Origin of the sequence: Acetobacter estunensis, assembly GCF_011516945.1 — a bacterium.
Classification (GTDB): Bacteria; Pseudomonadota; Alphaproteobacteria; order Acetobacterales; family Acetobacteraceae; genus Acetobacter; species Acetobacter estunensis.
Genome location: NZ_WOTH01000006.1, coordinates 57,531 through 114,098 on the forward strand (window position 1 = coordinate 57,531; position 56,568 = coordinate 114,098).

Annotated in this window: 56 protein-coding genes (2 of these 56 running past the window's edge); 27 read left to right on the forward strand and 29 right to left on the reverse strand. The window is 59.7% G+C overall.

Features of this window, described 5'->3' with window-relative positions; translation table 11 throughout:
- The 10 genes from speB to GOB87_RS04755 all read left to right on the forward strand — a co-directional run.
- A protein-coding gene (gene speB / locus GOB87_RS04710; RefSeq protein WP_166313396.1) for an agmatinase crosses the window boundary here: on the forward strand, positions 1-284 show its final stretch. It extends 784 nt beyond the left edge of the window; the window shows 284 of its 1,068 coding nt (coding positions 785-1,068); the start codon falls outside the window, past its left edge; its stop codon occupies positions 282-284.
- A gap of 72 nt (positions 285-356) precedes the next feature.
- Complete coding sequence (locus tag GOB87_RS04715) at positions 357-1,181, forward strand: urease accessory protein UreD (RefSeq protein WP_264805668.1); 825 nt, start codon at positions 357-359, stop codon at positions 1,179-1,181.
- Positions 1,182-1,226: 45 nt separating this feature from the next.
- Positions 1,227-1,529 (forward strand): urease subunit gamma, encoded by a 303-nt coding sequence (locus tag GOB87_RS04720; RefSeq protein WP_166313397.1) that lies wholly within the window; start codon positions 1,227-1,229, stop codon positions 1,527-1,529.
- Positions 1,513-1,857, forward strand: coding sequence for an urease subunit beta (locus tag GOB87_RS04725; protein WP_166313398.1), 345 nt, complete (start codon positions 1,513-1,515; stop codon positions 1,855-1,857). Before GOB87_RS04720 ends, GOB87_RS04725 begins: the two co-directional genes overlap by 17 nt.
- On the forward strand, positions 1,854-3,560 hold the full coding sequence (gene ureC, locus GOB87_RS04730) for an urease subunit alpha (protein ID WP_166313399.1): 1,707 nt from the start codon (positions 1,854-1,856) through the stop codon (positions 3,558-3,560). The genes GOB87_RS04725 and ureC overlap by 4 nt, the downstream gene beginning before the upstream one ends.
- Positions 3,560-4,072 carry an urease accessory protein UreE gene (locus tag GOB87_RS04735; RefSeq protein ID WP_166313400.1) on the forward strand — a complete coding sequence of 171 codons (513 nt, stop codon included), beginning with the start codon at positions 3,560-3,562 and terminating at the stop codon, positions 4,070-4,072. Before ureC ends, GOB87_RS04735 begins: the two co-directional genes overlap by 1 nt.
- Positions 4,065-4,760 (forward strand): urease accessory protein UreF, encoded by a 696-nt coding sequence (locus GOB87_RS04740; protein WP_242006167.1) that lies wholly within the window; start codon positions 4,065-4,067, stop codon positions 4,758-4,760. The genes GOB87_RS04735 and GOB87_RS04740 overlap by 8 nt, the downstream gene beginning before the upstream one ends.
- Positions 4,757-5,371, forward strand: a complete 615-nt coding sequence (gene ureG, locus GOB87_RS04745) for an urease accessory protein UreG (protein WP_166313401.1) — start codon at positions 4,757-4,759, stop codon at positions 5,369-5,371. Before GOB87_RS04740 ends, ureG begins: the two co-directional genes overlap by 4 nt.
- A 147-nt stretch (positions 5,372-5,518) precedes the next feature.
- Positions 5,519-6,721: a porin gene (locus tag GOB87_RS04750; RefSeq protein WP_242006161.1), complete on the forward strand. Its 1,203-nt coding sequence runs from the start codon at positions 5,519-5,521 to the stop codon at positions 6,719-6,721.
- 67 nt (positions 6,722-6,788) lie between these two features.
- The gene (locus GOB87_RS04755; RefSeq protein WP_242006162.1) at positions 6,789-7,229 is read left to right on the forward strand and encodes a hypothetical protein; all 441 of its coding nucleotides are present in this window, start codon (positions 6,789-6,791) and stop codon (positions 7,227-7,229) included.
- Here GOB87_RS04755 and GOB87_RS04760 read toward each other — a convergent pair whose 3' ends face one another.
- Positions 7,230-8,114 carry a response regulator transcription factor gene (locus GOB87_RS04760; protein ID WP_166313402.1) on the reverse strand — a complete coding sequence of 295 codons (885 nt, stop codon included), beginning with the start codon at positions 8,112-8,114 and terminating at the stop codon, positions 7,230-7,232.
- Positions 8,111-11,425 carry a hybrid sensor histidine kinase/response regulator gene (locus GOB87_RS04765; RefSeq protein WP_166313463.1) on the reverse strand — a complete coding sequence of 1,105 codons (3,315 nt, stop codon included), beginning with the start codon at positions 11,423-11,425 and terminating at the stop codon, positions 8,111-8,113. The genes GOB87_RS04760 and GOB87_RS04765 overlap by 4 nt, the downstream gene beginning before the upstream one ends.
- A gap of 137 nt (positions 11,426-11,562) precedes the next feature.
- Here GOB87_RS04765 and urtA point away from each other — a divergent pair, with 137 nt between their 5' ends.
- Genes urtA through urtE form a run of 5 tightly spaced genes read left to right on the forward strand, consistent with a single transcriptional unit; the run spans position 11,563 to position 17,110 of the window.
- Positions 11,563-12,903 carry an urea ABC transporter substrate-binding protein gene (gene urtA, locus GOB87_RS04770; protein ID WP_166313403.1) on the forward strand — a complete coding sequence of 447 codons (1,341 nt, stop codon included), beginning with the start codon at positions 11,563-11,565 and terminating at the stop codon, positions 12,901-12,903.
- Between the two features lie 22 nt (positions 12,904-12,925).
- Positions 12,926-14,503: an urea ABC transporter permease subunit UrtB gene (urtB, locus tag GOB87_RS04775; protein WP_373320690.1), complete on the forward strand. Its 1,578-nt coding sequence runs from the start codon at positions 12,926-12,928 to the stop codon at positions 14,501-14,503.
- On the forward strand, positions 14,500-15,639 hold the full coding sequence (urtC, locus tag GOB87_RS04780) for an urea ABC transporter permease subunit UrtC (RefSeq protein ID WP_166313405.1): 1,140 nt from the start codon (positions 14,500-14,502) through the stop codon (positions 15,637-15,639). Before urtB ends, urtC begins: the two co-directional genes overlap by 4 nt.
- The gene (gene urtD, locus GOB87_RS04785) at positions 15,636-16,379 is read left to right on the forward strand and encodes an urea ABC transporter ATP-binding protein UrtD (protein ID WP_166313406.1); all 744 of its coding nucleotides are present in this window, start codon (positions 15,636-15,638) and stop codon (positions 16,377-16,379) included. Before urtC ends, urtD begins: the two co-directional genes overlap by 4 nt.
- 35 nt (positions 16,380-16,414) lie before the next feature.
- Positions 16,415-17,110, forward strand: coding sequence for an urea ABC transporter ATP-binding subunit UrtE (urtE, locus tag GOB87_RS04790; RefSeq protein WP_166313407.1), 696 nt, complete (start codon positions 16,415-16,417; stop codon positions 17,108-17,110).
- Positions 17,111-17,128: 18 nt separating this feature from the next.
- On the opposite strand, the gene GOB87_RS04795 is transcribed toward urtE, so the two are convergent.
- The 9 genes from GOB87_RS04795 to GOB87_RS04835 all read right to left on the reverse strand — a co-directional run bounded on the left by GOB87_RS04795 (position 17,129) and on the right by GOB87_RS04835 (position 33,364).
- Positions 17,129-18,097 (reverse strand): HoxN/HupN/NixA family nickel/cobalt transporter, encoded by a 969-nt coding sequence (locus GOB87_RS04795; protein WP_166313408.1) that lies wholly within the window; start codon positions 18,095-18,097, stop codon positions 17,129-17,131.
- A 165-nt stretch (positions 18,098-18,262) separates the two neighbouring features.
- Positions 18,263-19,915, reverse strand: a complete 1,653-nt coding sequence (gene pgm / locus GOB87_RS04800) for a phosphoglucomutase (alpha-D-glucose-1,6-bisphosphate-dependent) (RefSeq protein ID WP_166313409.1) — start codon at positions 19,913-19,915, stop codon at positions 18,263-18,265.
- 97 nt (positions 19,916-20,012) lie between these two features.
- On the reverse strand, positions 20,013-22,721 hold the full coding sequence (treY, locus tag GOB87_RS04805; RefSeq protein WP_166313410.1) for a malto-oligosyltrehalose synthase: 2,709 nt from the start codon (positions 22,719-22,721) through the stop codon (positions 20,013-20,015).
- A gap of 17 nt (positions 22,722-22,738) precedes the next feature.
- A complete protein-coding gene (malQ, locus tag GOB87_RS04810; protein WP_166313411.1) occupies positions 22,739-24,727 on the reverse strand; it encodes a 4-alpha-glucanotransferase in 1,989 nt (662 codons plus the stop codon).
- A complete protein-coding gene (treZ, locus tag GOB87_RS04815; RefSeq protein ID WP_166313412.1) occupies positions 24,720-26,498 on the reverse strand; it encodes a malto-oligosyltrehalose trehalohydrolase in 1,779 nt (592 codons plus the stop codon). Before treZ ends, malQ begins: the two co-directional genes overlap by 8 nt.
- A 13-nt stretch (positions 26,499-26,511) precedes the next feature.
- Positions 26,512-28,641, reverse strand: a complete 2,130-nt coding sequence (gene glgX, locus GOB87_RS04820) for a glycogen debranching protein GlgX (protein ID WP_166313413.1) — start codon at positions 28,639-28,641, stop codon at positions 26,512-26,514.
- Entirely contained in the window at positions 28,638-30,866 is a 2,229-nt protein-coding gene (glgB, locus tag GOB87_RS04825) for a 1,4-alpha-glucan branching protein GlgB (RefSeq protein WP_166313414.1), read from the reverse strand. The genes glgX and glgB overlap by 4 nt, the downstream gene beginning before the upstream one ends.
- A gap of 54 nt (positions 30,867-30,920) precedes the next feature.
- Positions 30,921-32,570 carry a glycogen synthase GlgA gene (gene glgA / locus GOB87_RS04830; protein WP_166313415.1) on the reverse strand — a complete coding sequence of 550 codons (1,650 nt, stop codon included), beginning with the start codon at positions 32,568-32,570 and terminating at the stop codon, positions 30,921-30,923.
- A 140-nt stretch (positions 32,571-32,710) separates the two neighbouring features.
- The gene (locus tag GOB87_RS04835; RefSeq protein WP_166313416.1) at positions 32,711-33,364 is read right to left on the reverse strand and encodes an SOS response-associated peptidase; all 654 of its coding nucleotides are present in this window, start codon (positions 33,362-33,364) and stop codon (positions 32,711-32,713) included.
- A 135-nt stretch (positions 33,365-33,499) separates the two neighbouring features.
- Here GOB87_RS04835 and GOB87_RS04840 point away from each other — a divergent pair, with 135 nt between their 5' ends.
- Together GOB87_RS04840 and GOB87_RS04845 are read left to right on the forward strand one after the other, a co-directional pair.
- Positions 33,500-33,814: an antibiotic biosynthesis monooxygenase family protein gene (locus GOB87_RS04840; protein WP_166313417.1), complete on the forward strand. Its 315-nt coding sequence runs from the start codon at positions 33,500-33,502 to the stop codon at positions 33,812-33,814.
- Positions 33,815-34,088: 274 nt separating this feature from the next.
- Positions 34,089-35,315 carry an autotransporter outer membrane beta-barrel domain-containing protein gene (locus GOB87_RS04845; RefSeq protein ID WP_166313418.1) on the forward strand — a complete coding sequence of 409 codons (1,227 nt, stop codon included), beginning with the start codon at positions 34,089-34,091 and terminating at the stop codon, positions 35,313-35,315.
- A 54-nt stretch (positions 35,316-35,369) separates the two neighbouring features.
- Here GOB87_RS04845 and GOB87_RS04850 read toward each other — a convergent pair whose 3' ends face one another.
- Entirely contained in the window at positions 35,370-35,651 is a 282-nt protein-coding gene (locus tag GOB87_RS04850) for a SelT/SelW/SelH family protein (protein ID WP_166313419.1), read from the reverse strand.
- Positions 35,652-35,677: 26 nt separating this feature from the next.
- Complete coding sequence (locus GOB87_RS04855) at positions 35,678-36,424, reverse strand: methylenetetrahydrofolate reductase (RefSeq protein ID WP_166313420.1); 747 nt, start codon at positions 36,422-36,424, stop codon at positions 35,678-35,680.
- Between the two features lie 178 nt (positions 36,425-36,602).
- On the opposite strand from GOB87_RS04855, the gene panS reads away from it, so the two are divergent.
- A complete protein-coding gene (gene panS, locus GOB87_RS04860) occupies positions 36,603-37,511 on the forward strand; it encodes a ketopantoate/pantoate/pantothenate transporter PanS (protein WP_166313421.1) in 909 nt (302 codons plus the stop codon).
- 2 nt (positions 37,512-37,513) lie between these two features.
- Here the strand turns inward: panS and GOB87_RS04865 are convergent, their stop codons facing one another.
- Entirely contained in the window at positions 37,514-38,086 is a 573-nt protein-coding gene (locus GOB87_RS04865) for a DsbA family protein (protein WP_166313422.1), read from the reverse strand.
- A gap of 238 nt (positions 38,087-38,324) precedes the next feature.
- Between GOB87_RS04865 and ffh the strand changes: the two genes are divergently transcribed.
- From ffh to GOB87_RS04905, 8 genes are all read left to right on the forward strand, one after another.
- On the forward strand, positions 38,325-39,737 hold the full coding sequence (gene ffh, locus GOB87_RS04870; RefSeq protein ID WP_166313464.1) for a signal recognition particle protein: 1,413 nt from the start codon (positions 38,325-38,327) through the stop codon (positions 39,735-39,737).
- Positions 39,738-39,789: 52 nt separating this feature from the next.
- Positions 39,790-40,143, forward strand: a complete 354-nt coding sequence (rpsP, locus tag GOB87_RS04875; protein WP_166313423.1) for a 30S ribosomal protein S16 — start codon at positions 39,790-39,792, stop codon at positions 40,141-40,143.
- A 32-nt stretch (positions 40,144-40,175) separates the two neighbouring features.
- Positions 40,176-40,718: a ribosome maturation factor RimM gene (gene rimM / locus GOB87_RS04880; RefSeq protein WP_166313424.1), complete on the forward strand. Its 543-nt coding sequence runs from the start codon at positions 40,176-40,178 to the stop codon at positions 40,716-40,718.
- Entirely contained in the window at positions 40,715-41,443 is a 729-nt protein-coding gene (gene trmD / locus GOB87_RS04885; RefSeq protein WP_166313425.1) for a tRNA (guanosine(37)-N1)-methyltransferase TrmD, read from the forward strand. Before rimM ends, trmD begins: the two co-directional genes overlap by 4 nt.
- On the forward strand, positions 41,440-41,829 hold the full coding sequence (gene rplS / locus GOB87_RS04890; protein ID WP_166313426.1) for a 50S ribosomal protein L19: 390 nt from the start codon (positions 41,440-41,442) through the stop codon (positions 41,827-41,829). Before trmD ends, rplS begins: the two co-directional genes overlap by 4 nt.
- A 213-nt stretch (positions 41,830-42,042) precedes the next feature.
- Complete coding sequence (gene leuC / locus GOB87_RS04895) at positions 42,043-43,449, forward strand: 3-isopropylmalate dehydratase large subunit (RefSeq protein ID WP_166313427.1); 1,407 nt, start codon at positions 42,043-42,045, stop codon at positions 43,447-43,449.
- Between the two features lie 23 nt (positions 43,450-43,472).
- Positions 43,473-44,093, forward strand: coding sequence for a 3-isopropylmalate dehydratase small subunit (leuD, locus tag GOB87_RS04900; protein WP_166313428.1), 621 nt, complete (start codon positions 43,473-43,475; stop codon positions 44,091-44,093).
- Between the two features lie 136 nt (positions 44,094-44,229).
- Positions 44,230-44,886, forward strand: coding sequence for a hypothetical protein (locus GOB87_RS04905; protein WP_166313429.1), 657 nt, complete (start codon positions 44,230-44,232; stop codon positions 44,884-44,886).
- A 189-nt stretch (positions 44,887-45,075) separates the two neighbouring features.
- Here the strand turns inward: GOB87_RS04905 and GOB87_RS04910 are convergent, their stop codons facing one another.
- From GOB87_RS04910 to GOB87_RS04925, 4 genes are all read right to left on the reverse strand, one after another.
- Positions 45,076-46,536: an NAD-dependent succinate-semialdehyde dehydrogenase gene (locus GOB87_RS04910; protein WP_166313430.1), complete on the reverse strand. Its 1,461-nt coding sequence runs from the start codon at positions 46,534-46,536 to the stop codon at positions 45,076-45,078.
- A gap of 27 nt (positions 46,537-46,563) precedes the next feature.
- Positions 46,564-47,334, reverse strand: coding sequence for an exodeoxyribonuclease III (locus GOB87_RS04915; protein WP_166313431.1), 771 nt, complete (start codon positions 47,332-47,334; stop codon positions 46,564-46,566).
- A gap of 6 nt (positions 47,335-47,340) precedes the next feature.
- Positions 47,341-47,685 carry a HesB/IscA family protein gene (locus tag GOB87_RS04920; protein ID WP_166313432.1) on the reverse strand — a complete coding sequence of 115 codons (345 nt, stop codon included), beginning with the start codon at positions 47,683-47,685 and terminating at the stop codon, positions 47,341-47,343.
- Between the two features lie 122 nt (positions 47,686-47,807).
- Positions 47,808-48,146, reverse strand: a complete 339-nt coding sequence (locus GOB87_RS04925; protein WP_166313433.1) for a P-II family nitrogen regulator — start codon at positions 48,144-48,146, stop codon at positions 47,808-47,810.
- Positions 48,147-48,351: 205 nt separating this feature from the next.
- Between GOB87_RS04925 and GOB87_RS04930 the strand changes: the two genes are divergently transcribed.
- Positions 48,352-49,566 (forward strand): UbiH/UbiF/VisC/COQ6 family ubiquinone biosynthesis hydroxylase, encoded by a 1,215-nt coding sequence (locus GOB87_RS04930; RefSeq protein ID WP_373320687.1) that lies wholly within the window; start codon positions 48,352-48,354, stop codon positions 49,564-49,566.
- Positions 49,567-49,955: 389 nt separating this feature from the next.
- Here the strand turns inward: GOB87_RS04930 and GOB87_RS04935 are convergent, their stop codons facing one another.
- The 11 genes from GOB87_RS04935 to GOB87_RS04985 all read right to left on the reverse strand — a co-directional run.
- Entirely contained in the window at positions 49,956-50,258 is a 303-nt protein-coding gene (locus GOB87_RS04935) for a DNA adenine methylase (RefSeq protein ID WP_166313434.1), read from the reverse strand.
- A 130-nt stretch (positions 50,259-50,388) separates the two neighbouring features.
- The gene (locus tag GOB87_RS04940) at positions 50,389-50,751 is read right to left on the reverse strand and encodes a hypothetical protein (protein WP_166313435.1); all 363 of its coding nucleotides are present in this window, start codon (positions 50,749-50,751) and stop codon (positions 50,389-50,391) included.
- Entirely contained in the window at positions 50,748-51,155 is a 408-nt protein-coding gene (locus tag GOB87_RS04945; RefSeq protein WP_166313436.1) for a hypothetical protein, read from the reverse strand. The genes GOB87_RS04940 and GOB87_RS04945 overlap by 4 nt, the downstream gene beginning before the upstream one ends.
- Positions 51,152-53,602, reverse strand: coding sequence for an SGNH/GDSL hydrolase family protein (locus GOB87_RS04950; protein ID WP_166313437.1), 2,451 nt, complete (start codon positions 53,600-53,602; stop codon positions 51,152-51,154). Before GOB87_RS04950 ends, GOB87_RS04945 begins: the two co-directional genes overlap by 4 nt.
- Positions 53,602-54,054, reverse strand: coding sequence for a hypothetical protein (locus tag GOB87_RS04955; protein WP_166313438.1), 453 nt, complete (start codon positions 54,052-54,054; stop codon positions 53,602-53,604). The genes GOB87_RS04950 and GOB87_RS04955 overlap by 1 nt, the downstream gene beginning before the upstream one ends.
- Positions 54,044-54,343 (reverse strand): hypothetical protein, encoded by a 300-nt coding sequence (locus tag GOB87_RS04960; RefSeq protein ID WP_166313439.1) that lies wholly within the window; start codon positions 54,341-54,343, stop codon positions 54,044-54,046. The genes GOB87_RS04955 and GOB87_RS04960 overlap by 11 nt, the downstream gene beginning before the upstream one ends.
- Positions 54,340-54,657, reverse strand: coding sequence for a hypothetical protein (locus GOB87_RS04965; RefSeq protein WP_166313440.1), 318 nt, complete (start codon positions 54,655-54,657; stop codon positions 54,340-54,342). Before GOB87_RS04965 ends, GOB87_RS04960 begins: the two co-directional genes overlap by 4 nt.
- Positions 54,654-54,857: a hypothetical protein gene (locus GOB87_RS04970; RefSeq protein WP_166313441.1), complete on the reverse strand. Its 204-nt coding sequence runs from the start codon at positions 54,855-54,857 to the stop codon at positions 54,654-54,656. The genes GOB87_RS04965 and GOB87_RS04970 overlap by 4 nt, the downstream gene beginning before the upstream one ends.
- Entirely contained in the window at positions 54,857-55,639 is a 783-nt protein-coding gene (locus tag GOB87_RS04975; protein WP_166313442.1) for a hypothetical protein, read from the reverse strand. The genes GOB87_RS04970 and GOB87_RS04975 overlap by 1 nt, the downstream gene beginning before the upstream one ends.
- Positions 55,639-56,199, reverse strand: a complete 561-nt coding sequence (locus GOB87_RS04980; protein ID WP_166313443.1) for a putative phage tail protein — start codon at positions 56,197-56,199, stop codon at positions 55,639-55,641. The genes GOB87_RS04975 and GOB87_RS04980 overlap by 1 nt, the downstream gene beginning before the upstream one ends.
- A protein-coding gene (locus tag GOB87_RS04985) for a baseplate J/gp47 family protein (protein WP_166313444.1) crosses the window boundary here: on the reverse strand, positions 56,196-56,568 show its final stretch. It continues 722 nt past the right edge of the window; only the last 373 of its 1,095 coding nucleotides appear in the window; its start codon lies off the right edge, out of view; the stop codon is at positions 56,196-56,198. The genes GOB87_RS04980 and GOB87_RS04985 overlap by 4 nt, the downstream gene beginning before the upstream one ends.

Genomic DNA, 56,568 nt, shown 5'->3' on the forward strand with positions numbered 1-56,568 from the left:
AAGGGCCGGTCTATGTCACCTTCGATGTAGACTGTCTGGACCCGGCTTTCGCGCCCGGCACTGGCACGCCGGAAGTCGGCGGCCTCACCACCCGGGAGGCGCTGGAACTTCTGCGCGGTCTGGATGGGCTGAACATTGTGGGTGGAGATGTGGTGGAAGTCGCACCGCAATACGACACCACAACGAACACAGCGCAGGCGGGCGCGCAGGTGCTGTTTGAACTCTTCAGCCTGGTCGCTGGACGTTTCCCGGCGGCCCGTAGGGATCACGCGCCCACTACGTGATTTTACGCAATGGTGGCGGCCGTTTCCGCCTGTAGGCTGGGTATGGCCACCGCAGACAGGACATCTGAACCAGTGACGACAACACTCCAGCGCGCACGAGGACGGTTCGGGCTGGAGGTCAAGGCGGATGGCAGCCGCACGCGCATGGCCGATCTGGAGCAGGGAGGCTGCTGTCGCCTGCTGTTTCCGCGCATCGTGGGCGCGGGTATGGAAGCCGCCACCGTCAACATTTCCGGCGGCATGGCGGCGGGGGATCGCATTGAAGGTCGCCTCATATGTGGCGAGGGGACAGACCTTCTGGTCACGTCACAGGCGGCGGAGCGGATTTATCGCGCCCGTCCGAATGACGGGCCTTCGGAAGTTGAGGTTGCCTGTCGCATCGCGCCGGACGCGCGGCTGGAATGGCTGCCGCACGGCACCATCTTTTTCGATGGCAGCCAGTTGCACCGCCACATGACGGTGGAGATGGCGTCCTCCTCCTCATTCCTCTTTCTGGAAAGCCGCATTTTCGGTCGCACGGGTTCGGGTGAGCATCTCACGAGACTGTCGGTGCGTGACCGCCTTTCCGTGCACAGGGACGGGCGGTTGATTCTTGAAGATACGCTCAGGCTGGAGAGCGATGATGTCACCTTGCTGTTGAAGCAGGCGGCGGTCGCGGGCGGTAATGTAGCCGTGGCGACGGTTGTACTGATCGCGCCGGACGCAATGACACTTCTCGATGCCGTACGCGCGCGACTTCGCGAGCCGGAATGTGCCGGGTTCGTGGCCTCCGCTTGGAACGGGATGTTGGTGCTGCGCGGACTTGCCGCCGGTGGCTGGGCGCTGGACGTGGCGTTGCGCCATATTCTGCCGCTTCTGCGGGAAGGACGCTCACCACCCTCCACATGGCGGTCGTGAGGGTATAGGCACAATGAGACTGAGCGGAAGGGATTGTATCGGGTCATGAAGCTTACTCCGCGAGAAAAGGACAAGCTGCTTATCTCCATGGCGGCGATGGTGGCGCGTCGGAGACTGGAGCGCGGTGTCCGCCTGAATTACCCCGAAGCCGTGGCGCTCATCACCGATCATGTTGTGGAAGGCGCGCGTGATGGATTGAGCGTGGCGGAACTCATGGCCAGCGGTGGTCGTGTGCTGACACGCGAGCAAGTCATGGCCGGTGTGGCCGAGATGATTCATGATGTGCAGGTGGAAGCGACGTTTCCCGATGGCACAAAGCTGGTGACGGTGCATGACCCGATACGCTGATCCTCTTCCCGATGGCGCGGTACCGGGGGAAATCCTCGTGGCAGAGGGCAATATCGTACTCAACGAAGGCCAGCCACGCCGCACATTGCGCGTGACCAATTCGGGTGACCGCCCTGTGCAGGTCGGCAGCCACTATCACTTTGCCGAGGTGAATCCTGCGCTTCTGTTCGACCGTGAGCAGGCACTGGGCTGGCGTTTGGATGTGCCCTCCGGTGGGGCCATTCGTTTCGAGCCGGGACAGGAACGCGAGGTCACGCTGGTGCCGTTCCGGGGCTTGCGCCGGGCTGTCGGCTTTCGGGGTGACGTCATGGGGAGTGTGGACAAATGACGCGGCTTTCCCGGCATGATTACGCAGGCCAGTTCGGTCCCACGACCGGTGATCGGGTGCGTCTGGCCGACACGGCGCTTCTGGTGGAGGTGGAGAAAGATTTCACCATCTATGGCGAGGAAGTGCGCTTTGGTGGCGGCAAGACCATTCGTGACGGCATGGGGCAATCGCAGGTCACGCGTGCGGAAGGAGCGGCGGACACTGTCATCACCAATGCGCTGATCATTGATCACTGGGGCATCGTCAAGGCGGACGTGGCGTTGCGGGATGGACGGATCGCAGCCATTGGCAAAGCAGGCAATCCGGATATTCAGCCGGGTGTGGGCATCATCATCGGGCCGGGTACGGAGATCATCGCCGGTGAGGGGAAGATCCTTACGGCGGGGGGCATCGACAGCCACATTCATTTCATCTGTCCGCAGCAGATCAAGGAAGCGCTGGCTTCAGGCGTCACCACCATGCTGGGTGGTGGCACGGGACCGGCCACCGGCACGGCGGCGACCACCTGCACGCCGGGGCCGTGGCATCTGGCGCGGATGTTGCAGGCGGCGGAGGCGTTTCCGGTCAATCTGGCGTTTGCAGGCAAAGGCAATGCTTCCCGACCGGATGGGCTGGAGGAAATGGTGCGCGCGGGAGCGTGCTGCCTGAAACTGCATGAAGACTGGGGCTCAACCCCTGCGGCCATCGACAATTGTCTGAGCGTGGCGGATCGCATGGATGTGCAGGTGATGATCCACACCGATACGCTCAACGAGAGCGGCTTCGTGGAGGACACCATTGCCGCGTTCAAGGGGCGTACGATCCATGCGTTTCACACGGAGGGCGCGGGCGGTGGTCATGCGCCCGACATCATCCGTGTGGCAGGCCTGCCGAACGTGCTGCCGTCCTCCACCAACCCGACGCGACCCTATACGATCAACACGCTGGATGAGCATCTCGACATGCTCATGGTGTGTCACCATCTTGACCCGCAGGTGCCTGAGGACATCGCATTCGCGGAGAGCCGCATCCGGCGCGAGACCATCGCAGCGGAGGACATCTTTCACGACATGGGCGTGCTGTCGATGATGTCCTCGGACAGTCAGGCCATGGGGCGCGTGGGTGAGGTGCCGTTGCGAACGTGGCAGACGGCGCACAAGATGAAGCTTCAACGCGGCGCGTTACCGGGCGATGGCGCGGCAGATAATACCCGTGTGAAACGCTACATTGCGAAATACACGATCAATCCCGCTATCTCGCACGGTCTGTCGCATGAGGTCGGCTCGATCGAAGTGGGTAAGCTTGCCGATCTTGTGTTGTGGGAACCCGCGTTTTTCGGTGTGAAGCCCGATCTGGTCATCAAGGGAGGGGCGATTGTCTATGCCATGATGGGCGATCCGAACGCCTCCATCCCGACGCCGCAGCCTGTGCATGGCCGCATGATGTTCGGAGGGTATGGCGGGGCGTTGACGCACACCAGTCTGACCTTTGTTTCGCAGGCAGCGCTTGAGGACGATATCGGGCAGAAGCTTGGGCTGAGAAAACCTCTGTCGGCTGTGTCCAACGTGCGTGGTGGCATTGGCAAACGCAGTATGATCCACAACGACGCGATGCCACATATCGAGGTCGATCCCGAGACGTACGAAGTCCGTGCGGACGGCGTGCTGCTGACCTGCGAACCTGCCGAAATCCTGCCCATGGCCCAGAGGTATTTCCTGTTCTGATGACCCGTGTGATCGAGATTCTACCAGCAGGAGGCTGGGATGTTGCGCAGGCGACGGATGTGTTCGCTGCCGATTATGAAGGACGGCACCGTCGGCGCATGATGCTGGGCCTGCGTTCAGGCGAGAAGGTGTTGCTGGAGCTTGAACATGCGCGCCTGCTTCAGGCTGGTGACGGATTGAAGCTCGACGATGGACGCATCGTGCGGGTGGAAGCGTTGCCGGAAAAGCTGATGGAAGTGACGGCGCATGATCCGCTGCATCTGATGCGGTTGGCGTGGCATCTGGGAAACCGGCATCTTCCGGCGGCGATCGACGCGCAGCGTATCCTCGTGCGGCAGGATCATGTGATCGCCGACATGATCCGTGGACTGGGCGGCCATGTGCATGAGGTCGAGGCGCCGTTCGATCCGGAAAGCGGGGCCTATACGGCGCGTGCGGCTTCCCACGATCACGCTCATGGGGAAGAGCATCATCACCATCATGGGCACGGTCATTCGCACTCCCATGATTGACAGAAATGGCGGGACCGGTCCGAGGGACGGGGTGGATTTTCTGCGCCTTCTGTCATGGGTTTCTCCTGCCTTTCCCACAGGGGGGTATGCCTATAGCCATGGGCTGGAATGGGCGGTCGAGCAGGGCGATGTGCGTGATGTGGACACGCTGATTGCGTGGGTGAGTGCGCTGCTTCGTCATGGAAGTATCGGTAATGACCTGATCTTCCTGCGTGTGGCGTGGGAAGCGGCGCATGACATGGCCGCGTTGCGTCATATTGCCGATTTCGCCTGCGCATGTGCGTCTTCGCGGGAACGCTATGAAGAGACGGTCTATCAGGGCGAGGCTTTTCTGAAGGCGTCGGCTGTGTGGGACGTAGTCCCGACAAAAGCCGAACTTGTCGGTGTGCGGTGGCCGCTGCCGGTCGTGCAGGGGCTCGTGTTCCGCCGTGGGATGGTGGCGTGCAAGCAGGCGTTGCTGTCGGGTGGGTATGCCGCAGTGGCAGCCCTTGTGTCTGCCGCCGTGCGATTGGTGCCGCTGGGACAGACGGATGGATTGCGTGCACTTGCCCGATTGGAAGACGTGCTGCTGGAAGCGGCACAGGACGCGCTGACCCGGACATTGGAAGACGTGGGAAGCGCGTGCTTTCGTTCCGATCTCGCGGCCATGCATCATGAAACTCAGGAAACGAGGCTGTTCAGGACATGACAAAGGCAAAGCACGGTCCACTGCGTGTGGGCATCGGGGGGCCGGTGGGAACCGGAAAGACGGCGCTGATGGATGCGCTGTGTCGCCGGTTCCGTGAGGATTACAATATCGCGGCCATCACCAACGATATTTACACACGTGAGGATGCGGAGTTCCTCACACGCGCCGGGTCGCTACCGCCCGAGCGTATCATGGGCATTGAGACGGGAGGATGTCCGCACACGGCGATCCGTGAGGATGCAAGCATCAACCTTGCGGGCATTGCCGAACTGACGGATCGGTTCGAGGGGCTGGATATCGTGCTGGTGGAGAGCGGCGGTGACAATCTGGCCGCGACCTTCAGCCCCGAGCTTGCGGATCTGACCATTTATGTCATCGATGTTTCGGCAGGTGACAAAATCCCGCGCAAAGGTGGGCCGGGGATTACGCGCAGCGATCTTCTGGTCATCAACAAGATCGATCTTGCACCCTATGTCGGGGCCGATCTTGGTGTGATGGACCGTGACAGCCGCCGCATGCGTGGGGAGCGGCCCTTCGTGTTTTCCAACATTCGCGCAGGTGAGGGAGTGGAAGATATTGCCCGGTTCATCATAGAGCAGGGCGGACTCTGAAACATTCATTGGAGTGATGGGGTGTTTTCATCACGTCAGCGGAGAAATGTCCGTCTCTAAGTAATTTCACGCATCCCGCGATGACGATTCGTTTTCGTAATGTTTCTCCTGTCGCCAGTTGGTGACTGCGGCCACGGGAGGATGTTCATGATTGCGCTTGCGTCGCGGTTCTCGATGAGCCGAAAAGAAAACCTGCTCAGGTGCGGAAGCATTCTGTCGATTTGTGCCGCTTTCAGCGCGTTGGCTCCCACAGAGTCACGCGCTGCTGTGACGGTCAATTTTGGCAAGGACCAGTTCTTCACACTGGGCGTGGGTGTGCGGGCCCAGTATCTCAGCAAGGATCCAGCCGCGACGCCGAGCAATTCAAGTGCTGCGAGCGCAAGTGATTTGCGTGTCTATATGGGCGCGCAGTTCCACAAATACGTCAAGGCAACGCTCAATCTCGAGCGGTTGCGCGATGGCAACTGGAACGTGCTCGACGGTATCCTTCAGGTCGAACCGTGGAAAGCGTTCAATATCTGGGGCGGTCGGATGCTGACTCCGAGTGATCGCTCCAATCTCGATGGCCCATATTTTCTCAGCACCTATGCCTTTCCCATCGTGTCCCAGTATCCCGGCGCATGGTCCGGCCGTGACGATGGTCTTGCGGTCTGGGGCAAGCTGATGAAGGATCATTTTCGTTACGTTGCGGGTGTCTATCGGGGCCATAACTGGCAGCGCGATGCGTCCAACCGGGGCGAGCACCCGCTGTTTGCGGCTCGTCTGGAATACAATTTTCTCGATCCCGAGCCGTCGCCTGCCTATTACACGGCCAGCACCTATTATGGAAAAGCCGACATTCTTGCGATCGGTCTGGCCGGTCAGTACGAAACGGATGGCGTGGGTACCGCGCAGCAGAAGGGTGACTACAAAGCCTGGAACATCGACGGTCTGTTCGAGAAGAAGATCGGTCCCGACGCGCGCTACGGCGTCTATACTCTGGAAGGCGCGTATTACCAGTATTACACCGACGGCGTGAAGGACATCGCGGCGGGCCACGGGCAGCATTCTCCCGATTATGGCAATGTCGGTGGCATCAACGACGGCACGGCGTTTCTGGCCAGCACGGCCTATCTGATCCCCTACAAGCTTGGCTGGGGGCGCATCCAGCCGCTGGTGCGTTATCAGCAGTTCCGTTTCAAGAAGGATATGTACGGTGCGGGGCATCCGAAGACCACGCAGTTTGATGCCGGCGCGAACTATGTGATGGATGGCCACAATCTGCGCTTTACCTTCGATTACGTGCGCTACAAGCCGATGGGCACGCGGGCCTCGAATGCCTTTCTTCTGGGCATGCAGTTCCAGTACTGACGCCAACCGACCCGAGGACATCACTTGACAGGCGTGCTGATGCGGACAGCCGCCGGGAGACATTGGAATGTTGATCTTGAAGCCCCGGATCATGTGCGGACTGGTTTTTCTCACCTGTGGCGTTGCCGGAAGCGCGGCGCATGCGGAGGAACCTCCTCTCGATACTCTCGATTGCCGCCATCTCTTTGTTGAGGACGTGCGGTTATCCGATCAGTTGGACGTGGTGAAACGGAAAGAGGCGGCGGATGTGGCGGCCGGCACGGCCGAGGAAGATCAGGGATTTTACGTAAAGTTCGATCCCGTGCCGGGCGTCGGCATCATGAAAGGAATGACTCTCTCTCCAGCGGGCAAGCCCATCCGTCAGGATACCAACGAGATGGGGCGCGACGCCCTGCAGGCGCGGCTGCTCTCGGTACGCCATGTGGAGCAGAACAAGTTGTGCCCGGAAGTGGGCTCTCCTGTGGAGAAGCGGACCACCATTCTCGACGATCAGGTGCGCGGACAGTAGTTACCTTTCTCCAAGCAGGCGCGAGGCCGTGGCCGCTGCTGCGGCCCGCGAGCTAAGACCGGTCTTGTTGTAGATCTGTTCGATGTGTTTATCGATCGTGCGCGGGCTGACGGTGAGGATGTCCGCGATGTCGCGGCTGGTCTTGCCCCGTGAGATCCATAGCAGCACTTCCGCTTCCCGCCCGCTCAGCCCCAGTCGCGCCTGAAGCAGTCGCTCCGGATGGAGGGAGTGACTGGCCAGACGCAGGAGCAGTTCGTCGTCATTAATGGCGCCGACAAAAGTGAGTGTCAGTTCGTCCTCGCTCGTGCTTTCGCGTAGCATTACCGAGCCGGGGCGCGGCAGAGTTGTTCCTTGCAGGAGAGCGGCAAGCGCTCCATCGGGGATTTTGTCCAGAAGCTGCGCGGCATGGGGCGTGGTCCACAGCATATCGCCTGCGCGGCTGACAGCGAGAAGAAAACGCCCCGCGCTGTCTAGGGCGCCATGGGCCGCGCGGATGCGGGAGGCTGCTTCGATCCGCACGCCGATACGGGCCAGAACCTCTTCCAGCCGCAGGGGTTTTGTGACGTAGTCCGCAGCCCCCAGTTCGAAGGCGCGGATCACGTGTTCGGTTTCGGTCAGGCCGGTCATGAAAATGATGGGCGTGTGGGCCAGACGTGTGTCGTGACGCAGAGCCTCACACACGTCCCAGCCTGTCATGCCGGGCATCAGCGCGTCCACCAGAACCAGATCGGGCACATATCGGGCCACGACTTCAAGCGCGGCCGGACCCGACTGCGCGAGCAGCACGTCATAACCGCCATGGGTAAGATGTTCATCCATCAGGCCAAGAACAGCGGGGTCGTCATCAATGACAAGGACGGTCTTGCGTGTGGGAGCGTTTGTCATGGAAGGGGAGCCTCCAGATGGTGGCGCAGGGCTTCAAGCTGATAGGACGTGACCAGTTTCAGGAGCGGAGCAAGAGCCGGTTCCAGTTCTGGCCGGTTTTGCTGCATGGTCGCCAAGTGTTCGCGAAGTTGTTTGAGGTTGCCGCCGTTCAGACAGGAGAGAAGCGTCTCCCGCTCCGCAGCCGAAAGTTCGGCGGTGGACGACCCCGCAGGTGCCGGGATGCAGGAAGGATTGGCAATCTCGGGAAAGACCCACTCCAACTTCAGCATACGCCCGATTTCTTCAATCAGGAGCGTCAGGTTCACCGGTTTTCCCAGAACCGGGCAGTCATCGAGCGAGGGCACATGCCGGTTTGCGCTTTCCACCAGATTCCCGGTGAGAAACATTAGCGGCAGGTGGGCAAACGGTCCTTGTCGTATGCGCAAAGCAAGATCGCGTCCGTCCATGCCGGGCATCGAAAGATCGAGCAGCAGTAAGTCCGGCTGAACATGTGGCAGGGTGTCGAGACATGTCGCGGCGCTTTCGGCTTCTTCGACGGTGAATCCGCATCGTTCCAGAATCTCGCGCATGATCTGACGGTGCTGTCTGTTGTCGTCCACGACGAGGATTGTGCGATGCGATCCCTCATACCCACAGGGAAAGGCGGGCAGACGCGGTGGAAGTTCCACCTGTCGATCCGGCAGCATCAGCCTTACTCTGAAGCGCGAGCCTTGGTCGGGTGTGCTGGTAAACGTCAGTTCGCCGCCGAGGATCTCGGTGAGCAGTTTTGTAATGGTCAGTCCCAGTCCCGTTCCCGGGACAGCAGAGGTGGCAGCGGCACGTTCGAACGGTTCGAAGATGCGATTGTGGTCTTTCGGCGCGATCCCTGCACCGGTGTCCTCAATGACGAACTCAGCGATTTGTCCCTGCCAGCGTGCTGAGAAAGTCACGCTGCCGCGGGACGTAAACTTCACGGCATTGGAGAGCAGGTTGAGCAGGATCTGACGCAGACGATGTTCGTCGCATGTGACGACGGCAGGCAGATGACCGGGTTTCCAGACGAAGCGCAGTCCTTTGGCCAGCGCCTGCGGGCGGATCATCTGGGCGACGGATTCCAGAAAGATGGGCAGCGCCACGATGTCTGAATGAAGTTCGATCCGTCCGGCCTCGATACGGGATATATCGAGCAGACCGGAGAGGATGCTCGTGATGTGCTCACCGCTTTCGCGCATGATGTCGAGCGCGCGGTGCCGTTCGGCCGGGACGCGTGGGTCGTGCTGAAGGAGTTGGATGTAGCCCATGATGGCGTTCAGCGGAGAGCGGATTTCGTGGCTGATGCCGCTGATGTAGCGTGTCTTGGCAAGACTTGCGGCCTCGGCCTTCTCTCGGGCGATTTTCAGCGCGCGGTCGGTGCGGCGGCGGGCGCGGATTTCGTTCATCAGCAGCCGCGTCTGATGCAGGGTCTCGCGTGTGGCGGTCCGGCGCCCTTCCTGCGCCATCACCAGCAGCCACGCGCCCACTGCACAGGCAAGGAACACCATCAGGAACAGGCCGTTCCATGCGCGCCCCGTCTGCCATGATAGAACGGCCAGCACGATGGTGATGCCCGTCATGATGAGTACAAAGCGGCCTCCGGGTGTAAGCAGAAGGCGGCGGATGCGTGTGGGCAATGCACGCAACGGCGTGGCGAGTTGAGACGCCATGCGCGTGGAAACGGGTTTGCAGCGATCCCGGCAGCGCCCGTCGAGAGAGCAGCACAGCGAGCAGATGGTGCCGCCATAGGCCGGGCATTCGGCCATGTCTTCGGCCTCGAAACTGTGTTCGCAGATTACGCATGTCATGGAGGAACGCGCATTCCATCCAGCGGGCTGCTGGCGGGCAAGATAGGTACGTCCGCCTGTGATCCACGCAAGGATCGGGGCCGTCAGGCAGGCCACTCCCAATGTCAGGAAGGGCGCGAAGGCTGCGGCATGTTCCCCAAGGGCACCCCACAGTGCTGCAATGCCCAAGGTCGCGGCAAGTCCCCACGCCCCCAGTCCCACGATGTTGAGGTCCGGCAACAGGGCGCGTTTGAACTCCACGAAAGGGGGACTGAAGCCAAGAAGCTTGCAAAAGACGATGTCACCCAGAATGGCCCCGATCCATGCACAGGCCAGCACGGCATAGAGCGTCAGGCCTGTCTGGATCGTGCTGACCAGACCGGCTTCCATCAGCAAAAGTGCTATGGTGACATTGAAGATGACGTAGAACACACGTCCCGGATGCGTGTGCGTCAGGCGGGAAAAGAAGTTCGACCACGCCAGAGAGCCGGCATAGGCGTTGGTGATGTTGATCTTCACCTGTGCCAGCGCGACCAGCATGACGGTCAGAAAGGTTGCGACGGGTGCCGGTGTGAAGGTTCCCCACGCCAGCCAGTACATCAGCCCCGGCTGCACTGCCTGCGCTGGCGTGAATCCTGCATTCAGGACCATCCACGCGAGAAATGAACCTGCCAGCAGTTTGAACGCATCGAACAGCACCCAACCCGGGCCGCCAAGCACGAGGGCGCTCCACCATTGTCGTCGATTTGCGGCGGTGGGTGGAGGAAGAAAACGCAGAAAGTCGATCTGTTCCGCGCTCTGGCAGACCAGCACGACCATGACGGACGCGGCGCTTCCGATGGCGATGGCATTGATGTGCGGAAAAAGCGGCTCCAGCCCCGGAAAATGCGTCCATGCGGGGAGAGCATCTGGGTGAAGGATCAGGAGCACGACAAGGGGCACCAGATTGAGGAAGAGCCAGAGCGGCTGGGTCGCGATCTGGAAGCGGGCGATAAAGGTGATGCCCCACGTTACCAGCGGAATGACGATGGCGGCGCAGAGGAGATAGGCCAGCCAGAGCGGAACACCCAACAGAGCGTGGAGCGTGCCAGCCAGTATGGCGGCTTCAAGCCCGAAGAAAATGAAGGTGAAGCTGGCGTAGAGCAGGGAAGTGATGGTTGAGCCGATATAGCCGAAACCCGTGCCCCGTGTGAGGAGGTCGATGTCCAGTCCCGCACGGGCTGCCGTGGCGGAGAGAGGAAGGCTCACGCAAAAAATGACGACGGTGACGAGAAGAATGGCCAGTGCCGTGTTGGTGAAACCGAAGGCGAGTGTCAGCGTGCCGCCCATGGCTTCGAGTGCCAGAAAAGAGATGGAGCCAAGCGCGGTCAGGGCGGCCCGCATAGGGGTGACTGTACGGGCGCGCCGTGCCGTGAAGCGCAGGGCATAGTCTTCGAAGGTCTGGTCGGCGGCCCAGCGGCTGTAGGCCCGGCGGGTGCGCACGATGCGCAGACGGCTGGTGTCGGTCGGCAAGGTCACTGTTTTGGCTGTCCGGATGGCTGCAGACAGTATCGTAACCGAAAAGAACTCCGGCCCATACGCAGGATTGCGTATGGGAAGATGTTTTCTCTTCGGTCGAGAATGGGGCAGCAGCAAAAGGACCGTTCATCATGCCCGTCACCCTGCCGAATCTTTCCCGTCGCGCGTTCGGACGTCTGGCTCTCGCCTCTTCGGTGGCGGCCGTGGGTGCCGCATGGAGCAGTGAGCGGTCTTACGCGGCGGCGCCCAAGGGCGAGCCGATCAAGGTGGGTATCCTGCATTCGCTTTCGGGCACGATGGCCATCAGCGAGACGACTCTCAAGGATGTCATGTTGATGCTGATTGCTGAGCAGAACCGCAAGGGCGGACTGCTCGGCCGTCCTCTGGAGGCGGTCGTGGTGGATCCAGCGTCTAACTGGCCGCTGTTTGCGGAGAAGGCGCGCCAGCTTCTCTCGGTGGACAAGGTGTCGGCCGTGTTCGGGTGCTGGACCAGCGTGTCACGCAAATCGGTGTTGCCGGTGTTTGAGGAACTCAACGGTATTCTGTTCTATCCGGTGCAGTACGAGGCACAGGAGTGCAGCCGCAACATCTTCTACACCGGAGCCGCTCCCAACCAGCAGGCCATTCCGGCCGTGGACTATCTGCTGAGCGAAGACGGCGGTGGCGCGAAACGGTTCGCGCTGGTGGGCACGGATTATGTTTATCCGCGCACGACCAACCAGATTCTCGTGAATTATCTCAAGTCAAAGGGGATCGCGGATGAGGATATCATGGTCAACTACACGCCGTTCGGACAGTCCGACTGGCAGACCATTGTGTCCCAGATCAAGGCGTTTGGCTCGGCGGGTAAGAAGACGGCGGTGGTCTCCACCATCAACGGCGATGCCAACGTGCCGTTTTACAAGGAACTCGGCAATCAGGGCATTTCTTCCACTGATATTCCGGTGATGGCCTTCAGCGTGGGTGAGGAAGAGCTGGCGGGTATGGACACCAAACCGCTGGTGGGGCAACTCGCGGCGTGGAACTATTTCGAGAGCATCGATACGCCCGCGAACGAGGCGTTCATCAAGCAGTGGCATGAGTTCACGAAAAATCCCAAGCGCACTACCAACGATCCGATGGAGGCGCATTATATCGGCTTCAACATGTGGGTTCAGGCCGTCACCAAGGCCGGTACGACCGATCATGACAAGGTGATCGACGCCATGATCGGCATCCGTCAGCCCAATTTGACGGGTGGCGTGGCCGAGATGCTGCCCGACCATCATCTGACGAAACCTGTCTATATCGGTGAGATTCAGGATGACGGACAATTCTCGGTGGTGTGGAAGACGCCCGCGCTCGTGCCGGGACAGGCGTGGTCGCCATGGGTGCCGGAAACCAAGGATCTGATCGGAGACTGGAGCCAGCCGATCGCGTGCGGTAATTACAACACCGTGACAAAGACCTGCATTGGCAAGAAGCATGCGTAAGGCCGGATGGCTTTCCGGTGTGATGGCGGCTCTCGTAATGGGAGCCGCCATCGTTTTCTCGCCCCTGGCGCACGCAGATGAATTCGATGCGCTTGCCAGCGGGCATTTCGAGGATATGGCTGGGGCCATCGCCACGCTTGCTGCTTCCGGCAACCCGCAGGCTGTACCGGTTCTGCACGCGCTGGAAGAACACCAGCTTTTTGCGTCCTCTCAGGGTGGTCTGTTCATCCGTCAGGGCGAGAACTATGTGGATGCCCGCACAGGCCAGCCTGTCAGCGCGACACCACCTGATCTACATCCCATGCGGCTGAACAATCGGGTGCGCAAGGCACTGGCCGGTGCGCAGGCGGAGATGGAACTGGTGGCGCCCCAGCGGGATGTGCGCCTGAAGGCCGCCACCGCGCTCTATGGACGGCACGATCCGGCTCTGCTTCCAGCAATCGATCATGCGTTATCGGTGGAAAAGGATTCCGGCGTGCGTGTGAAGCTTGAGGAAGCACGTGCGGCGACAATTCTTGGGCAGGCACCTGTAGAGGGTGCTCAGAGCCAGCGTCTGGAGGCGGTGCATACGCTGGCCGGAGTGGGTGGACTGGAGGCGCGGGGCATTCTGGCTTCGGTCGCAGCAGCATCCGTGGAGGCGCCGGATGTGCGCAAGGCAGCATCCGAAGGGGTGTCCGCTATTGATTGGCACCTGCGCATGTGGAGCGTGTTCCAGAATGCGTTCTACGGTCTGAGTTATGGCTCCGTTCTGTTGCTGGCAGCCACGGGTCTGGCCATCACTTTCGGTGTGATGGGCGTGATCAACATGGCTCATGGCGAGATGATGATGATCGGAGCCTATACGACGTGGATGGTTCAGCAGGGTATTCGTGCAACGGCACCCATGCTGGAACCTGTGTCCATTCTTCTCGCCATTCCAGTGGCTTTTCTCGTGTGTGGCACGATTGGCGTGGTGATTGAGCGCGGACTGATCCGCTTTCTCTACGGGCGTCCACTGGAAACCCTGCTTGCCACATGGGGGCTTTCCCTCATTTTGCAGCAGGCCGTACGCTCCATTTTCGGGCCCACCAATCTTGCGGTCGAAACCCCCTTGTGGCTGTCGGGATCGTTTGCGCTGGGCGGCATGGACATTACGCTCAATCGGCTTGCGATCTTCATCTTTGCTGGATTGGTGCTTGGCGGCCTCATGCTGGTGCTGCGTCGGACACCGCTGGGTCTCCAGATGCGGGCGGTGACGCAGAACCGGCGCATGGCCGCGCTCATGGGCATCCGCACGCCTCGGGTCGATGCGCTGGCTTTCGGGTTGGGGGCGGGGCTGGCCGGACTGGCCGGCGTAGCGGTCAGCCAGATCGACAATGTCAGCCCCAACCTTGGGCAGTCCTACATCATCGACAGTTTCATGGTGGTGGTGTTCGGTGGCGTGGGCAACCTGTGGGGCACGCTGGCGGCGGCCATGGCGCTTGGCATGGGCGGCAAGATTCTGGAGCCGACCATCGGGGCCGTATCGGCCAAGATCGCCATTCTCGTGCTGGTCATTCTCTACATCCAGCGTCATCCGCGCGGCATGTTTCCCGTGCGCGGACGGGGAGTTGAATCATGAACCTGCTCTCGAAGCCGGGTGCGCGGTCTTTTCCGGGTGCGGTCCGTATGGCGGCTGTGGTCGTGGTGGTGGCAATCGTGCTGGCAGGTGCAAGCATGCTGCCCGAAAGCAACCCGTTGCACGTCTCGGCCTTTGTCGTGTCGCTGGCGGGGAAATATCTGGCCTATGCCATGCTGGCGCTATCGGTCGATCTGGTGTGGGGGTTTGCAGGCATCCTGACGCTTGGTCATGCCGCCTTCTTCGCGTTGGGCGGTTACGCGATGGGCATGTATCTCATGCGTGAGATCGGCGCGCGGGGCGTGTACGGCAATCCGAACCTGCCGGATTTCATGATCTTTCTCTCATGGAAAAGCCTGCCGTGGTACTGGTGGGGCACGGATCATTTCGCATGGGCGATGTTGCTGGTTCTGGTGATTCCGGCGGCACTGGCGGGCGTGTTTGGCTGGCTGGCGTTCCGTTCGCGTGTGTCGGGGGTGTATCTCTCGATCATCACGCAGGCGCTGACTTATGCGCTGATGCTTGGATTTTTCCAGAACGGACTGGGTTTTGGCGGCAACAACGGTCTGACGGATTTCAAGGACATTCTGGGCGCCGATCTGCATACCCCCACGACCCGTGCGGTGTTGCTGGTCGTCACGGGCGTGATGCTGGCGCTGGCGCTTCTGATCTCGCGCTTTGTGGTGGGCGGGCGTTTCGGTAATCTGCTCGTGGCGGTAAGGGATGCTGAAAGCCGCACGCGCTTTCTGGGCTATCGCCCCGATCAGGTGAAACTTCTGGTGTGGGTGTTTTCCGCCATGATCGCGGCGGTCGGCGGTGCGCTTTATGTCACGCAGGTCGGCATCATCAACCCGGGTGAATTCGCGCCTGCCAATTCGATTGAATCCGTGATCTGGGTAGCCGTCGGCGGTCGTGGCACGCTTGCGGGCGCGGTGCTTGGCGCGGTGCTGGTCAATCTGGGCAAGACACTGTTCACGGCATGGCTGCCGGAGTTCTGGCTTTATGGCCTTGGGCTGCTGTTCCTTGTGACGACACTGTTCCTCCCGAATGGGCTGATGGGATTGTGGCGTCCCATGAAAAAGGCTGCACCGGAAGAGGTGACGCCTGAAGTGTCGGACACGCAGGGAGACGAGGCATGACGGACGACTCCCTTCTTCTGGATGTGCGTGATGTCAGCGTCACCTTCGATGGGTTCCGTGCCATCAACAATCTGAGCCTGGCGCTGAAACCGGGGGAAATGCGGGCCATTGTGGGGCCGAACGGCGCGGGCAAGACCACGATGATGGACATCATCACGGGTAAGACGCGCCCTGACACCGGCATCGTACGTTTCAAGGGACGCGATCTGACAAAGCTGGATGAGCCGACCATTGCGCGTCTGGGTATCGGGCGGAAGTTCCAGAAGCCGACCGTGTTCGAGGCGCTTACGGTGGTGGAAAACCTGATGCTGTCTCTCAAAGGCATCCGTTCTCCGTTCTCCGTTCTCATGGCGCGTCCGACGGCACGGGAGCGTGAAAGGATCGCGCATCTTTTGAAACTGACGCGGCTTGAAAAACACGCCGACCGTCAGGCTGGCGGCATGAGCCACGGCCAGAAACAGTGGCTGGAAATCGGGATGCTGATGGGACAGGAGCCCGATTTGCTACTGGTGGATGAGCCGGTGGCGGGGATGACGGATGCCGAGACGATGGCAACGGCGGATCTGCTGCGCGAAATCAACCGTACGCGAAGCGTGGTGGTGGTCGAGCATGACATGGATTTCGTGCGGGCGCTTGGCGTCACGGTGACGGTGCTGCACGAAGGTTCCGTTCTGGCGGAAGGCCCGCTGGATGAGGTGAGCGCCGATCCGCGCGTGATCGAGGTCTATCTTGGCCGCTAAGCGTCGTGCCGGGACTACGAAAGGAGACGGCTCTCATGCTCAGGGTTGAGGACGTTCATCTGCATTATGGTGCGGCGATTGCCCTGCGCGGTGTCTCGCTGGAGGCACGCGAAGGAGCTGTGACCTGCATTCTCGGGCGCAATGGCGTGGGCAAGACCAGCCTGATACGGGCGGTGACGGGCATGCACGCCGTCAGTTCCGGGCGCATTGAGTGGGAAGGCGAGGACATTACGAAGCTTGCAGCGTATGACCGCGCAAGCCGAGGCATTGCGACAGTGCCGCAGGGACGCGACATCTTTCCGCTTCTCACTGTGCGCGAAAATCTCGAAACCGGTTTTGGTCTGCTGTCACGGGGACAGCGCAAGGTGCCGGATGAGATTTTCGACCTTTTTCCTGTGCTGGCAAAAATGCTCGACCGTAGGGGCGGTGATCTATCGGGAGGGCAGCAGCAGCAGCTTGCGATTGCCCGCGCTCTGGTGATCCGTCCAAGGCTTCTGGTTCTGGATGAACCGACAGAAGGCATTCAGCCAAGCATCATCAAGGACATCGGTACGATCATCGGTATGCTGCGCGATCGGGGCGATATGGCGATTGTGCTGGTGGAACAGTATTTCGATTTTGCGTTCGAGCTGGCCGATACGGTGGCGGTTCTGGACCGTGGCAAGGTCATGCTGAGTGGGCAGGTGGCGGATCTGGTGGCCGAAGAGGTACGCTCGCATATTGCGATCTGATGCTTCTGTGACGTCTCTTTAGGAGTTTTCCTGTCGTCTGGATGGTTTTTTCCATCCGGCCAGAGAAACGTAGCTCCACATCAGCAGGAATGTTGCCAGAATGCCCGTGCCCAGAATCTGGAAATGATCGCTCAGGAAATCCATCATGCCGGTCAAGGTGATGGGTAGACTCATGACACGGCTCACAAGAGGGATGCCCTCAATGATGGCAACGCCAAAAGCCGTTGCAGCGGATACGGAGGCAACCGCCAGCAGGTAGTGTTTGCGGCGCTGAGAGGAGGGCGCGCTCCATCTCCACGCTTCCACCATCAGCACGGTATCGAGACTATCCACCAGCATCATTCCGGCTGTGAATAGAAGCGGAAAGAGCAGGATCGTTGCGGGCGGAAGATCGGTTCGGGCCTGTGTGGTCGTCAGCCCCAGCAGTCCGATTTCGGTTGCGGTGTCGAAGCCCAGCCCGAAGAGAAACCCCAGCGGGAACATCTGCCATTCCTTGCCGATAATCTTCATCAGGGGACGCAGAAGCCATGAAACAGGCCCCAAAGGCTGGATTTGGGCGGAGGTGCTGGGCGCGCGGATCAGGGATCGCACAAGTGCTGCGTTGAGTATTCCCATAAGGAGAAGGAAGGAAACGGAGACGGTGGTTCCGATCAGGTTTCCGGTCAGGTGCCAGCGCTCCAGCCAGTCCGATACAGGCAGCAGGATGAGCGCGCAGGTGGCAAGAATGACGACGCTTGAGTGGCCGAGTGAGAAAAACAGTCCTGTGCTGTAAGGTTTTCGTCCCTGTGCCATGAGTTTGCGCGTGACGGTGTCGATGGCGGCGATATGGTCCGCGTCCATGGCGTGACGCAGTCCGAAGGTCCATGCGAGAAATGCTGAAGCCAGCATCGCAGGATGTGTGGCACTCACGAGAAGGGCTACAGCCCAGCATGCAAAATTGACCAGAACGAGGCCGCCCATCAGGCGAAAGACAGGGTTCTGGTACATGCAGGGAGAGTCCGCTTTCTTCAACATCATTCATCAGCAGGCGATGTTGGATAGCTCGCCCATATTTCGACAGTGGATGCAGGGAGTGAGAGAGAGGCAATACGTAATTTTGAGAAATCGGATGTTCCCGGTGAGGTGTTATAGCCCCACCGGGAAAGTGTTGTTTCAGGAACCGGCGGACAGCACCTTGGAAATGACGTCCTGTGCTTCGTTCTGGATTTCCTTGAGATGCTCGGGGCTTTTGAAACTTTCGGCGTAGATCTTGTAAACATCCTCTGTGCCGGAGGGACGGGCGGCGAACCAGCCGTCCTTCGTCGTGACCTTCAGTCCGCCGATGGAGGCGTTGTTCCCCGGCGCCTTGGTCAGCTTGGCTGTGATGGTCTCACCTGCCAGTGTGTCGCCCGGATACTGCTCGGGGGACAGGTTGGCGAGACGCGCCTTCTGCTCCGGTGTGGCGGCGGCATCAATGCGTGCGTAATAGGCCGTGCCCAGCCGCTTTGCGATGTCATGATAATGCGCGCTGGGGTTCTTGCCGGTTTTCGCCGTGATCTCGGCAGCAAGAAGGCCAAGGATGATTCCATCCTTATCGGTCGTCCAGACTGTGCCGTCACGGCGGAGGAAGGAGGCTCCGGCACTTTCTTCGCCCCCGAAGCCGAGGCTTCCGTCCAGAAGGCCGGGAACGAACCACTTGAAGCCTACGGGTACTTCCACCAACTTGCGCCCAAGCTCAGCCGCCACACGGTCGATCAATCCGCTGCTGACCAGCGTTTTGCCAATGCCGGTGTCGGCGCTCCACTGCGGGCGATTGCGGTAGAGATAGGAAATGGCGACGGCCAGATAGTGGTTGGGGTTCATCAACCCGTCAGGTTGGGCCACGATCCCGTGACGGTCTGCATCCGTGTCGTTGGCGAAAGCGACGTCGAAGGTTTTTCCCATTTCGATCAGTCGGGCCATGGCGTAGGGAGAGGAGCAGTCCATGCGGATCTGACCGTCCCAGTCGGCGGTCATGAAGCTGAACTGTGGATCGACTTCTTCGCTCACGACTGTGGCGTTCAGGCCGTAACGCGCAATGATCGGCTGCCAGTACCGCACCGCCGCCCCACCAAGCGGGTCGATGCCGATCTTCACGCCCGCATCTCGGATGGCGGCCATGTCGATGACCGAGTCCAGATCTTCCACATAGGGCGTCACGAAGTCATGGCGTGTGATGCACGGCTCGTTGATGGCGCGCTCGAATGTTAGGCGCTTCACCTCTTTGAGGCCATCGGCGAGGAAGCCGTTGGCCATGTTCTGAATGGCTTTGGTGATGTCGGAATCCGCCGGACCACCATGCGGGGGGTTGTATTTGAAGCCGCCATCCGTGGGCGGGTTGTGTGAAGGCGTGACCACGATGCCATCCGCCAGACCGCTTTTGCGTCCGCGATTATAGGTCAGGATCGCATGGGAGATGACGGGCGTAGGAGTGTAGCCATCGTCATGAGCGATGTGGACGGCAATGCCGTGGGCCGCCAGCACTTCGATGGCCGTGCGTTGGGCGGGGGCGGAGACAGCGTGGGTATCGATGCCCGTGAAAAGAGGGCCATCGATGCCCTGTGCCTTGCGATAGCGGGCAATGCCTTCGCAGATGGCGAGGATGTGGTTCTCGTTGAAGCTGGTGTTAAGCGGTGCGCCACGATGACCGGAGGTGCCAAACGACACACGCTGCGTGGGGATGGAGGGATCGGGCTTGCGTTCGTAATAGGCGGCGATCACGGCCGGAATGTCGGGAAGATCGGATGCTGGCAGGCGTTTTCCGGCCAATGGGCTGATCTTTGCCATGAGTGGAACGGTCCTCGTTTCTCAGTTTTGCGATAACGCTCGCCCGGTAACAAACAACCTTCGGGGCTGACGGTCCAGCCCTGAAGGGAATGTCTGTTCATGTCTCCCAAACAAGACAATCCAGTGGCACCATGCCAGTTTCGAACGGCCAGATGGGATGCGACCCGATATCGAGCGAGCGTTCCCGCAGGAGGCTGCGCCATTGTCCGTGATATTTCACGGGCAGGGTGAAAGAGGCGGGCGGTTGAGTGAGAGCGAGAGTGGCCGGGTCGGGGGCGAGAGCGTGAGTGTGACGGGGTGTCAGCACCAGTAGCCGCTGGTTTCCGAGGGTGCGCAGGAAGGCCACGATATGCCGCGTATTCAGGGAGACGGGGTGATAGGAGCCGTCCCGGAACAGGTTAGGGTGCTGAGCACGAAAGGTCAGAAGGCGTGCAATGAGTTGGAGTTTGATCGCGCCATCGGGCCATGTGGCGGCGGCGTGGTCGATGTCGGAAGCGACTTTGAGTAACTCTATACGTTTTTTGAAATCGACAGGTCGCCGGTTGTCGGGATCGACCAGACTGAAATCCCATAATTCGCAGCCCTGATAAAGGTCCGGCACGCCGGGAGTAGTAAGGCGCAGCAGAGTTTGGGACAGGCTGTTCAGGGCGGCCGCTGGCGCGATTTGTCGGACGAACCGGGTCATGTCGCGTTGGAAATCCGATGGGCTGGATGTGTCCAAGAAGTGCGCAAGGTAGTTCTGGCACGCGGTTTCATACGACTCATTGGGGTCGAGCCAGCTTGTATGACGCTTTCCTTCGCGGAGCGCCTTGGTCAGCCAATCCGCCATGCGGTGCCCGAATTCTTCATCGGGGTGATCCTGCACAGGCCATGCGCCGAGGAGACTTTGGTAGAGCATGAGCGCATCGACACGATCGGGTGCGTGGTTTGGTGTGTGCTTCTCCAGCCAGGATGTAACGAGTGCGCGCCACTGCTCAGGCACTTCGCTGAGGACGGCAATCCGCATTCGGCTGTCTTCGCCGCGCTTGTGATCGTGTGTCGCTGTGGCGAGCAGGGAGTGGGGATGGGTCGCGTGTCGCTTTTGGCAGGCTTCATGAAAAGCGGCGACCGGCAGCGCCAGTGTGTCGGGCGCACTGCCGACTTCGTTGCGTGAGAGCAGGCGCACATTCCGATAGAATGCTGTGTCTTCAAGAGATTTTGCAGCGAGTGGGGCTGTAAGATGCTCGAAGGCGCGTTGAATGCGGCGCACTGCGGGAGAGGGGCTGGTTTCAACAGGTGTAGTGAGCAACGCGCTCATGCGTTGAAGAAGAGGATGGTGGAAGGAAGGTATCTCCTTGCGCGCTGCGGCCACAGCCTGTGACAAAGCCGCCCGGTCGGCGGTGTGATCCATGGGGAGATCGTCTGCATAATAACAGCGATAGCGCGGAAAGTGACGCAGGAGGGCTGTCAGAACGGTCCTGATGGCGGAGGGTGTCGTTTCGCAGGAAAGTGGCGCGAAGGACACATGCAACAGACGGGTGAGCCGCCCACATTCGGCGGGGAATAAAACATGCAGAATCTCGTCACGCGCCTGTCGTTCTGTTTCCTCCATGGTATTCGGCACGTCACCGCGTATGTCCTGCCACAGGGCATCCAGCACGTCTTTTCCATTGGCATCGTGCAAAAGAAGCGAAACCTGCTCCATGAAATCGTAACCCGTCGTGCCGTCCACGTCCCACTCGGCGGGCAGGTTTTCACCGGGAGCGAGGATTTTTTCCACATGGATCGGTACAGGCCCACTCGAAGACTGTTCCGAAGGGAACATCCTCTGATGCAACCTGCGGCAATAGGCAGCGGGAGCGGCGAGGCCATCAATATGGTCGATCCGCAGCCCATCGATGATTCCTTCATCAAGGAGCGACAGCACATAATGGTGGGTGTCGGTGAAGACTTTCTCACGTTCAACGCAGATGGCGCCTAGGGACGTGTTGTCGAAGAAACGTCGCCAGTTGAGAAGCTCGGACGCTGTGCGCCACCACGCGCAGACCCAGTGCTGGCGGTCGATCAGATGACGCAATTGATCGCGTCCCGGCTGGTGGGCGGGAGTGAAGCGCATGGTCAGGGCGGTCAGTACATCGGCACCGGCTGCTGTGTTCAGCCATAGGGAAAGCGCCTTGAGTGTCTGGGCACAGTCCCTGTCCGGCGTGCTGCGTTCCGCCATGACCGTCAGGGCTGCGGACAGGGTATGGGGAAGATCCATGCCTTTGAGAAGGTCGCTGTAATGATCAGTAGAAATCGGAAAGCGGTGGTCATGATGGTGGATGAAAAAGAGTCCACTTTCGCGATCATGCTTCAGGTTCAGAGCACCTGCGACCAGCGCCTCCTCGAAAGGACGATCGAGAAAAGGGAGGAAAACACGTCCTGCAAGTTGCGGATCTGGATCGTCCCAGACGATATCGAAAAACTCGGCGTAGGGACTGTTCTGGCCCCATGCCAGCAGATTTTCCCACCAGATGTTTCCGGCACCTCCTACGGCCATGTGGTTGGGCACGATATCGAGGATCAATCCCATATCGTGTTCGTGCAACGTGTGGGCAAGGCGTCGCAGGGCGGCCTCACCCCCTAGTGTCGGATCGATATGATGGCAGTCGAGAACGTCGTATCCATGGGTCGAGCCGGGTGTGGCCGTCAGGAGAGGCGAGGCATAGATGTGGCTGATGCCCAACCGTGCGAAGTAAGGCACCCATTCGACCGCGTGATCCAGCGTGAAGCCCTGCCGGAACTGAAGACGGACGGTGGCGCGTAAAGCTGGCCGCAGGCGGGGCATGACTTTTCTCGCAATAGTTAAAGACGGGGGCGTGATGTTTTTAGAATGGTCAGACGCTTCTTCGTGCCGAGTCGCGCCAGAAGCGTGCGGGCCGGTACTGGATAGCGTTGACGCCAGTTGGGATTGCTGGTGGTCGTGCCGGGCACGTTGGGTTGTTCGTTCAATCCCGCGAGGTCTTCCAGGGGCACGAGAGCGAGCGGGCAGGGTGTGTCCGCTACGAAACTGATGGCATGGTCCACGAAAGCGGCGCCCCCTGTCGGGCTGGGAGGAGGTTCTGGCATTGTCTGTCCCACCATGGCCGCCCATAAGGCGGTCCTTTCGGTACCGCGTTGTGTCTGGGAAGAGGCGTCAGTCGTGGCAAGATCAAGCCCCTGCCACCATCGGGCCAATGGGGGGAGGTCATGGGTTGTCGTCATCGCCACGGCCGTTCGGGACCATTGCCTGCACGAGAGAAAAGCACCGTCTGCATCACGTTGAAACGGAAGGACGTTCATGCCTGTCAGGCCATGGCGGATCATGTCCTTGCGGAATGCAGGTTCGACCGTGCCCAGATCTTCCCCGATGAGAATAGCATTGGCGCGAGAGGCTTCCAGTGTGGCCAGCCTCATGAGATCGGCACTGGGATAGGTGAGATAGGCGCCGTCTTCCGGACCTTCCCCCGTGGGGATGATCCAGAGCCGCCGTAGTCCCATGACATGATCGATGCGCAGACCGCCCACATGGGCAAGGTTGGCGCGCAGCATGGCGATGAAGCCTTGATAGCCATTGGCGCGCAGACCGTGAGGGGAGAATGTGGTCAGTCCCCAATTCTGCCCGGCGCGGCTGAGGGCGTCAGGAGGTGCGCCGATCGAGATTTCGGTCAGGTGTTCGCCCTGATGCGCCCAGCACTCGCTGCCGGCCGGATCGACGCCTACGGCGAGATCGGCGATGAGCCCGATCCGCATTCCACTTTTTCGGGCGTTGTTATGTGCTGCGAGCAGGCTGCGGGAGGCGATCCACTGTAGAAACCGATGAAAGTCGATCTCTCTCATCATCTCATGGGCGAAATGGGCTGTCTCGGGGGAGTTGGGATTGCGAACGGAGAGTGGCCAGAGCCGCCAGTCTCCGCCCCGCGGGCCGCGTTGGGCGCTCTGCGCGTGCAGCGTTTCAAAAATAGCGTGTCGTTGAAGTTCAATTCCACCGGTACGGATGAACTCGGTAAAATCGGCGGGTCGAGAGGGAGCAATATGAAGATCATAGAGTGCACGGAGAAGCTTCAGGCGCAGATGTCCGGCACGAGGCCAGTCGATGTGGGAGGCGGTTTCAAGTTGATGCAGTTCTTCGGGGTTCAGGCGTGCGTGTTTGCGGGAGGCTTGTAGTGTGGCTGTGTCGAAGGTGCAGCTTGGATCGGCAAGCAGTACGTTGAAAAACTGTCGGCTGGAAGGAGAATAGGGGCTGTACTGCGCGGGATTATTGGTGAACATGGCATGGGTGGGACTGAGCAGCAGGGCGTCGGCCCCCGTTGTTCCCGTGCGTTTTGCAAGGTCAGCGACAGCGCCAAGATGGCCGATACCGCCATCGCCCTGAGTCCTGAGGCTATAGATTTGAACGGCAAGGCCCCAGCCGCGTCCTGCGGTGGGAGGGGCCTGCCGGGGGGCTGCTGCAAGGGTGAACTCCCGGTTCCCCACTGTCAGTGTGTGATATCCCGCGTCCATTATACGTGGCAGATGGAACTTGCCGTTACGGGCACGACGGAGCCGCCCCTCGAGCCGGCGACCGTCTTCAAGAGCGACCGCGAAAGCGGGAGCGGTGTCCATATTCTTTGTGCCATTGATAGGAATCGGTGTGGAAACACCTGTTTCGGTGACGAGCAGAGACGGTGTTCCGGAACGTGCTTTGGATTCAAGCAGGGGTACGAGGCGGCGCAGAGTATCCACAGAGATCCGGCGCTTGTGTCCTTGAGCGTCCATCCAATTCACTTGCAGCCCCAGACGCGTGGCCTGCCGTGTCAGGGTCTGGTCAGACATGATCGTCTCCCTCCAGCCATGCGAGAAGGCTTGCAGGCGGCAAGTCCGGGGATGAGAATGTCGTGCGCAGTCCGTAGAGAAAGGTTCCGTGGGGTGCGGAAGGGAGTTGAGTGGGAACTGTTCCCAGATTGAACGCGATGTTCAGAATGGAGCTGTCTTCCATTGTCCACCGGGCGAAAAGTGCACAGCCTTGCTGCGTCAGATGCGTAACGTCCAGTCCACGGGCATTCTTCAGGCGCGGCACGATATATTGGTGCCGCAGGCGCAGGAGTTCGCGTGTAAGGTCCAGCCATTCCTTATGTTCCGGCAGTTCCATTTCCCGACGGTCGGGACGCGAGCGTTCGAAAGTCCGCGGATCGTTCGGGTCCGGGATGAGTTCGCGGCGCTGTGGGTCATGAAAATGGCTGAAAGAGGCGAATTCCTGTCGCCGTCCATTGCGCACGATCCGGGCCAGTTCCGGGTTGTGGCTTGTGAAAAAGAAGAACGGCGTGCGTGTTCCCCACTCGTCTCCAAAAAAGATCATGGGGATTTGAGGGGAGAGCAGAAGAAGTGCGTAGGCTGCTTCCAGCATGTGCGGCTGCGCAAGAACCGTCAGTCGTTCGCCCATGGCGCGGTTGCCAGTCTGGTCGTGGTTTTGCAGAAAAAGGATGAATTTCTCGGCCGCCAGATCCGAAGATGGAGAACCCCGCGGTTTGCCCGTGACAGGTGATTTATCTCCCTGAAACCGAAATCCCTCTTTGAGAACGCACGCAAGATCTATTGTGGGGTTGGATGCGAAATTCCCATAATAGCCTTCTGTTTCACCCGTGAGGATGACGTGCAGGGCATTGTGTCCGTCATCGTTCCACTGGGCGGTGAAGCCCTCGCGTAGCAGACGGGCATCGTTGTTCTCGTTTTCGAGGATTAAATGAACGTGGCGGTCCGGCTCCACGGTTTGTCTGACAGTTTCACGTAACTCCGTAAGCCAGTCCTGTTCCGTAATGGCCTGCACGGCATCCAGCCGCAGACCGTCGAAGCGGAACTCCATAAGCCAGTAGAGTGCGTTATCGATGAACAAATCACGTACTGCTCGTTGGGTGAAGTCGATGGCATGACCCCAAGGGGTGCGGCAATTCTGGAAAAAAAATGGGCGCGCATACTGTTCGATGAAGTTTCCATCCGGTCCGAAGTGATTATAGACGACATCGAGGAAAATCATGAGGTTGAGCGCATGGGCGCGGTCGATCAGCGCCTTCAGTTCATCCGGTGTGCCGTAAACGCTTTCGGGCGCAAAAGGCAGAACGCCGTCATATCCCCAGTTGCGGCCGCCGGGAAATTCCGCAATCGGCATGAGTTCAATGGCCGTGATGCCAAGTGCGGCGATGCGTGGAAGATCGGCTGCCAGCTTGGTATAGCCGCCCGCAAGTCCGACATGCACTTCGTAGATGACGGCTTCTTCCCAAGGTCTCCCTGGCCAACGTGGGTGCTGCCAACGATAGCTCTCGGGATCTGTCACCTCACTGGGGCCATGCACGTCTTCGGGCTGACGGGTGGAGGCTGGATCGGGGACCAGCAGATCGGGGGCCACGCGATAGCGATAACGTAGGCCAGCCCCCGTGGGTGTTTCGCAGGTGAACCATCCGTGGTCGTCCGCTGTCATCGGGACGGGTGGACGATCTTCTGTTTCAAGCTGGACGGAGGAGCAGGAGGGGGCCCATAGACGAAAGCGCGTGCGGTGCGGTGAAAGGAGCACGGCACCTTGCTTGCGGATATAACGATCACTCTGGGACATGGCCTGCCTCCTTTCAGCCGTTTGTGGACTTTGTGGCCATGGTGGCGGGATCGAGTTGCAGAAGAAGGACCGAATGCGCGGCGACGATCACGCTGTGCAACCCGGCGGTGAGGCTCTCCGGTTCCGTATGGTGCAGCCGTGCGCTGTCGAGAAGCAGACGCCATGTGCCAGTAGGAGGCGGTAGGGCACAGGGTGCTTCCGCATCGCTAGGATTGAGGATCGTGTAGGTGATATCGAAGGATTCACCATCTTCAATGGCACGTCGCAGACCAAGAAGAGGCTGTCCTCCCTCATTCCAGTTATCGACCGACATGGGCTGTCCCGCGGCATTGAACCACGCGATGTCAGAGAGATCCGGCAGGGGAGCGTGACGGCCATGCATGTAGCGTTGCGCGCGCAGGGAAGGATGTTCGCGCCGCAGGAGGATCAGTCGCGCTGTGAAATCCTGCATGTCCTGACCGCGAGGCGTTTGTGTCAGTGACCAGTCCAGCCAGGACAAATCATTGTCCTGACAATAAGCATTATTGTTTCCGTTCTGGGTTTGCCCGAATTCGTCGCCTGCGAGAATCATGGGTATTCCGTGGGCCAGAAGAAGTGTCGCCATCATGGCGCGACGAATACGATCGCGTTTTTCCACTATGGTCGCATCATCGGTCGGTCCTTCCTCGCCCCAGTTGCGGCTGTGGTTGTCCTGTGCGCCGTCGTGGTTGTTTTCCTTGTTGGCTTCGTTGTGTCTGATTTCGTAACTGACGGTGTCCATCAGGGTGAAGCCGTCATGAGCCGTCACGAAATTGACGCTGGTCCATGGGCGCCGTCCGCGATGGTCGAAAATATCGCCTGAGCCGGACAGACGGGCCGCCATATCGCCCTGCTGACATTCGTCCTGCCGCCAGAAACGGCGTGTGGTGTCACGAAAACGGTCGTTCCATTCGTGAAATCCGGGCGGGAAGTTGCCCACCTGATATCCCCCCGGTCCCGGGTCCCATGGTTCGGCGATCAGTTTGTGCGTGCGCAGAATCGGATCCTGCATGAGGGCGTCGAGAAATCCCGAATTCTGGTCATAACCATAGTTCTCGCGACCCAGGATGGTCGCAAGATCGAAGCGGAAACCGTCGATATTGAACGCGCTGGCCCAATGACGCAGGGAATCGAGCACCATCTGGAGCACGCGAGGATGAGAAAGATTGAGCGTGTTTCCGCAGCCGGTGTCGTTGATGTAATGACGTTCGTCATCGGGCACGAGGCGGTAATAGCTGGCGTTGTCGAGGCCGCGATAACACAAGGTGGGACCAAGCTCGTTGCCCTCGCAGGTGTGGTTGTACACGACGTCCATCACCACTTCGATACCGGCGGCATGCAAGGCACGGATGGCAACACGGAAATCCTCGATTTCGCCACGTCCCATATAGGCGGGGTGCGGGGCGAAGAACGCGAGCGTGTTGTAGCCCCAGTAATTGGTGACACCGCGTTCGATCAGAAAACGATCGGTAATGAATGCCTGCATCGGCAGGAGTTCGAGTGTTGTGATGCCGAGCTTTGTCAGGTGTTCCATGATGCGGGGATGGCTTAACGCTTGAAAGGTTCCGCGTATCGCTTGGGGCACATCGGGATGACGCATGGACAAACCCTTGAGATGAGCCTCCATCACGATCACGTCTTCCGGTGGAATGTCGGGCCGGTGATCGTCAGGCCAATGCACATGAGGGGCAATCACACGGCATTTCGGCATGGCGCTGGCGCTGTCCCGTCGGTCGAAGGAGAGATCCGCCCGTGGTGAGTTGAGCCTGTAGCCGAACAGGGCATCGGTCCAGCGGAGATCACCTGTCAGTTCGCGGGCATAGGGATCGACCAGAAGCTTGTGGGGATTGAAACGATGACCTTCATGCGGATCGTGCGGTCCGAAAGCGCGATATCCGTAAAGGAGGCCGGGTGAAGCGCCGGGGAGATAACCATGCCAAACTTCATCGGTGTATTCAGGAAGCCGATGACGCGCGACTTCACGACGACCTTTGCGATCGAACAGGCACAGTTCAATACGGGTGGCATTGGCGGAAAAGACGGCAAAATTGACGCCACAACCATCGTAAGTGGCTCCCAGAGGGTAGGGGGCGCCGGATTGAAGAGCGTCTGAAGCGGCGTTCATCCTGCTTCCTCAAGGGTGGGAGAGAGGATGAGAACGGCCAGCGGTGGCAGCACCAGTTCGACCGACCAGTCGCAGCCATGAGAAGCGACTGCCTGCGCGGTTACGCGGCCGCCATTGCCGACATTACTGCCGCCATAGACGCTGGCATCCGTATTGATGATCTCGTGCCAGTCTCCAGCGTTTGGCACGCCCACGCGGTAAGCATGGCGGATAACGGGTGTTGCATTCCACACCATGACAATGGGAGGAGCAGAGAGCGCGAAACGCGCCCATGCAAACACTACGTTTGCATCGTCATCGTTGATCAGCCAAGAAAAACCCGCCGGATCGATGTCGAGTTCATGCAGGGCAGGATAGGATCGGAGGGTGTGATTGAGATCGCGAACTAACCTCTGCATGCCGAGTTTGGACGGCTCGGAAAGTGAGCGCCAGTCAAGTTCTCCGTCGTGGTTCCATTCCTGCACTTGTGCAATTTCTCCTCCCATGAACAGGAGTTTCTTGCCCGGATGGGTCCACATGAAAGCAAAATAGGCCCGCAGATTGGCATGTTGCTGCCAGCTATCGCCCGGCATACGGGCAAGCAACGAGCCTTTGCCGTGCGTTACTTCGTCATGAGAGAGAGGGAGAACGAACCGTTCGGAAAATGCATAATGTGTACCGAAAAGAATTTCGGAAAGATGGTGGCCGCGCCATAATGGGTCGCGCTGCATGAAATGCAGGGTATCGTGCATCCATCCCATGTTCCATTTGAAGGAAAACCCAAGACCTCCATCCACCGTCGGGTGTGTGACACCGGGCCATGCCGTGGATTCTTCAGCGACGATCTGAACATCGGGTGCATGGCGTTGCAGAGTATCGGTCAGTTCCCGCAGGAACGACACAGCCTCGAGGTTTTCACGTCCTCCGTGGATGTTGGGAAGCCAGTCGCCGCTCTGACGGCTGTAGTCGCGATACAACATGGAGGCGACCGCATCCACGCGAAGACCATCGACGTGAAAATGCTCACACCACATCAAGGCGCTGGAAATGAGGAAGGCGCGCACCTCGTGCCGTCCATAATTGTAAATCAGCGTGTTCCAGTCACGATGCATCCCCTCACGCGGATCTGCGTGCTCAAAAAGGGCGGTTCCATCGAAACAGGCCAGACCGTGCAGATCGTTGGGGAAGTGGGCGGGCACCCAATCCAGAATGATACCGATCCCGGCATCGTGGCAGGCGTTTACAAACGCAGCGAAATCTTCCGGACTGCCGTGGCGGGCGGTAGGAGCAAACAGCGCGAGTGTCTGATAACCCCATGATCCACCGAAGGGGTATTCCATGATGGGAAGAAGTTCTATGTGCGTAAAGCCGTTTTCCACCGCATAGGGAATGAGATCGCGTGTCAGATCCCGCCATGTGGCGATGCGGTCCGGGTCTCCGTTGGGGCGACGCCATGAAAGAGTGTGAACTTCATAGATCGAGAGTGGTGCCTGCGGCGCGTGGCGTGCGGCGCGGGTTGCCATCCATGCATCATCTGTCCAGGGAAATGGATCATTTCGTGCCACGACGGAGGCTGTGGCGGGAGGCAGTTCGGTCCGACGTGCAAAGGGATCGGCCTTTTGTGGAAGAAGCGTGCCGTCCTGCGCCATGATCTCGAATTTATAGCGCTCTCCGGCTGTGAGGCCGGGGATGAAGAGTTCCCACACGCCAGCTCTATGACGCAGTCGCATGGGATGACGGCGACCGTCCCAGATGTTGAAGTCTCCGATTGCGGACACGCGACGGGCGTTGGGTGCCCAGACAGCAAAGCGCACACCCGTCACGCCGTGGAGTGTCACGGGATGTGCGCCCAAAAGGTGATGAACGTGAAAATGACGGCCTTCGGCAAAGGCGTGCAATTCTTCTTCCGGCAGGATGGGGCCGAATGAGTAGGGATCGCTGACCTCCTCTGTGGCATCCGCCCAGATTACGCGCAGACGATAAGACGCTCCTTTGCGGATGGTGCCGATGAACATACCGGTATCGTCCACCGGACGCATGGCGCGCTCGATGGGAGGTGAACGGGGACGCTCGACGAGCAGTCGGACTTTGGCGGCATGTGGGTAAAAGACACGGACGATATCGAGCGAGCCCGCATTGTGCCGGCCGAGGATGGAAAAAGGATCGCCACAACGTCCGGCCAGAAGATCATCGGTGTTTTCGGGAACATGATAGAGGGCGCCATTTCGATCCTGTCTCGTTGGCATCCCTCAGGCTCCTTTGCTGTGTGATGATCTCGTGTGATTTATGGCTTTGAGAATTCAGGCGCTGTTGCGGTGCGTGGAAGGAGGAATGGGGGGTTTTCGAGCGATGTGCCGTTTGCCGCTGAAAGCATGTCCTCGCACATTGTCTGAGGCGTGCGCGGAGGAAAGCCGCACGACATTGGGTTCTTTCGGTTCAACGATTTCTACTTCCGCAAGTTTCGCAAAGAGTCTGGAATATTGTATGGATTTTTCATGCCATGAGACATCTGTGGCGGCCCCGTTCTTCTGAAGCTGTGACCATGCCTTGCGGTTCTCTCGGAAAAGACGACGCGCCCGCTCAACCGTGACTGCGAGTGTCGCGCCGTCGATGGGTGAAAACAGAAAACCTGTGCCAACGCCGCGTTCTATGGCAGCGTCGTTGGCGTCGACCACTGTGTCAGCCAGTCCTCCCACGCGCGAGACGATGGGAACGGCTCCGTAACGCAGAGCGCACAGCTGAGTGAGACCGCAGGGCTCGAAGCGTGAAGGGACAAGAAGGGCATCGACAGCGGAGGGCAGGCGGTGACCGAGTTCTTCGCTGTAGCCGATATGGCAGGCGAAACTGCGGGGGAATCTTCTTTGCAGGGCGGAAAAAGCGCGGTGAAGAGGGCGATCCCCTTCGCCCACAACAATGACTTGGGTGTTGGAGACAAGCAGCCGCTCCATGATCTCTGGCAGGAGATCGACGCCTTTTTGCCGTGTCAGACGACTGACGATGCCTATGAGAAAGGCATTGCGGTCCTGCGGCAGGCCAAATTCTGCTTGAAGGGCGAGTTTGTTGGACAGCCGCCCGATGGTGTCGCCCACGACGTAAGGAAAGCGCACGGCAGGGTCATGGGCAGGATTCCAGACGTTGATATCCACGCCATTGAGAATGCCGGTGAGGTCGGAGGTGCGTGTACGCAGCAGACCGTCGAAGCCCATTCCCCATTCGCGACCTTGGATTTCCTGCGCATAGGTGGGCGAGACCGTGGTGATCCAGTCACTGAAAAACAAACCGGCTTTGAGAAAACTGATGCGGCCGTGAAACTCGCAACCGTCGATGAAAGCTGCTTGAGGCGGCAATTCCAGAATGGGCAGATCGGTGGGGGGGAAGCTGCCATGAAAGGCGAGATTATGGATCGTCTGGACGATACGGGGGCGTCGGCTCATGCCATTGGCGTGGAGGGGAGACTCTCCATCGTAGTGCAGATAGGCTGCTGTGAGGCCGGCCTGCCAGTCATGCAGTTGCACGATGTCGGGATGGTAATTTTCAAGCCCGCCTTGACCGATGGTGGCAGCAGCACGGGCCAGAGCCGCAAAACGTAGGCCGTTGTCAGGCCAGTCGCAGCCTTCAGGTGTCACGTAGGGATTGCCGGGACGATCATAGAGAGCGGGAATATCGAGAACCAGTAACTCCTGCCCGCCAACTTGCCCGATCTTGAGTTGTGCGGCGTGACCCAGAACGAGACCGAACTCAACAGAACGGTAGGCCACTTTCTCCATCGCCGCCAGAACGGCAGGATAGCCCGGCAGGAGTGTGCGGGTTTGCACATCATAAGGCGTGAGGGCTGACGGAAGCGACGCCGTGACATCTCCAAGTCCACCTGTCTTCACGAACGGGAACATTTCCGAGGCTACGGACAGTAAATGCAATGGGCGGGAGAGGGTCAGCGCCGCAGGTGCCATCGTTTTGCCATCCTCGTGCTGCTTGATGCCGTTTTCGGCAATCTGTTTTCGAATAAGGTCGTTCTTGTGAAAGGAACGATCCGAAGGCAGCGAGTATCAGGCATCACGGAAAAGTGATTCTGGCCGGGCAGTCGCGAAGTTCAGATGGGTGCGAGCAGAGAGGCACTGTTGTTGGCAGGTGTGTTGACGTTCCGACTGACGGGATAACATTCCAGCGCATCGTCAGGAGTGGGGTGGAGGAGAGAGCAGGCGCTGTCTGCCGCACCACCCAGCCATGTTGACCAGTCGTCCTCTTCAATTGTCACGGGCATCCGATCGTGGATCGGACTCATGAGAGCGTTGGCGCGTGTGGTGAGGATGACGAATGTGCGCACCCACTCTCCGTCGTGTTGCCAGTTCTCCCACAATCCGGCGATAGCCAGTGGTTGCGCGTTCTTGCGTCGGAACGCCCATGGCTGGCGGGGCGATGAACCTTTTTGCCACTCGTAATAGGCGGTTGCCGGCACAAGTGCCCGGCGATTTTCGAAGGCTGAACGAAAGAGGGGAGAAGTGGCGACGGTTTCAGCGCGTGCGTTGATGGGTTGCCGTCCGGCTTCCTTGGCCCAGTGCGGAATGAAGCCCCAGCGAAGCAGATCGAGATGACGTTCTTCGGTTTCCGGTTTCATGCGGACGACAGGGGCCTGCTGGGATGGGGCGATGTTCCATGATGGGGGCCAGTTCGGCACGGTGCCCGTGATTCCGAACACAGTCCGCATGAGTTCGACTGTCAGATCGTTGGCGAAGCGTCCGCACATGTCCGTTTTCCTTTGTCTCGCGAAAATATCGACAGAGACTACGCAATGGAGAAAGATCAATGCAGCAGAGAGGCATGTGCAGGCTTTTAATGTGGCATGCTGGGTTTTGCAGCGATCTTTTCAAGGAGTGTTTCGATGTACATTGCGATGAACCGTTTCCGTGTCAGCCCTGAAAATGAGGAGGCGTTTCAGAAGCGTTGGCTCGACAGGGAGGTTTTTCTCAAGACTGTTCCCGGCTTTGTGAGTTTTCAGTTTCTGCGTGGTCCGGTGCGGGAAGATCATGTGCTTTATGCTTCTCACACGGTCTGGGAATCTCACGAGGCTTTTGTGGGGTGGACGCAGTCGGAACAGTTTCGGCAGGCGCACGCGAACGCCGGGCAGGGAAAGCCGCTGACCATGGGGCCGCCTGTGTTTGAAGGGTTCGAGGTTCTGCAGAATGTAGAGAAGTAAGGAAAAATGCATCGTGCGGCGGGAGAATCCTGCCATACAACATTCAACTTACTCTGAGATCAGGTAACTTTCATGGTATCTTTTGGATGCGTATTGTATATATTTCATTCCATAATCATATAAATGATAATTATTTAGTTATTAATTCATTAATTTATTTTATTAACGGAAAACTTACTTAGGGAGAAAATGGGTCAGCATTTAGGTTCTCTTCGGATTTCAGGAAACCCTGATCGGGAGTTGCTGAAGTTCTAATGAATTTCAGGAGAGAACAATGGTTTCGACCACACATATCAACCTCACAGATGCTGATACGTCTGCTACACTGGTATCAGGTCAGACATATGTCGTGGGTAATGCGGCTTCTTCCGTTGGTGATGTGACGGCCTGGTATGACAATAATCTCGTGATGACGGGAAAGGCTGATGTCACAGTAAACGGTTATGGAACTACGGTGGCGTTCACCGATACCGCTGCTGGAAGTTCTGTTACGCTGAATGCCGGCGGCAATACGATCAAGGACTTGCAGAACGGCAGTGTAAATGGTGGCAGCGTAGCCGGAAATACGTTTCTCGATTTGTCCAATACCTCTGGTTCAAACTCATCGATACAGGTGGGAGCGTATTCCACATTCGTCGATGGCCGTAACCTCGACATCATTGCGGGCGCGAAGTCCACGTTTGATGGATGCACGGGTGGTTCCATCACAACTGGCTCGGACTCCCATATCGACAAGTTTCTGCAGGGAACGATCACGGCCGGTATCAAGACGGTTGCGGGTGAGATTGATACCTCTTCCGTGGAACTCGGGCGCGACAGCACCGTCGGCAAAATGATCGACGATAAGCTGATCACCGATGGCACGGGTGTATCCGTGGGCATCCTCGAGAACTCATCCGTCAACATGGCGCAGGATGCGACCGGCGCTTACACGAATGCAGGATATGGACAGTTTGTCGTTACGGATTCCCTTATCGGCACTAATCTGATCCATGCTCAGTCGGTCGACATCACCATGGGCAGCCGTGACTGGAATGCCGACCTTGAGGTCAATACATGGGGCGACAGTGGATCGAGCATTACGGGTGGCACCGGTAATCAGCACGCAACCGAAAACGGGGCGGGCAAGATGACTTTCATTAGCGCGGACAGCAATGTCCATGGCGCCTTTACAGCCGTCGGTGGTTCTGGTTCCGATCTTTTTGTTGCCAATAGCAGCATGAATATGACGGGCGGCACAGGGGGCGGCAATACGTTTGACATTATGAAGACGGCTGCTGGCGCGCGCGATGTCATCACCGACTTTACGGCGGCAAAGCACAACACGATCGATCTGACCGGTTTTGGCTTGACCCAGAGTGGTCTTGCCGATGTGCTCGACCATGCGACCGTCTCTTCGGCCGGTCTCGCGCTGCATCTTAACAGCAACACGACACTGACTGTGGCGGATGTGCATGACACGAACACCCTGACAGCCAGCAATTTCTCGCTGCTTTCCTGAAATTAAAGACCGGGCGGCTCGTTCGCTGCCCGGACTGGAACACCGTGGGTCGCTTTAGCGGTCCACGTGCCCCAGATCACGTTCGGGGGCGATGACGTCCCGCACGCGCTGCTTGAGTTCCTTGGGGCCGGGAAAGCCGCTATCGCGCTTGCGTTCCCACACAATGACGTCGTCCACGCTGATCTCGAACCGGCCACCTGTGTCTGGACACAAAGCCACTTCCGCCAGTTCGGTGCCGAACGTCTGGAGTAGCTCCTGCGCCATCCACGCGGAGCGGAGGAGCCAGTTGCACTGGGTGCAATAGTGGATGCGGACCTTGTGAGGGGCTGCGGTCATGGTCGGCTCCATCGTGTGGAAAAGGTTCAGCCCTGCAGAACGCCTTCGAGCGGTCGGAGATAGTTTGCGAGTTTTACGCGCAACGGCATGAGATAGACCGAATCCCCGTCATCGCGCACTTCACGAATGGCCTGTGCGGCAAAGGTGAGATTGGCTTCCATCGTGGGCTCGAAATCACGCGGAAAGACAATGTGATTGGTCGTCTCCCAATAGGAACGTGACTTGGGGCCGATCACAGGTGAGAAGCCCCAGAAAACCTGCTGATCATGCAACCAGTCGCGACAGAGATCGAGCATTTTCATATCGAAGAGGGGTTGTGTGAAAAAGCCGCAGGCTCCGGCTTCGCGCTTGCGGGCCACATCCTCCAATTCCTTGTAGGGCGCGCGGCGGTATGGGTCGAAGGCGGCGTAAACCTTGAGGTGCGGCGCTTCACGTCGGTAACGGCGAATGATGGCGTCTGAGGTATTGGGAAACACGCGACGGCTCAGATCCGCCGGTGGATCGCCTTTTACAACAAGAATCTCCGTCAGGCCCGGCAGGTCGAGACCCGGCAGCGGGCCGTTCGGGTCAATGTCGATGGCGCGGACATGCGGGATCACTGAGCGAAAGTTCGGGCGCACGAGTGTGGCAGCTTCCCAGCTTCGCAGCGAAAAGCGCTGGATGTCGGGAATGTTGATGGTGTCCACAAAGGGGAGGCATGCACGAAGCTCGGCCACTTCGCGCTGGATGGTGTCCGCATCGCGCGGGACGAGTTCGATGGAGACACGGCTCATGAGAAGGGGCCTGCTTCAAAAAGGATCATGGATTTAGTGTAGCGGAGGGTGGCGTGGGGTGAAACTCCGGCCACACGGATCGTCATGATTGATCTGTATCGCCTCTTCCTTTCATAAGGCGCGCAGATGTCGCGAAAAGGGGAGATCGGATGGGTAAAAGGGCGGAAGACGTGCGCGCATGCTGACACGGCTGTTTCCTGTGTGGGCTGTACTCGTCTCACTGATGGCCGTGCTGCGGCCCGGTCCCTTTCTGGTCATTACCCCAGTCATTACGCCGCTGCTGGCGTTCATCATGTTTACCATGGGCGTGACGCTCACTGTGGCGGACTTCCGGCGTATCGCCCGCAAGCCCTATCCGGTGCTCGCAGGTGTGGCGCTGCATTATCTTGTGATGCCGCTGGCGGCATGGGGAATTGCAAAGGCGCTTGCCATGCCCAACGATCTGACGACCGGCATGGTTCTGGTGGGATGTGTCGCCAGTGGCACTGCTTCCAACGTGATGATTTATCTGTCGCGAGGAGATGTGGCACTTTCGGTCAGTATCAGCACTCTCTCCACGCTGGTGGGGATTGTGGCCACACCTGTGCTTACGAGGTTGTATGTAGCGGCGGATGTGGCCGTGGACAGTTGGGGGCTGTTTCGCAGCATTCTGGCACTCGTGGCCGTTCCGGTGGTGGGAGGTGTATTGGTCAACACCTTCTGTCATCGGGCCGTGCGTCGGATGGAACCAATGCTGCCACTCGTGGCGATGGTGGCGATCCTGACCATCATTTCCAGCATTGTCGCAGCGGCAGCACCCGCTTTGGGAGCGGTCGGGCCACTCGTGCTGGTGGGCGTCATCCTTCACAACGCTGTCGGCCTGCTTGGTGGCTATTGGGGCGGACGAGTGTTGGGCTTCGATGAATCCGTGTGCCGGACGCTGGCGCTGGAAGTCGGCATGCAGAATTCGGGCCTCGCCGCGACGTTGGGGCGGCTTTATTTCTCACCACTCGCGGCCCTGCCGGGCGCGGTGTTCTCCATCTGGCACAATATTTCCGGTTCGGCTCTGGCGGCCATCTGGGCGTCACGGCCTTCCCGGAGGAACTGAGGTCAGTTTCGGGACGGCAAAAGGCGCGCCACCCATGCGTCGACTGGATCGCCGCTGCTCATATCCGGTTGCACCAGTCCGTCGATCATGAAGGTGGGAGAGGCGTGGATGCCGTTCTGGCGCGAGTATTTGCAGTGCCACTTGATTTCGCGATCCAGGTCCGGGATTGCGAAAGCCGGTTTGAGGGTGAGACCGCTGTAGCGTTCCAGTCGTCCGATGATGTCATCGGGGGTGGCATGTCGGTTCGGACCTTCGCAATGATGTGCGAACTCGAACTCCTCGCGGTGATCGGCCACGGCCTGCATTGCGCGGCGTGCCGCATCCTTTCCTTCTGGCAGCGTGGAAGCTGCGAGGATGCAGCGCACGACAACGCCGGAGAAAAGGTGCCATGGCTGCGATTGCATGCGCAGTTTCACGGTAATCCGGTCCTCTCCCGCCTGTTCCAGAAGGGCCCCCAGTTTGTTGAATGCTTTTACCGAGAACGGGCAGGTCGGTTCGAGAAACATTTCCAGCAGGCGAGGGCCGTGTCCCCATGTGAGTGGCGCGGCATGCCATGAGGTGGGAGTGCCAGCCATTGGGTGTTCTCCATATATATTTCAGGGATGACATGGCAGGATGGGTTGCTGGGCTGCTTAGCGCAAGCTTGAGGGCCGCGGCGAGTTGTTGAGTGCATCCGTCAGTCTTTTCCTGAAATGGCCGTTTGATTCCGTTTGACAGGGCGAATGGTCGGGGCGTAGACAGACCGCCATACATGAGTCCCGCCACATCGCGAGTGTTCGCGCAGTGGCGCGTATTGTTTTGGGGAAACGCCTTTTGTTCGAGTCTTTGTCAGACAGGTTCTCCGGGGTCATCGGTGATCTTGGCAAGCGCGGCACGCTGAGCGAGGCCGACGTTGCCGAGGCCATGCGTGAAGTCCGGCTGGCCATGCTGGAAGCGGACGTGGCGCTTCCGGTCGTCAAGGACTTCGTCAACAAGGTCAAGGAACGCTCTGTCGGCGCAGAGGTGCTGGAGAGCGTTTCTCCCGGTCAGGCCGTTGCCAAGATCGTCAACGACGCGCTGATCGACGCGCTCGGTGGCGCGGGCGCCGTTCCCCTCAACCTGAACGCAGCGCCGCCTGTGCCGATCCTGATGGTCGGTCTTCAGGGTTCGGGCAAGACGACGACATCGGGCAAGATCGCCCTGCGTCTGGCAACGCGCGAGCGTAAGAAGGTGCTGCTGGCATCGCTCGATACGCAGCGTCCGGCGGCTCAGCTTCAGTTGCAGCAGTTGGCCGAGCGCGCAGGTGTTGCGTCGTTGCCCATCATTGCAGGCCAGACGCCGGTGGAGATCGCGCAGCGGGCGATGGAGACGGGGCGTCGTGAGGGGTATGACGTCGTCATCCTCGACACTGCCGGGCGTCTCTCCATCGACGAAGCGTTGATGAACGAGGTGCGTCAGATCCGTGATGTGACGCATCCGGCCGAAACGCTTCTGGTCGTCGATGCGATGACCGGTCAGGATGCGGTCAACACAGCCAAGTCTTTCAATGAGGCTGTGGGCGTGTCCGGTGTGGTCATGACCCGTATGGACGGTGATGCGCGCGGTGGTGCGGCGCTGTCCATGCGCGCGATCACGGGTGCGCCGATCAAGCTGACGGGCTCGGGTGAGAAGCTCGATGCGCTGGAAGAGTTCCATCCCGAGCGCGTTGCCGGACGTATTCTCGGTCTGGGTGATATTGCCGGGCTGGTCGAGAAAGCTGCCGATACGCTCGATCAGGAAGAAGGCGAGCGGCTGGCCAAGAAGATGATGGCCGGCAAGTTCGATCTGGACGACTATGTCGCGCAGCTCAAGCAGATCCAGAAGATGGGCTCGATCTCGGGTATTCTGGGGATGCTGCCCGGTATGGGCAAGCTCAAGGACATGGTGGCGGAGAAGAACCTCGACACCACTGTGTTCAAGCGCCATCAGGCCATGATTTCGTCCATGACGAAGGCCGAGCGCAAAACGCCGGGCATTATCAAGGCGTCACGCAAGAAGCGTATCGCTGCCGGGTCCGGCACAACAGTTCAGGAAGTCAACAAGCTGCTCAAGCAGTTCGATGACATGTCCACCATGATGAAGCGGGTCAACAAGCTCGGGCTCAAAGGCCTGATGCGGCAGGCCTCCGCGCTCATGTCCGGGGGTGGGATGCCGGGAGGGCCGGGTGGCCGTCCGGGTGGTCCCGGAGGTCGGCCGCCTTTCGGCTGATCCATCCCCGACCCGTTCCTTTTCTTTTCTGGCACTATCCGGAGTAGTCTGAATGAGCCTCAAGATCCGTCTCGCCCGCGCCGGTGCGAAGAAGCGTCCGTACTATCACATCGTTGTGGCCGACAGCCGTTCGCCGCGTGATGGCCGCTTCATTGAGCGCGTGGGTGCCTACAACCCGATGCTGCCGTCCGATCACGCTGACCGCGTGAAGCTGACGGAAGAGCGCATCAAGCATTGGCTGTCGCAGGGTGCCCTGCCGACGGACCGCGTGGCCCGTTTCCTCGGTCAGGCTGGCGTGATCGCGAAGCCGACATGGAACGAGCAGCCCAAGCAGTCCGCGCCGAAGAAGAAGGCGCAGGAACGTGCGAAGGCGGCGGCAGACGCTGCGGCGGCTGCAGCGGCCTGAGGACAGAGCAGACCGAAAGACGCTTTCCAGCCATGACGGACGGACGCATCCAGATCGGAGTTGTGGGGAGGCCGCACGGTGTGCGCGGGCTTGTGCATGTGCACAGTCTCGCGACCGATGCGGCGGCTCTCGCCTCCTATGGTGTGCTGACGGACGATCGGGGCGGCAAGTGGACGCTCAGTTGGCGTTCGGGCGATGTGGCGGAACTGCGTGATGCGCAGGGACAGCCGCTTGCCGATCGGACGGCGGCGCAGGCACTGGTCAATCGCAAGCTCTATGTCACGCGCGATCAGCTTCCCGAGCCAGAGGATGAAGAGTTCTATCACAGTGACCTGCTTGGTCTGGCGGCTGTGGAGGACGGGCAGCCTCTGGGACGGATTGTCACGGTCCACGATTATGGTGCGGGTGTGAGCCTTGAGCTCGACACGGGTCTGATCGTGCCGTTCACGAAAGCCTGCGTGCCGGAGGTCGATCTGACCTCAGGGCGCGCAAGCATTGTGCGGCCCGTGGAAGTGATCGGTGAGGAGGCGCAGGTTCCCAAGCGGGAGCGGGTTGCCTCGGACGATGTGGCATGAGCTGGACGGCTTCCATCCTCACCCTGTTTCCGGACATGTTTCCCGGTCCGCTCGGCCAATCTCTGGCCGGTCGGGCGCTGGAAAACGGAACGTGGAACTGTGACGTGCGTGATCTGCGCACGTTCGGGTTGGGGCGGCACAACGCTGTGGACGACACGCCGTTTGGCGGCGGGGCGGGCATGGTGATGCGGCCGGATGTGGTGGAGGCGGCGCTTGAGTCGGTGTCCCGCCATGACGGTGCGCCGTGTGTCTATCTGACGCCGCGCGGTCGTCCGCTCTCACAGGCGGATATCCGCCGCTATGTGTCCGGACCGGGGGTAACCCTCCTGTGCGGACGCTATGAGGGTGTGGATGAGCGTGTGCTTGAGGAACGGGCGATCGAGCAGGTCTCGATCGGCGATTACGTTCTCTCGGGTGGCGAGACGGCGGCGCTGGTGCTGCTCGATGCCTGCGTGCGGCTTCTACCGGGCGTCATGGGGTCAGTGGACAGCGGTGTCGAAGAGAGCTTTTCCGACGGTCTGCTTGAATATCCTCTCTATACCCGCCCGGCCGAGTGGAAGGGCCGGGCCGTGCCGGACATTCTCCTGTCCGGCAACCATGCCGCCATCGCCCGCTGGCGGCGCGAACAATCCGAGAAGGCTACGCGCGAGCGCAGGCCCGATCTGTGGGCAGCCCATCTGTCTCACGCATCAAGACCATCCGTTCACGAAGGACATTCGTCATGAACATCATCCAGCAGTATGAGGCCGCCGAGATCGCGCGCCTGTCCGCCGCCCGCGCGGTTCCCGAGTTCCAGGCCGGCGACACGGTGCGCGTGTCCGTCCGCGTGAAGGAAGGCGAGCGTGAGCGTCTTCAGGCCTATGAAGGTGTTGTGATCGCCCGTTCCAACAAGGGCCTGAACAGCAACTTCACGGTGCGCAAGATTTCGAACGGCGAAGGTGTAGAGCGTGTGTTCCCGCTCTATGCGCCCACAATCGCGGAGATCAAGGTTGTGCGTCGCGGCAAGGTGCGTCGTGCGAAGCTGTATTATCTGCGTGGCCGTCGCGGCAAGTCCGCACGTATTGCCGAGCGCGCCCGTGACACGGGACCGGCCGCCAAGGCCAGCGCGTAAGCTTCGCGCTCTGGAAGGCCGGTGCTCTGCAAGGGCACCGGCCTTTTTCTTTTGCGGGGGAGAAAGCCTGCTCGCTACTGGCGAAGCGGGTCGTTCATTCCCACGTGACCGGACAGGGGCTTTGGCTGCTTGCAGGGCTGCGGCGTACTTGACGCCCTGCGCTTTGGGCAGGCAAAGCTCGTGTCGTTGATTACAGGAAGTTCAGGAACCGCCATGTCGCCCCGCACGCTCTTCGACAAGATCTGGGCCAACCACGTTGTCGATACACTCGAGGACGGCACGGCGATCCTCTATATCGACCGGCATCTTGTGCATGAAGTGACGAGTCCTCAGGCGTTTGAGGGGCTGCGGCTGGCCGGGCGAAAGCTGCGGCATCCAGAAAACACCATTGCGGTTGTGGACCATAACGTGCCGACGTCCGATCGCACCAAGCCAATCGAGGAAGCGGACAGCCGCAACCAGATCGAGACGCTGGAGCGCAACGTCAAGGAATTCGGCGTTCCGTATTTTCCGCTGCTTTCGGCCAATCAGGGCATCGTGCATGTGGTCGGCCCCGAGCAGGGTATCTCGCTGCCGGGCATGACTATTGTGTGCGGTGACTCCCACACATCCACTCATGGCGCGATGGGCGCTCTGGCGTTCGGTATCGGTACATCCGAGGTCGAGCATGTGATGGCGACGCAGACCATTCTGCAAAAGCCCGCCAAAAACATGAAGATCGCCGTAGAGGGTACTCTTGCTCCGGGCGTGACGGCCAAGGACGTGGTGCTGGCCATCATCGGCAAGATCGGCACGGCGGGTGGCACAGGGCATGTGATCGAGTTCACAGGTTCGGCCATTCGTGGACTGGACATGGCCGGTCGCATGACCGTGTGCAACATGGCCATCGAGGCCGGTGCGCGTGCGGGCCTGATTGCACCGGATGAGACGACCTTCGAATATGTGAGGGGCCGCCGGTTCGCACCCAAAGGCGCGGATTTCGACGCTGCCGTGGCGTATTGGAAGACGCTGGTGGCCGATGAGGGGGCAGTGTACGACACCGAAGTCACTCTGCGGGCTGAAGAGATCGAACCGTGTCTGACATGGGGCACCAGCCCCGAGACGGTGCTGTCGATCAATGCCACAATCCCCGATCCTGCCAATGAGCCGGATGAGGCCAAGCGCGCGCAGTTACAGCGGATGCTGGACTATATGGACCTCAAGGCCGGTGCGAAGATCGCGGGTACGCCGGTCGATGTGGTGTTCATCGGTTCCTGCACCAACAGCCGTATCGAAGATCTGCGCGCTGCCGCATCCATCGCTGCAGGTCGCAAGGTGGCAGACGGTGTGCGGGCGATGATTGTGCCGGGCTCCGGACTGGTGAAGGCACAGGCGGAAGAGGAAGGGCTGGACCGCATCTTCCTCGATGCAGGCTTCGAGTGGCGTGAGGCCGGGTGCTCCATGTGTCTGGGCATGAACCCGGACAAGCTGACGCCGGGGCAGCGCTGTGCGTCCACGTCCAACCGCAATTTTGAGGGACGGCAGGGGCCGGGCGGACGCACGCACCTGCTTTCACCTGCAATGGCCGCCGCCGCCGCCGTGACAGGTGTGCTGACCGACGCCCGCGAACTGAACGCCTGATCCCGGCAGAAGGACCGACCACGATGGAAAAGTTTACGACCCTCACGGCCATCGCAGCCCCTCTGCCTGAGGCCAATATCGACACGGACAAGATCATCCCCGCGCGTTTTCTCAAGACGACGAAGCGCACGGGATTGGGTGTCCATGCTTTTGACGGGATGCGTTACCGTCCGGATGGTTCCGAGAACCCGGACTTCGTGCTGAACAAAGAGCCGTATCGCAAGGCGCAGATCCTTATCACGCATGAGAACTTCGGCTGTGGATCTTCGCGTGAGCACGCGCCTTGGGCGTTGTTGGATTTTGGTATTCGCTGCGTGATCGCACCGACCTTTGCCGACATCTTTTTCAACAACAGCTTCAAGAACGGCATCCTGCCGATCCGTCTGCCGCGTGAAGTCTGCGATGAACTGATGAAGGATGCGACGCAGGGAGCGAACAGTCGCATTACTGTCGATCTGGAACGTCAGGTTGTGATTCGTCCGGATGGAGAAGAGATTTCTTTCGAGATCGACCCGCTGCGCAAGCACCTCCTGCTGGAGGGGCTGGACGATATTGGCCAGACGCTCAAGCGGGAAGGGGCGATTGAGGCGTTTGAGGCGAAGCGGGCCAAGGACGAGCCTTGGTTTCCGAAGATTGCGGTGTGAAAAGGTGGGGATTTTGCCCCGCTTTTTTATGGCTGGATTGGGGGGAAAGCCGAATGTCTGTTTTGGGAAGACATATGTAGAATCTCGATGTTATATATTGGAGGTATTAATTTCAGAATATAAAGAGACGTTTCAAATGTTTGATGAAGATGAAATTATTTCTGCCCTGAATATTTTTTGGCCGAAAAAGAAAAAAGCTCGGAAAAACCTACAAGATGAATATCTTGGAGGTAAATGCAAATGGATAGATATTATTAAAATATATGAAGAAACTGTAAAAAATCATCTTGATGCCATTAAAAATAATCCAAATTCCTCCAAAAGGGAAAAAATTGCACGTCGAATTATTATAGATAGCTGCCTTCGAACGCCTGGTGATTACCCCTTATTTTATGCCATGCCTCTATACGTTTCAGGTGGTTTTATTTCAGAGATCAAAAAAGGAAACTTGAAATTTCCAAAAATCAAAGAACATGTAATACCTTTATCCTTGTGTTCTGGCACAAAAATGATAGAAAATCCGGAGTTGTTTGAAGTTTATCAAAAGAGTGTTATCGGACCTATTTGTCTTATAACAACGAATGAAGACAAAGGTCTGAAAGAATTTCGGAAAAATCACCCAAATATTGAAAAGCCATTTTTAAGATACTCAGGAGTAATAGACGTATACAATACACTTGATGGATCAAAAATAGATTGCTCTGATTTTTCTTTTTATGACCATATAAATATTATGGATAAATGTCCTGCTTATCGATCTGCGATAAAACCCGAATTTAGAAAGGAAGCTTAAAGCTACTCAAGGGTTATTGATAACCTCCTCAGATTGCGATTAGTGCCTCCAATACCAGATTTGGAATATGGCTCTTTGAGATCACTCACGACCAGTATGAAGCGAAACCAGCCCTAAAATAAACCGAGGTCGAGGAGGCCGAGCCTCCTCGTGGGGTTCGGGGCTAAGCCCCGAGAAGCAAGCCGCCCCTCAGAACTTCAGCCCCGCTATATGCAGCGCCTTGGTCTCAAGGAACTCCTCGATCCCTTCCGCGCCGCCTTCACGGCCAAGTCCGGACTGCTTCATTCCGCCAAACGGAGCACATTCCATCGACACGGAACCGGTGTTCACACCGACCATGCCGTATTCCAGTGCCTCGCCCACGCGCCATGCGCGGCTCATGTCCTCGGTGTAGAAATAGGCAGCCAGACCGAACTCGGTGTCGTTGGCCATCCGCACGGCCTCGGCCTCATCCGTGAATTTGAAAATCGGCATGACGGGACCGAATGTTTCTTCACGGAAAATCCGCATGGTGGTTGTAACGCCTTCCAACACGACGGGCGTGGCAAAGCAGCCATTGGTCTCCAGCGGAGCGCTGACATAGGACGCGCCTTTGGAGAGCGCATCCTCCACATGATCGCGCACCTTTTTCACGGCGGCCTCGTTGATCAGTGGCCCCATGGTGTTGCCGTCTTCCAGTCCGTTACCGACCTTGAACTTGGCGACTTCCTCGCGGATGCGCGCCACGAAACGATCATGGATGCCAGCCTGCACAAGGATGCGGTTGGCGCACACGCAGGTCTGTCCGGTATTGCGGAACTTGGCGGCGATGGCGCCCGCTACGGCGGCATCAAGATCGGCATCATCGAACACGAGGAAGGGCGCGTTGCCACCAAGTTCGAGGCTCAGACGCTTGATGGTGTCGGCAGACTGCCGCATGAGCAGCGCACCGACCTGCGTGGAGCCGGTGAAGGACAGCTTGCGCACGGTGTCGCTGCCTGTCAGCACGGGACCGATTTCCTTGGCTTCACCTGTCACCAATGACATCAAGCCCGCAGGCAGCCCGGCGCGCTCGGCCAGAACGGCCAATGCAAGAGCGGAATAGGGCGTCAGTTCGGACGGCTTGAGCACCATGCTGCACCCGGCGGCGAAAGCAGGCCCGCATTTGCGGGTGATCATGGCATTGGGGAAGTTCCATGGGGTAATGGCCGCCGTGGTGCCAACGGGCTGCTTGAGGGTGAGAACGCGGCGGTCGGGCTGGTTGGGCGTGATGACCGCGCCGTTGATGCGGCGGGCTTCCTCGGCAAACCACTTGAGGAAGGAGGCGCCGTATTTCACTTCGCCCTTGGCCTCAGCCAGCACCTTGCCCTGTTCGATCGTCATGATGCGGGCGAGATCATCCGCGTTGGCCATGATGAGGTCGTGCCACTTCATGAGGATGTCGGCGCGAACCTCGGGGGCGCGTGTCTTCCATTCTTTCTGGGCGCGATCGGCGGCCTCGATGGCGCGCTGCGTCTCTTCAGCGGTGCAGGCCGGAATGGTGCCGATGGTCTCGCCGGTGGCCGGGTTGGTCACGCTCATCGTCTTGCCCGATGACGAGTTGATCCATTCACCAGCGACAAGAGCCTGCTCGCGGAAAAGGGACGGGTCGTTAAGGCCGGTGATGGGCATGGGGAAGCTCCGTGTCAGGAAAATGGATCAGGAAAGGGTGATAACGACCGGCACATGGTCGGAGGGCTGCTCCATGCCGCGCTCATCACGGTCCACCTCGGCGGTGAGAAGCCGTTCGGCGATACGGGGTGAGAGCAGCATATGGTCGATGCGCAGGCCCATGTCGCGGCGGAAAGCGCCCGCCTGATAGTCCCAGAAGGTGTAGATCGTCTCTTGCGGATGCAGGGCGCGGACGGCGTCCGTCAAACCCAGCCAAAGAAGGCGCCGGAAGGCCGCGCGGCTTTCGGGGTGGACGAGGGCATCGGTGGGCGGCAGCGCGCCGGTTGCGAGATCCTTGTCCGTGGGACAGACATTGTAATCGCCCGCGAGGATGAAGTCGGTTCCTTCGGCCAGCATGGCTTCGGCGTGGCGGGCAAGGGCGTCGAAGAATTCCATCTTGCGCGCGAAGCCTGCCGGGCCACCGGAATTACCGTTGGGCAAGTAAAGGTTGCCCACGGTCAGGGAGCCTGTGCGGATTTCGAGAAACCGTGCGGGTGGTTCCTCTTCACTCAGGCCGGGGAGTTTGCGGGCAAGAACCTCGGCAGGCGCGCGTGCGAGGGTGGCGACGCCGTTATACGACTTCTGGCCGACCACATGCGACGTGTAGCCGATGGCTTCAAACGCTTCGGTCGGGAACTGGTGCGCTTCGCATTTGATCTCCTGAAGAAGCAGGAGGTCGGGCTCATTGCGCTTGAGCCAATCCAGCACGAGATTCTGCCGCTGGCGGATGGAGTTGACGTTCCACGTCGCGATTTTCATCGCCGTTCAGCCCGCGATGGAGAAGCTGGTGCCGCACCCGCAGCCCGAGGCGGCGTTGGGGTTGTTCACTGTGAAATGCGCACCCATGAGCTTGTCCACGTAATCCAGTTCCCCGCCGTCCATCAGATCGAGGCTGGCGGGATCCACTGCGACACGAATGCCGTGGGCTTCCACCACCAGATCGTCGGGAGCGATTTCGGGATCGAGCCGGAATTCATACTGGAAGCCGTTGCAGCCACCCGCGGACACTGCCACGCGCAGCGCCGGCGGCGGACTGGCCTCTCCCTTGGAGGCGATGATTTCGGCAATGCGCCGGGCGGCGGCGTCGGAGACGGAGAAGCTCTGGGTCATACCGGAGATAATGGGCGCGGGCGGCCGGGAATAAAAGAGGAAACGCGCCCTCCTGTGTGTGGAAGAAGGGCGCGTGTTTCACAAGAGCGGGAAGAGAGAGGTGACGGATGGGGTGACGCCGCTCAGAGCGCCTCGTCGCCGCTTTCACGGGTGCGGATGCGGATGACGCGATTGAGGTCGCTCACGAAGATCTTGCCGTCACCGATCTTGCCGGTATGGGCGGACTGGAGGATGGCCTCCACCACCTGATCGACCAGCGCATCGGACGTGGCGACCTCGATCTTGATCTTGGGCAGGAAGCTGACGTGATACTCCGCGCCGCGATAGATCTCGGTCTGCCCTTTCTGGCGTCCGAAGCCTTTGACCTCGGACACGGTCAGCCCCTGAATCCCGAGCGGCGAAAGCGCGTCGCGGACGTCGTCGAGTTTGAAGGGCTTGATAATAGCCGTGACGAGCTTCATCCCAGTTCCTCTTTGTTCATCCCGAATTTCACAACGATACCGTAATGGCTTTCGCACAAAAGCATATCGGGCGCTCCCTGTCACGCGCTTCGGGATGGTATGAACTCACAAAGCATGCAAAGAGTTTCACCGCTTGCCGTCGGGCGTGGTTCCGTTCTGTGCTCAATGGCGGAAAAAAGCCAATTTTTGCGAAGAGGGCGCCAGCATGAGCATGTCCGCACACACTGTCACCGAAGTCGATATCTGCATCATTGGTGCGGGTCCGGTCGGTGCCACGCTGGCCTGTCGTCTGGCGCGTGAAGGCGTGCCCGTGGCCGTGGTGGATCGCGCAGCACTTCCGCCCATGGAAGACCCCGATTTTGACGGGCGGGCCTATGCGATTGCGGCGGGCTCCAAGAACCTGCTCGAAGAGGCGGGCGTGTGGGAGCGACTGCCGCAGATTCCATGTCCCATTGAGGACATTCTCGTAACCGATGGGCGTCCCGGTGAGCCGCCATCGCCGCTTTCCTTGGAATTCACCCGTGAGGACTCGCGCCAGCCGTTCGGCTGGATGGCCGAGGCCCGGGCGCTCCGCGTGGCTCTGAACGCGACACTGCACGATGCGCCTTCGGTGACGCTGCTGGCGCCTGCGGAAGTTGTCATCACGCGAAGCGATGCGGGTGTGGTGGTGCGCGCAAAAGACGGGCGGGAAATCAGGGCGCGTCTGCTTGTGGCGGCTGACGGCCGAGGCAGCCGGACACGTTCGCAGGCAGGTATCCCCATTACGAAGCTGCCCTATGGCCAGAGCGGAATCGTTTGTGCGATTGCGCACGAACTGCCGCACGACAACGGTGCGCTGGAGCATTTCCTGCCGGGTGGTCCGTTTGCCCAGTTGCCCATGACCGGCACAGCGGAGCATCCGAACCTGTCAGCCATTGTGTGGAGTGAAAAGGACGCAATGGCCCAGCGTCTGGTGGCGTTGCCCGACGAGCTTTTCGTGCGGGAACTCAAGCGGCGTATCGGGGACCGGTTGGGGGAGGTGAAGCCTGTCGGGCGCCGATGGGTCTATCCGCTTTCCGCTCAATACGCCCAGCGTTATACCGCCACGCGGATGGTGCTGGCGGGGGATGCCGCACATGGCATCCACCCTATTGCCGGGCAAGGGCTCAACTTGGGTTTTCGCGATGTGATCGCGCTGGCGGATCTGTTGATCGAAACGCACCGCAAGGGAGAGAATCCCGGTGCGCCATCGGTTCTGGCGCGCTATCAGCGTCGGTGCCGTCCCACCAACATGCTCATGTTCGTGGCGACCGATGCGCTGGATCGGCTGTTCAGCAATGACAATCCGGTGCTGCGATTGGCTCGCGATGTGGGGATTGCCGCCGTGCAACGTATGCCGCGTCTGCGTAAGGCGTTCGTGAAGCATGCGATGGGCGTGTGAATGAGCCGTTTCTGTTTGGTTTGTAAGGGTTGGGTTGAGGCGATTATCGAGAGCGTCCTGAGCGGGCGTTTTGCTCGGTGGAATCTTTGACAGCAAAATAGTTGTTTGTTTTCCAGTGGTTCTGGGAAGAGTGTTCCCCGCACACGCGGGGATGAACCGGCTCTGGCAAATCGCTTTCGTCCAGTATCATGGTGTTCCCCGCACACGCGGGGATGAACCGGACCAGTTGGCGGAGAACTCCCGCCGCTTGGAGTGTTCCCCGCACACGCGGGGATGAACCTGACTTTGGCGGCGGCAAACGTCACCAGTCCGGGTGAAGCGCGCCGGATGGTTTTGCACAGCCGGACATATAATCCCGCCCCCCAAAACCACGCCATTTAACTCGCGCCTCAGACCTCTCTCAGAGGCCGATTAGAAACCACCAATTCTCCTCTCACCCGTCCAGTTCCACCACTCTGACGGTCAGCATAGCGCGTCGCGACGTCCATCATCTCAAACCCGTCAAACACCTCACGCACCTCATGAGCCGCCACCACACGACGGCGGAAAAATACACCGCCCATGCCCACAAACGGCTCAATATACGACCGATGGGGAATCGCCTCGATCTGCGCACAGATCCGTCGGGCCAATAGCTTCTTGCCACCCACATACGCTGCCGGCGGCAGCGCAAAATCGCCTCGTTGCTTCATAGTCTGGGACACTCGATCATGCGCCCGCCTCTGCAGAGGTGGCGGGCTGGTTTTCCAGGCGTGTGTCCGCACGCGGTTCGGCTGTTGGCGCAGCCATACCCCCGCCTCGAAACGAGACGACGGAAATGGATCAATCTCGCAGTCGCATCACCTCTCTCTCGCGCCATCCCGCATCCAGCATCTTCAGACCCAGACCAACCGCCAGAGGTTCATGTCCAAACCGGCGGCGCAGAGCAGACCAGCCGCGCTCATTCCGCTCAGACCGCATAATCATCGCCAATCGATGCACCCATGACCGGGAAACACCCGTCAGCGCGGAAATCTTGCGGATCGATAGATCCTGTCCGCCCGATCTGATCCGACGTTCACACAGATCCGCGACTTTCCGGCCGATCTCGACGGGAATCAGACCATACGGCCCTCCGCTTGCCGCTTGCGTCACATACGCTTCGACCGACGCATAGCGAGACGTCGCCAGGCCATAAATGTTCATTTCTCCGGCACCTGCGGCGGCACTTCCTCCACGTCCGGTGGAAACGGTGGCAGAGGATCAAAACGACGAGGTTGTCGTCCGGCTGCCTCGTCCAGCTCACGAACCATCAGCCGGGCAGCGAGCGCCTGCGCCTGCACTTCGGATAGAATCGACAGCAGTTGCGCTCGTGACCGGTGCAGAGCGTCCTGCTCCGCAATCCGCTCATCGAGCAGCGCGTTCAGGCGCTCGACCAGACCCGTCGTGCTGGCAACCAGCCCGAGCGCCATCTGGTCGGCCTCCAGACGTTCACGCCTTTTCTGCACACGCATCCGCAGTGCGTTGCCGAACATCCCGCTGAGAAATGTGCCAGCGAACTCGGCAGGCCCAGACAGGGCCTGCCAAATCGCACCCAGATGCCCGATCATGAGAAGGTATAAACGCGCTCATTCGTGGACGGCGTCGGAGTCGGTGTGGGAGCCGCGCCCCAGCCACCGACCAGTGCGGCAAACTTCGCCGTAAATCGCGGAGCGATCATGGAGTGCGCCCGCAACGTCGGATGGTCTTTGTCCGCCGCCTCCATCGTACCGACACCCAGATTGACCAGGCGCGCGATATCCTCCCCGAAATCCCACAACTGCACTTTCGTGTCAGTCGGATTGGCAGCCTGATAGGCGGTCACCGCCGCCTGATAAACAGGGATCAAGGCCGTCTGTGACGAGTTGTGGTCACGCATGCTGAACGGGATCGTGACAATGATCCACGCATCTGGAGCCGAGCCGCGCAAGTTCGTGATCGCCGCCTGGATCGCCGCCTGAAACTGTGTGGAATTGTAATGCGTGGCGTCATTGTAACCCATATTCAGGATAAACGCCGTCGGCATCGTGTTCGTGTCGCCGTAGCCGGACCAATGCCCGTCGCTGTCGAGAACACTGTTCGCGCTGTCGAGCATATCCCACGACGTGTTGAACGCCGGAACGCCCCCGTCACCAGGACCGTAGAGAAATCCAATGCCCCCCGCGGCTTTGATGCACAGGTCATACCCCAGCTCATCCAGCCCCTGCAGGAACATAAACGAGTGACAACAACCGTTGTCGCCGTAGTAGTTGCTGGCCTGATCCACCACATTGTTGGCGTGAACGCCCTCGGTGATGCTGTCACCAAAATAGACCACATACGGCCGCAGAGCGCGGGCCGTTCCGGGTGTGGAGGCCGAGTCGATCTGTATGGACGGCAGCTGCACATTGCCCACAGATCCCGCCGCATAACGAGCGGTCACAGCCCAGCCGAGCACCGTGGGATCGGTATAGGCGAGGAAAACCTTGGCGGTGTTCTGCCCACCAGGAATGATGTTGCTGAGCGTGATATCAGCGTTCGCAATCTGACGAAGTTGTGGCGCTCCGTTGACGAAAATATTCAGCGAGTTGGGCGCCGAGGCGTTCCCCATTTTGAGAACAGCAGACGGAGAGACCGCTGATGCGGTCCACGTAAACTCGAACCACGCGCCGTTCCAGATCGATTTCCGGTAAACAGATCCGCCACGTCCGGTATCGCCAGTCCACCCACTGGGAGAGAACAGGATCGATTTGTCCGTGATCGGAACCAGAGTTGTGTTCTGCGTGACGGCGATCGACGTGCTCTTGGCTGAAATGCTCGTGTCAGAGAGCGTCGCGCCCACCATCGTCGAGCCCGTCCCAGACGGCGTGAACGTCAGCTGCGCGGAGGTCTGTCCCACTGCAATCGTCGCCGTAGCCGGCGAATAGGAGCCCTTGCCGTTCGTCCAGCCCGTAATCGTCTCGGCAGAGGTGGCAGGGTGATCCAGCGAATAGGTGACGACAACCGAACCGCCAATCAGCACAGACGATTTATCGACCGTCGGTGTCAGTGTCGTCGGATTCTGAGCCTCCGTTCCAGCTGTCAGCGACAACGCGGCTGGGTCCGTCAGGCTGGCATTGTTCGTCACCGACAACGTGCCGGTTCCCGACGCCGACGGTGCCAGCGTAAACGTCACAGGAGACGTGCTGCCCGCCGGAATCGTGACCTTCTGCGCCGACAGAGTGCCCGTCAGCGTCGTGGTGAGCGTAAACACCGCGTCCGCAGTCAGCGCCGCGCCTGCGCCCGGAGTGATCGTGAACGTCGATGCCGTGCCGACCGTCAGTGTAGCCGGACCCGTCAGCGTGTAGGTGCTGAACGGTGCCGTGACAGCGGCGGCCGTGTAGCCAGAAAACGCCGTCAGCCCAGCCTCGTTCGTCGAACTATTCGCCCCGCCCTTGTAGGAATAACAGGCGACACCGATCGAACCCGTCACGTTCTGCAACGCGGCGGTCGTGTCGGTAAGCGTATGCGTGCCCACCACGTTGCCGCTGCTGTCGGTCATTGTCAGAGTGATGGTCGTGGTGGCGCTATCGGTCTGGGTCCACTCCACCTCACAGGTGAACGGCACACCCTGATATGAGGTCGTCCCGAATGTGTCGGTCGCATCCCCGATCCACGTGGTTGCCCCGTTGACCAGCGTGTATGCCCCCATGTAGGGCAATCCGGAGGACGACAGTTCCACACCGACCGCGTAGGCGGTGGCCGTGGCATCGTCCGCCCGGTTGGAGCGGAAAATAACGTAGAACCGCTGGTATTTTGTCGCGTCCGCCGAGAAAATGGCCTTACCGTCCTGCGTGTTCTCGGCCGTGGGGCGTAGAAGCTGCCATTTCAGGTAGCTCGAACTGTCGTCAGCGATACGCCGCAGCACGCCACCGCTATCCGTGCCGTAGGCGCCACCAGCAATATCGACCCAGCCGTCAACCAGCGCAGCACCCGCTGCGACAGACGCTGTCGCAGGCAGAAACGACGTGGTGGAGTGCAGCAGTGTATAATCAACCATCACACACCTCCCAGTGTCGTCGTGCCGTTCGTCTCAAACACGATCCGCGTCACGGCTCCGGCCGTGGTGTCCACAGTCGGCGGTGTGCTGCCGGGGTAGAGAACGCTGCCACCGCTGGACGCACCCGGCGGGAGCGTCACTGCAAATCCCCCGCTCGCCGGCTGCTCCACAGAGAGAATCAACTGCTGAACCTCGGTGCCGTCGCCCTTCGCCAGCGACAGGACCGTTGCCTGTGTCGGCGTCAGCACGACCATTTTGGAACCAACATCCGCGAATGAGAGCGCCACTGACGCTCCCGGATTTTCCACCGTCTCAACAGGGATCTTCCCCGCCAGCATCCGCGCGCCATCCACGACGAACATATCGCCGTTAGCGCCAAACCCGACGAACAGATCGCCCTCAACAGGCTCGCGCGTCGGTAGCTCCCCATAGGGAACGCCGTTAACTTCCATTGTTGTTCTCCTGATTTTCCATTGTCGCCGCCGCTGCTCCACTGGCTGTGGTGGGCGTCTGTCCGCTCGCGTTCACCGCCACGAGCGCAGATCCACCGATCTGCGCCACGACCTGTTGCGACACCGCAGGCGAGAGTGCGCTCAGGGAAACCGTCGATCCGTCCGAGAGCGTGAGAACCGCATGCCCGGCCGCGTCGAGCGCGGCAGAGATCGCAGTCGCGCTCAGCAGGCGCGGCGCGCCCGGAAAAACGCGCACACTCAGCATCGCGCTGGTCAGGGGACCGCTCACCGCGTTACCCCGCGCCGCATCGTGATCGAAAACACCTCTGTCGGCATCACCACGCCGTTCGGCCACGTCACGTCCAGATCGCACCACAGCTGCCCAAGCGGCCATTGCGTGGTATCCGCCGCACGCAACTGAACGACGCCCACCTGATCGGGCACGATTTCGGCTGTGAGCGTGGCCACCAGCGTGCCCAGCGCGTCACGGATCTGAGAGGCGAATGAGCAGCCGCTCAGATCGGCCGGATTGCCGTCCGAGCCGTCCACGCACACCACCACGGCAAACGGCAGTCCGGCCCGAAACAGGAGGGTCTGGCTCATGCGTCCACCCATGTCGGCATGCCGTTCGCATCCCGGCCGCGCTGTTTTCCCGTGGGTGGATAATTCAGCCCGAACTGCTGAAATACAGCAGCCGACACCGGCACCGTGTCAGACGGCCAATTCGCTCCGTATTCCCTGTGGCTTGAACCGAGATAGAAACACAGCGTCGTGGGCGACCACCAATATGCCTCGGCGCTCATCAGATACCCTCCGCCCACCAACTCATTGAGAATCCGCCCGAGTTCAGCAACGTCATCCCCTGGTTCGTGTAATTTCCGACGGAAAACACCGATCCACTGGGCATATCGGCGTCCAGCTGCACCGCGCCGTATTCGCGGACCTCCTGTGGAAACGGCACCGGAAACTGAATGTTGTAGATCTGCGGCGTGCCAACCTGAGGCGTGATCACGCGCCCCGACTGTCGGATGATCCCGTCCGGAGATTTCCGGTAGGCCATCATCGACCCGTCAGTTCCGTAGCTGCTGGCCGAGCTGTAATCGGCGGTCGAGACCAGGCGCAAATCCGAGCCGGAAATAGGCGCGACGTGGAAAAATCCCTCGTCGAAATACATATTTCCGACGGCCGTTGCTGCATTCAGACTGGCCGAATTACTCCGAACGAGAACACCGATATCGCTGCCGCCAATCGCAATGCGAAACGCACCGAGCGTCGTATCCCAACCCAGATTAACCTTGTTCGTGCTCTGGTTTGGGGCGCCTCCCTGTTCCACAGGCGTGAACCCGACAGCAGCACTCGCCGCTGCCTGCGCCACAATTTTCAACAGCGCCTGATAGAGCTGCGTCAGATCATCCGGGGACGGCGTGAGTCCGGCAGCCGTGATGACTTTCATCAGCTCGTTCTGAACCGCGTTCTTGTCGGTCGCGATCAGCGAGGTGCCCGGAACACCGTTCGCTACGTCGCGATCCACAAACTGACGCACGCCGTTCACTGTCACGTAGCCGGGGGCTGACGTGTAATCCATCAGTTCGCGTCCTCGTATTTGAAAACCACCGTCAGATCGGGCGGATTGTTGCGCTGGATCGGACATTCCAGACCGGTTTCGTGGTTCGGCAGCATCACCACCCAGATGAACCGGTCTCGGAGTTGCGAACACACATCCACACCCGTGACGGCCACACCGCAGATCGCGGGCTCCGGTTCATCAATCGAAATCGACACGCCTCGCGCTGTCGCCAGCCGCTCGAAAAACCCCCACGTCACACCGGCCGAGCCGATCCAGCGCGCGTTGTCGAACGCCTGTCGCGCCGCCAGCGTCAGCGTCGTCGGGTCGGTGCCACACGGATCAGCGCCGAGAACACGCTCGTAATCGCTCAACAGCAGCGTAGAGTTCGCCGGACTGATTTCGTCGGCCAGAGAGGCGAGGAACGTCTCCAGATCATGCAGAACGTAGGAAAATCCCCCGACCAGAACGCCAAGGTTCGATCCGTCCGGACGCGGCCACGCCCAACCCTGCGGCAACAGACCGGCGAAAAATCCGTTGCGCGTCTCGTCGAGTGTGCGCGGAGCCTGCGTGCCGCTCACGAGGACGCACTCCACAGCACAGCGCCCAGCACGGCGAGTTGATTGGCCGCCAGCGTCTCGTTGTCCGCAGGAGAGGTGATGATGTGGCTGGTAACGGTCGTAACCGACGACACCGCGTCAGAGAGTTGCGAGGCATAGAGCGTGTCGCCCAGACCCGTTCCCGCGTAATAGGCCGCAATCGCCGCCTGCACCTCGGTGCGGTTCGCCTCCGTATCCGGCGTGATCGACAGCACCACATTGCGGGTGACAATCTCGGCCGGCATCACCGTCACATTCGCGCGGACGACCCGACGTGACACATCCTCCAGATAGAGCTGGATATTGAGCAACTGCGCATCGGTAGGCGCCACACGCCCGGCCATCGCAACC

Excerpts from the sequence above, each read along its gene's own strand:
- GOB87_RS04720 (WP_166313397.1), top strand. The coding sequence starts at position 1,227 with ATGAAGCTTACTCCGCGAGAAAAGGACAAGCTGCTTATCTCCATGGCG.
- GOB87_RS04725 (WP_166313398.1), top strand. The coding sequence starts at position 1,513 with ATGACCCGATACGCTGATCCTCTTCCCGATGGCGCGGTACCGGGGGAA.
- ureC (WP_166313399.1), top strand. The coding sequence starts at position 1,854 with ATGACGCGGCTTTCCCGGCATGATTACGCAGGCCAGTTCGGTCCCACG.
- GOB87_RS04735 (WP_166313400.1), top strand. The coding sequence starts at position 3,560 with ATGACCCGTGTGATCGAGATTCTACCAGCAGGAGGCTGGGATGTTGCG.
- GOB87_RS04740 (WP_242006167.1), top strand. The coding sequence starts at position 4,065 with ATGATTGACAGAAATGGCGGGACCGGTCCGAGGGACGGGGTGGATTTT.
- ureG (WP_166313401.1), top strand. The coding sequence starts at position 4,757 with ATGACAAAGGCAAAGCACGGTCCACTGCGTGTGGGCATCGGGGGGCCG.
- GOB87_RS04750 (WP_242006161.1), top strand. The coding sequence starts at position 5,519 with ATGATTGCGCTTGCGTCGCGGTTCTCGATGAGCCGAAAAGAAAACCTG.
- GOB87_RS04755 (WP_242006162.1), top strand. The coding sequence starts at position 6,789 with ATGTTGATCTTGAAGCCCCGGATCATGTGCGGACTGGTTTTTCTCACC.
- GOB87_RS04760 (WP_166313402.1), bottom strand. The coding sequence starts at position 8,114 with ATGACAAACGCTCCCACACGCAAGACCGTCCTTGTCATTGATGACGAC.
- urtA (WP_166313403.1), top strand. The coding sequence starts at position 11,563 with ATGCCCGTCACCCTGCCGAATCTTTCCCGTCGCGCGTTCGGACGTCTG.
- urtB (WP_373320690.1), top strand. The coding sequence starts at position 12,926 with ATGGCGGCTCTCGTAATGGGAGCCGCCATCGTTTTCTCGCCCCTGGCG.
- urtC (WP_166313405.1), top strand. The coding sequence starts at position 14,500 with ATGAACCTGCTCTCGAAGCCGGGTGCGCGGTCTTTTCCGGGTGCGGTC.
- urtD (WP_166313406.1), top strand. The coding sequence starts at position 15,636 with ATGACGGACGACTCCCTTCTTCTGGATGTGCGTGATGTCAGCGTCACC.
- urtE (WP_166313407.1), top strand. The coding sequence starts at position 16,415 with ATGCTCAGGGTTGAGGACGTTCATCTGCATTATGGTGCGGCGATTGCC.
- GOB87_RS04795 (WP_166313408.1), bottom strand. The coding sequence starts at position 18,097 with ATGTACCAGAACCCTGTCTTTCGCCTGATGGGCGGCCTCGTTCTGGTC.
- pgm (WP_166313409.1), bottom strand. The coding sequence starts at position 19,915 with ATGGCAAAGATCAGCCCATTGGCCGGAAAACGCCTGCCAGCATCCGAT.
- treY (WP_166313410.1), bottom strand. The coding sequence starts at position 22,721 with ATGCCCCGCCTGCGGCCAGCTTTACGCGCCACCGTCCGTCTTCAGTTC.
- malQ (WP_166313411.1), bottom strand. The coding sequence starts at position 24,727 with ATGTCTGACCAGACCCTGACACGGCAGGCCACGCGTCTGGGGCTGCAA.
- treZ (WP_166313412.1), bottom strand. The coding sequence starts at position 26,498 with ATGTCCCAGAGTGATCGTTATATCCGCAAGCAAGGTGCCGTGCTCCTT.
- glgX (WP_166313413.1), bottom strand. The coding sequence starts at position 28,641 with ATGAACGCCGCTTCAGACGCTCTTCAATCCGGCGCCCCCTACCCTCTG.
- glgB (WP_166313414.1), bottom strand. The coding sequence starts at position 30,866 with ATGCCAACGAGACAGGATCGAAATGGCGCCCTCTATCATGTTCCCGAA.
- glgA (WP_166313415.1), bottom strand. The coding sequence starts at position 32,570 with ATGGCACCTGCGGCGCTGACCCTCTCCCGCCCATTGCATTTACTGTCC.
- GOB87_RS04835 (WP_166313416.1), bottom strand. The coding sequence starts at position 33,364 with ATGTGCGGACGCTTCGCCAACGATCTGACAGTCGAACTCATGCGGACT.
- GOB87_RS04840 (WP_166313417.1), top strand. The coding sequence starts at position 33,500 with ATGTACATTGCGATGAACCGTTTCCGTGTCAGCCCTGAAAATGAGGAG.
- GOB87_RS04845 (WP_166313418.1), top strand. The coding sequence starts at position 34,089 with ATGGTTTCGACCACACATATCAACCTCACAGATGCTGATACGTCTGCT.
- GOB87_RS04850 (WP_166313419.1), bottom strand. The coding sequence starts at position 35,651 with ATGACCGCAGCCCCTCACAAGGTCCGCATCCACTATTGCACCCAGTGC.
- GOB87_RS04855 (WP_166313420.1), bottom strand. The coding sequence starts at position 36,424 with ATGAGCCGTGTCTCCATCGAACTCGTCCCGCGCGATGCGGACACCATC.
- panS (WP_166313421.1), top strand. The coding sequence starts at position 36,603 with ATGCTGACACGGCTGTTTCCTGTGTGGGCTGTACTCGTCTCACTGATG.
- GOB87_RS04865 (WP_166313422.1), bottom strand. The coding sequence starts at position 38,086 with ATGGCTGGCACTCCCACCTCATGGCATGCCGCGCCACTCACATGGGGA.
- rpsP (WP_166313423.1), top strand. The coding sequence starts at position 39,790 with ATGAGCCTCAAGATCCGTCTCGCCCGCGCCGGTGCGAAGAAGCGTCCG.
- rimM (WP_166313424.1), top strand. The coding sequence starts at position 40,176 with ATGACGGACGGACGCATCCAGATCGGAGTTGTGGGGAGGCCGCACGGT.
- trmD (WP_166313425.1), top strand. The coding sequence starts at position 40,715 with ATGAGCTGGACGGCTTCCATCCTCACCCTGTTTCCGGACATGTTTCCC.
- rplS (WP_166313426.1), top strand. The coding sequence starts at position 41,440 with ATGAACATCATCCAGCAGTATGAGGCCGCCGAGATCGCGCGCCTGTCC.
- leuC (WP_166313427.1), top strand. The coding sequence starts at position 42,043 with ATGTCGCCCCGCACGCTCTTCGACAAGATCTGGGCCAACCACGTTGTC.
- leuD (WP_166313428.1), top strand. The coding sequence starts at position 43,473 with ATGGAAAAGTTTACGACCCTCACGGCCATCGCAGCCCCTCTGCCTGAG.
- GOB87_RS04905 (WP_166313429.1), top strand. The coding sequence starts at position 44,230 with ATGTTTGATGAAGATGAAATTATTTCTGCCCTGAATATTTTTTGGCCG.
- GOB87_RS04910 (WP_166313430.1), bottom strand. The coding sequence starts at position 46,536 with ATGCCCATCACCGGCCTTAACGACCCGTCCCTTTTCCGCGAGCAGGCT.
- GOB87_RS04915 (WP_166313431.1), bottom strand. The coding sequence starts at position 47,334 with ATGAAAATCGCGACGTGGAACGTCAACTCCATCCGCCAGCGGCAGAAT.
- GOB87_RS04920 (WP_166313432.1), bottom strand. The coding sequence starts at position 47,685 with ATGACCCAGAGCTTCTCCGTCTCCGACGCCGCCGCCCGGCGCATTGCC.
- GOB87_RS04925 (WP_166313433.1), bottom strand. The coding sequence starts at position 48,146 with ATGAAGCTCGTCACGGCTATTATCAAGCCCTTCAAACTCGACGACGTC.
- GOB87_RS04930 (WP_373320687.1), top strand. The coding sequence starts at position 48,352 with ATGAGCATGTCCGCACACACTGTCACCGAAGTCGATATCTGCATCATT.
- GOB87_RS04935 (WP_166313434.1), bottom strand. The coding sequence starts at position 50,258 with ATGAAGCAACGAGGCGATTTTGCGCTGCCGCCGGCAGCGTATGTGGGT.
- GOB87_RS04940 (WP_166313435.1), bottom strand. The coding sequence starts at position 50,751 with ATGAACATTTATGGCCTGGCGACGTCTCGCTATGCGTCGGTCGAAGCG.
- GOB87_RS04945 (WP_166313436.1), bottom strand. The coding sequence starts at position 51,155 with ATGATCGGGCATCTGGGTGCGATTTGGCAGGCCCTGTCTGGGCCTGCC.
- GOB87_RS04950 (WP_166313437.1), bottom strand. The coding sequence starts at position 53,602 with ATGGTTGATTATACACTGCTGCACTCCACCACGTCGTTTCTGCCTGCG.
- GOB87_RS04955 (WP_166313438.1), bottom strand. The coding sequence starts at position 54,054 with ATGGAAGTTAACGGCGTTCCCTATGGGGAGCTACCGACGCGCGAGCCT.
- GOB87_RS04965 (WP_166313440.1), bottom strand. The coding sequence starts at position 54,657 with ATGAGCCAGACCCTCCTGTTTCGGGCCGGACTGCCGTTTGCCGTGGTG.
- GOB87_RS04970 (WP_166313441.1), bottom strand. The coding sequence starts at position 54,857 with ATGAGCGCCGAGGCATATTGGTGGTCGCCCACGACGCTGTGTTTCTAT.
- GOB87_RS04975 (WP_166313442.1), bottom strand. The coding sequence starts at position 55,639 with ATGGATTACACGTCAGCCCCCGGCTACGTGACAGTGAACGGCGTGCGT.